The sequence below is a fragment of the Brevibacillus fulvus genome (assembly GCF_016908525.1).
GTDB lineage: Bacteria > Bacillota > Bacilli > Brevibacillales > Brevibacillaceae > Brevibacillus_G > Brevibacillus_G fulvus.
This window is the reverse complement of sequence record NZ_JAFBEB010000002.1, coordinates 173,015-229,386: the sequence shown is the minus strand read 5'-3', so window position 1 is coordinate 229,386 and position 56,372 is coordinate 173,015. Positions and strand designations below refer to the sequence as shown.

The following is a 56,372-nucleotide window of genomic DNA, read 5'->3' as shown; positions in this document are numbered from 1 at the left end:
CCTCTTGTTTTAAAGGATACGACTTGCAAAATAACCGAAAGTGTCTCAACGACGAACACCCCGCCGATAATCGCCAAGAGCAGCTCCGTCTTCGTCATAATCGCCACACCGGCCAAAGCGCCCCCAAGCGCCAGCGATCCTGTATCACCCATGAACACGCGAGCCGGGTGGGCATTAAACACAAGAAATCCTAAAACCGCGCCGACTACAGCCGCACTGAAGATGGCCGTGTCCATATCGGTCAAGAACCAGGCGATAATGGCGTAAGCCCCGAATGCGATCGCGCCTGTCCCTGCCAATAGACCATCCAGACCGTCGGTAATATTCACGGCATTGGTCGTAGCGACCAGCAAGAAGACCAAAAACGGGAAATAAAAAATCCCCAGCTCGATATCCCACGGTGTCCCCGGCAAATGCAAAATCGTTTGGTGTCCCATTTGCATGAGGAGATAGTAGGCACACACGGCCAGCACTATTTGAGCGGCAAATTTTTGTTTCGCCGTTAACCCCAGATTGCGTTTTTTTCTGATCTTGATAAAGTCATCAAGGAAACCGATAAGTCCATAGCCAAGTGTAACCAGCATCAGAAAATAAACTTCCATCGTCGCATTGGCAAATTTCAGCACGGTAAAAACGAGCGCCAGCAGGATGATGGTGCCACCCATGGTCGGTGTTCCTGCTTTTTTCTGGTGCGACTGCGGCCCTTCTTCGCGAATGCTTTGCCCAAACTTCAGGCGGCGAAGAACCGGTATAAATAACGGACCTATGAGAACAGCGATTAAAAACGCAGCGACGATTGTGATGATGAGGACATTGTCAAAAGGCATGCCCTAACCCCCTTTCTCTGATGCTATTACTAAAAACATTCAATTATTCGCCAGGATGCCCGAAAAGCACGCCAGCCTATTTTCTCAAACGAGTCTATAAACGAGCGCTATTCTTGATCGCAGCGCGGGCAACTTCACGATCATCAAAGGGAAGCACTTGATCTTTGATCAGCTGATACGTCTCATGCCCTTTCCCGGCGATCAAAATCACATCGTTGGCTTTTGCCTGGGAAACCGCATACTGAATCGCTTCACTCCGGTCTGCTATCCGCAGATAACGGTCAACTGGAACCTGTGCAAGACCGGCAATCATATCATCGATGATTGCTTCCGGGTCTTCGGAACGGGGGTTATCTGAAGTTAAGACGGAGATATCCGCATATTTTGTTGCAATTTGCGCCATAATTGGGCGCTTGCCACGATCGCGATCCCCGCCGCAGCCGACCACGCAAAAAATTCGTCCTTGTGCAAATTCCTTGATCGTCATCAGAGCGTTTTCCAGACTATCTGGCGTATGCGAATAATCCACAATTACGGTAAAATCCTGTCCGGCATCGACCGGTTCAAATCTTCCGTTTACGCCTTTTACTTGTTCCAGACTCGCCTTGATCGCTTCCAACGGAACACCTTCCACAAGCGCTACCGCGATTGCCGCCAACGCATTATATACATTAAATTTTCCCATCAGCCGCAGATTGAGCGTGATCGAACCGGCAAAAGTCTGAACCTGAAAAGATGTTCCCTGCCGGGAGATGCGCACCTGCTGTGCGCGAACATCAGCTGGACGATCGATCCCGTAAGTAATCACGCGAGCCGGCGTCACTTCGGCAAACAACTGCGAAGAAGAGTCATCGGCGTTGAGCACTGCCGTTTTCAGTCGGTCGAGACGATACTCGTTGCCTAACTGGGCAAACAACAAAGATTTGGCAAAGCGATAATTGTCCATCGTCTTGTGAAAATCCAGATGATCTTGCGTCAAATTGGTAAAGACCGCCGTATGTACGTCACACCCGCGCACTCGTCCCATTTGCAAGGCATGACTGGAAACTTCAATGATGGCGTATTCCGCGCCGGCATCCCGCATGCGGCGAAAACTGCGCTGCAATTCCAGCGCTTCCGGTGTCGTATTTTTGACTTCTTCCACCTGATCGCCGATCCGCATATGGATCGTCCCGATCAAGCCTGTCTTCTTCTGGTAGTCCCGCAAGATTTTGTCGATCAAGTTGGTTGTAGTCGTCTTGCCATTCGTACCGGTCACACCGATTACTTTCAATTCCCGCGTTGGCGAGCCGTAAAAAAGATCGGCGATCATCGCCATGGCACGGCGTGTATCCGGGACACGCACAACCGTAGCCGGCACCTCCAGTTCGCAATCGGCCAAAACGGCAACCGCTCCTTGCTCAACCGCCTTGGCGGCGAAGGCATGGCCGTCGACAGTAAACCCTCGCAAGCAGATGAACAAGTCACCCGGCTTAACCTTACGTGAATCTGCCGTTATTCCCGTAATCTCCATGGTGTCGTTTCCTTTGACCTGTACCGGCAACAAAGGAGCTAGCAGATCCTTCAACAGCATGGCAATGGCACCCCATTCTCCATTAGTATTGACAAAGCAGCACTGGTTTCAAAACCAGACGGAGAGAAAGGTTCACTCCTCCCTCTCCGACATCTCATTTTATAGCTAATTGGTTCGTTTGTCACCAAGATAGATGCGAATTTTTGATCCTTCTTCGACCCTGACCCCGGGAGCAGGCGATTGTTGGATAACGGTATCTCCTTTTCCGGAGACGACAATCGGCAGCGTTTCGAAGGAGGCCACGATTTCTTTCATGCTTAAACCGGTCAGTTCGGGAACTTCCAAATATTTCTTGTCGCCATAGCGATATTCCGGTTCGATTTGGCCGGTGCGTTTTGGAATATTCAAGTATTGAATCGCCGATTCGAGAATATTTTTCACACTGGGCGCGGCAATCAGTCCGCCGAACGCCAAGGCCTTCGGATTATCGACGGCAAAATAGACAAGAATTTGCGGATCATCCGCCGGCGCAAAACCGATGAACGACACGATATATTCACCATCAACATACCGTCCATTGCGAACCTTTTGCGCTGTCCCTGTTTTGCCGCCAACCCGGTATCCTTCAATGTAGGCGTTTCGCCCCGAACCTTTGGCTACTACGCTTTCCAGCGCATTGCGTACTTTCGCTGACGTTTCTTCACTGATCACTTGCCGCACGACGGTCGGTTCCGTTCGTCCGACAATGTCATGGGTGACACCGTCATGCCATTCCTTGGCGACATACGGTTTTAACAATTTCCCGCCATTGATCGCTGCGGCGACGGCAGCCATCTGTTGGATTGGCGTCACGGATACCCCCTGTCCGAACGAAGTGGTGCCCAATTCCACCGGACCGACGCGATTGAGATTGAACAGCAAGCCATTCTCTTCGCCAATCAAATCGATGCCGGTTTTTTGCCCAAAACCGAACTTTTTGATATAGGAAAACAAACGTTCTTTTTGCAGCCGCTGCCCCATCGTTACAAAACCGGGGTTGCAGGAATTTTCGACCACTTCCAGCATTGTCTCCTGACCGTGCCCTTGCCGTTTCCAACAGCGCAACCGTTGTCCGGCCACAGTGATATAACCGGGATCAAAAAACGGCTCATTCAAATTGACCAGATTCTCATTCAAAGCGGCTGCCAGCGTAACGATTTTGAACGTCGACCCGGGCTCATACGTTTTCCAGATCGGCAAATTGCGGTTGTACACTTGACTAGGGTAGTCCCTGAAATGAGCCGGATCAAACGTTGGACGGCTGCCCATGCCCAAAATTTCGCCGGTTTTTGGATTCATCGCGATCGCCAGCACGTCATCCGGCTGATAGGCAACCATCGCCTGGTCCATTTCCCGTTCCAAAAAAGCCTGAATATTGCTGTCGATGGTCAAATACATATCCATGCCGTTGATCGGCGCCACATAATTTTCGGATTCGCCCGGCATTAACCGTCCGGCGGCATCTGCCGGAAAAGAGACGTATCCGGGGGTTCCTTTGAGGTATTTGTCATATACTTTTTCCAATCCAGTCAACCCTTGATTGTCGATTCCGGTAAAACCCAGCAGATGGGAAGCAAAAGCCCCATTGGGATAATACCGTTCCGAATCCTCGGCCACCTGAATTCCCGGCAAGTTCAGCTCCCGGACTTCCCGCGCTTTCTCCGCGGATATTTTGCGACCGCCGGGCACTCTGTTGATCAACTGGCGTTTCGTAATCGCTTTATAAACATCTTCTTCCTTTTGTCCCAGCACGACAGCCAATTTTTTGGCTGTATCATGCGCATCCTTGATTTGAGCCGGAATAGCCAAAACAGATGGTACACTGGTGTTGGTCACCAGCGGATTTCCGTTGCGATCGAGAATATTTCCACGCTTGGCCTCAAACGGTATGTTGCGTGTCCACAGCTGTTTGGCTTCATCCTGCAGCCATTGGCCCTCTACAAGCTGGATGTATCCGAGCCGAGTCACCAACGCGCTGAACAGCACGATTCCCAACAGCAAAGCAATGTAAATGCGACGCCGTACCGTAACATTGGAAACCCGCACTGCTTCCCCCCTCCTTAGCGAATAGGTTGTCTCTCGTTTCTACCCTATTCACCAGAGGGACAGGTTAGAACTGCCCCGCAACGATCACGGGGATTCACCCTCGTCCGCTTCTTCCGTTGCATCGGCTGGCGACTCTGCTGCCGATTCGTCCGTAGCAGCAGTTGGAGTTGGTGCATCAAGCGACTGCAACGTTACTTGCAATCGTTCCTTCCCTGTAAGGGGCGTTCCCGGCTTGATGCTCTGCTCGCTGACAAACCCTGTGCCGATCGCGTTTACCTGCAATTGCAGCAACGATGCAAATTCCATTACTTCGCGCAAGGACTTCCCTGTAAAATCAGGCATCTTCGTCCCTTGGGTACGATTGGTCACCAAATAGACCTTTCCCGGCTGGGTAACTTTTTCATTCGCTTTCGGATACTGGTCGGCAATCTTGGTTCCGGTTCCGATAACCGTATAATCCAACCCCTCCTGTTTGGCCCGGTTCTCGGCTGCTGTTGTCGTCATACCGACCAGATTGGGCATCGCTTTTTCATACACCGGCGCTGCGGGGACTGCCGCCTTTTTCGGTTCCAGCACCGACATGTCTGGCTGCTCATTCAGGTACTGCAGACTATTTCCCATGACCGTCCGGAAAATCGGGGCAACAATTTTGCTTCCCACTTCGTTGGAGCTGTACTCGGTTTGCGGATCATCGACCACGACATAGACCACCAGACGCGGATTATCTTTCGGAGCAAAACCAATAAAGGAATAAATATATTTTCCTTCGACAATCTTTCCGGTTTGCGGGTCATACGTTTGCGCCGTTCCTGTTTTCCCCGCGACGTGATACCCTTCCAACCCTTCTCCGAACGCTTTACCCGTTCCGTGATCTCCCGTGATGACCGTTTCCAGATAGTCCCGCACCTTTTTCGCGGTTTCACTGGAAACAACTTGCCGAACGACTTCTGTACCGTATGTTTTCACCACCCCATTCGTATGCGGGTCACGAATTTCCTTGACAATTTGCGGTTTCAGCAATTTCCCGCCGTTGGCAATCGCTCCGACCGCTGCAACCTGCTGGATCGGCGTTACCGCCACCCCTTGACCAAATGTCGTTACAGCCACGTCACGCGGACGCGATTTTTTCAAATCACGCATAATCCCGTCCTCTTCACCCGGCAGGTCTATGCCCGTCTTACGGCCGATGCCGAACTTTTCGAAATAGGCACTCAACAAGTCTGTTTTCAGTTTTTCATAACCGAGAATGACAAACGCCACGTTACTGGAGCGCTGCACACCTTCCAGGAAAGTAATTCTGCCCCAGCCCACCCCATTGTTGTGGTCCTGGATCGGCTTGCCTGGCACTTTTGTGTATAGCCCGGATTGATATGTATCATTGGGGTTAAACAAGTTTTGTTCGACGGCAGCCGCCAACGTAATGATTTTGAATGTGGAACCCGGTTCAAACATGAAGCTGATCGAATCATTGGTAAAATTTTTAATGTTCCAGTATGTGTTGGGATCAAATCCGGGCCGGTTGGCCATGGCAAGAATCTCGCCGGTATTCGGGTCCGATACGAGCACCATCATCCGTTTGGGGTGGTATTGTGCTTCCGCTTGATCCAACGCTTGTTCGGCATACTCCTGAATTTGCTGATCGATCGTCAGCACCAGGTTCATCCCGTCTTTAGCCGGTTTGTAAGTTTCCGCTTCATCCGGAAGCTGGTAGCCTGCCCCGTCTTTCATCATCCGCAAATATCCCGGTTCGCCGCGCAATTCCTTGTCAAACTGCTGTTCGATGCCCATTTGCGCCTTTTCTTCATAATTCACATAGCCAATGACTTGGGAAGCAAAGTTGTTATGCGGATAATAGCGCCGCGTCGTCTCCCAGATCGTCACGCCGGGCAACTGGTTGACTTCGGACGGCTCTCCTTTTGCATCACGCGGATATTGCAGAGCGATGATTTCATTTTTTTGCTGTTCCGTGATTTTCGATGCTTCCTTGCCCAATTCCACATTAAAAGCATCCGTGCGGGTTAAATGTTTCAATAGCTGCTCCGGTGATACATGCAAAATCGGCGCCAGCTTCTCCGCCGTATAATAAGGGTCTTTCACATAATTGTCGCCTGCGATCTGCGCTTCGCGTTCGTTGCGAGGCTTCAAAGTTGCATTCACCGTATACGCTTTTCCTTCATACGCCAAGATTTGCCCGTTGCGGTCGAGAATGGAGCCTCTTCGCGGTTTGATATCTTTGTCGCGTTCCCATTGTTGTTTCGCCTTATCCAAGATCTGCGAAGCTTCCACGCTTTGAATCCACCACAAGCGAACCGATATACCGGAAAACAAAAGGGTGATCACGACTCCGAGAAAAATGATGCGTTTTTGAATCCGATGTTTCATGTTCAAGTGAATCATCTCCTTTTGGGCAGCCCGCTCGTTCCCGCTTACCGGGAGCAAGGCCAGAGGCTCGGTTGATTTGGGCGATTGGCTCGCTCCACAAAGAAAAATGTTACCGCGAGAGCCGCAAGTAACATTTAATGTTTGGGAGTTTGCTCACTTGTCTTTTCTTGGTTAGGAAAATTCTCGCCAACCACCTTGATCGACTCGGCATTCGCCGGTGCCATATTCATCGATTGGGCTTCCGCATAGACGCGTTCCCGATTGCTCATATTTTCTACTTGCAATTGCAGGGTGGTGTTCTTGTCTTGAATCTTTTTCACCTGTTGCTTCAATTGCTGAATTTCATAGTTGTATTCGGAGATTTGCACATAACGAACGCCTACATAGCTAACGCCAAATACCAGCACGCTGATAAGGAAAAGGTACAAGAGCTTCTCACTCGTCGGTATCGCCGATTTAATTTTCAATGTGCGTCTTGTCTTGCCTGCCGGTCTTCTTTGCTCAATATCAACAGCAAGATTTCCCCGGTAATAGTAGCTCACTTCCGTCCCTTCTTTCCTGGTTACTTCTCCCTTTTTTCCTTTTACAGTTTTTCAGCGATGCGCAGCTTGGCGGAACGCGCACGCGGGTTTTGTTCCAACTCCTGTTCCGAAGGGGTAATCGGCTTGCGGGTAATGATTTTGACAATCGGTTCGTTGCCGCATGTACAAATCGGAAAAGACGGCGGGCAGGTACATCCCTTGGCATGATCGAGAAAAACCTGTTTGCAAATCCGGTCTTCCAACGAATGAAACGTAATGACGCTGACCCGACCTTCCGGGTTCAGGATGTCAATCGCATCTTCAACCGCTTCTTTAAATGCATTCAGTTCATCGTTGACGGCAATGCGAATCGCTTGAAACGTGCGCTTGGCCGGATGCGGGCCAGTCCGTCTTGCCGCTGCCGGGATTGCTTCCTTGATGATTTCGACCAGTTGGCCCGTCGTTTCAATCGGCGCTTTTTCCCGATGCGCAGCAATTTGCCGGGCAATGCGGCGGGAAAATTTCTCTTCGCCATATTCCCAGATCAACTTGGCGATTTCCGCCTCATCCCACTCATTGACCACCTCATAGGCAGACAACTCGGCATCCCGATCCATCCGCATGTCCAACGGCGCATCGGCATTGTAACTGAACCCTCGCTCCCCTTCATCCAGCTGCGGTGAGGAAACGCCAAGATCGAACAATACGCCATCTACGCCGTTCAGACCAAGCTCCTGGACAACATGCTTCAAATGACGAAAATTGCTTTTTACCAACGTCACCCGTTCGCCATAAGATCCCAGCTTCTCTCGGGCGTTGGCCAGCGCTGTTTCGTCCTGGTCAATGCTGATCAATCGCCCTTGCCCGGTTAAAGAGGAGGCAATCAGGGCGCTATGTCCTGCTCCGCCCAATGTGCAATCGACATAAATGCCATCAGGCCGAAGCTTAAGTCCTTGTACGGCTTCTTCTTTTAAAACGGTTATATGATGAAACATGGAGTCACTCCTACAGATCAAAATCTACCAATTTCTCGGCAATTTCATTAAAAGAGCCTTCGGATTGATTAAAGTAGTTTTCCCATTCTTCCTTGCTCCAAATCTCAACCCGACTGGATACGCCGATCACCACACACTCTTTGACCAGCTTGGCGTGGTCGCGCAAATTGGTGGGTATATTTACCCTTCCCTGCTTGTCCCACTCGCATTCCGCAGCACCGGAAAAGAAAAAGCGGGTAAAGGCACGGGCATCAGCTTTGGTAAACGGTAACGATTTTAATCTTTCTTCAAGCGCCTTCCATTCGTCCATGGGGTAGACAAACAAGCATTGATCCAAACCGCGGGTAATAACGAAACTGGAGCCCAACTCTTCACGGAATTTGGCGGGAATAATCAAGCGGCCTTTTTCGTCGATGCTATGTTGAAATTCGCCCATGAACATGCCGCTTCCCCACTTTCCTGATTCTGATCTCCACTTTCCCCCACTTTTCCCCACGAAACTATAATCTATTATAAAAAAAAATCCTGCGTTTGTAAGCAGGATTTTTTCGTTTAATTTTTTCAGCGTTTTCCGCCGTGATCTTTGCTTATTCGACCCAACTGTCCAAGTATGCTTTTTGTTCTTCTGTCAGCTTGTCGATTTGGATGCCCAATGCCTCCAGTTTGTACCGGGCAACCATTTCATCCAGCTCATACGGGACATTCAGCACTTTCGGCCCGATGTTCTGGTAGTTTTTGCTGACATACTCCAAACCAACCGCCTGCAAGGCGAACGTCATATCCATAATTTCCGCCGGATGACCATCCCCTGCGGCAAGGTTGACCAGACGTCCTTCCGCCAACAGGTACAGCTTTCGACCATCAGCCATGACATATTCTTCGATATCTTTGCGAACAACCCGGCGCGATGTCGACGCTTCTGCCAACTCCACCACGTTTACTTCGACATTGAAATGGCCGGCGTTTGACAGAATCGCGCCATCTTTCATCACCGCAAAGTGTTCCTTGCGAATGACGTCGCGGTTTCCCGTCACGGTAATGAAGTAGTCGCCATGTTTGGCCGCTTCGATCATCGGCATCACTTCAAAGCCGTCCATGTGCGCTTCCACCGCCTTGATCGCGTCGATTTCCGTCACGATCACTTTGGCGCCCAATCCTTTGGCGCGCATCGCTACCCCTTTGCCGCACCAGCCGTAGCCAACGACGACCACGGTCTTGCCAGCGACAACGAGATTCGTTGCCCGATTGATCCCGTCAAACACCGATTGTCCCGTTCCGTAGCGGTTGTCAAACAAATGCTTGCAAAACGCGTCATTGACTGCAACCATCGGCAACTGCAGCTTTCCTTCTTTCTCCAACGCTTTCAGGCGGATAATCCCCGTTGTCGTTTCTTCGGCACCGCCGCGAATTTGCGGGAGCAGATCCGGACGCTCGCCGTGCAAGATGGTCACCATCTCTCCGCCATCGTCAATAATCAGGTCAGGGCGAGTTTCCAACGTTTTGATCAAATTGGCTTTATATTCATCAGGAGCAATTTGGTATTTGGCAAAGACGCGAATGCCGTCTTCCACAAGCGCAGCCGCAACATCATCCTGCGTGGAAAGCGGGTTGGAACCGGTAATGGTTACTTCCGCGCCGCCCGCCTGGATCACTTTTGCCAGATAAGCGGTCTTTGCCTCCAGATGCAAGCAAATCGACACTTTCAGGCCGGCGAAAGGCTTTTCTTGTTCAAAACGCTCCCGGATTCGATTCAGGACGGGCATATGTTCCTTGACCCAATCAATTTTTAAATGACCGCTCGGGGCCAACGACATATCCTTTACATTACTTTCAGAAAGTGCGTTCATCCAAATATCCTCCTTAAAATTCCAAGCTCTTCGCTATCATATCACACGTGCTGCTTCCTTGACATTACCGTTATGCTCAATTAGCCATTGAAAGAAACGCTGCACAGCGATCGGCAGCCGTTTCTTCTTATGATAGACAATTTGCCGATAAACGACGATATCGGTATGCGCAAACGGCAAGACGACCAGCTTGCCCTGCTGAACTTCCTGTTCTACGGCAATCAGCGGCAGCAAAGCCAATCCGAGACCGTATGCCACACACTGCTTGATCGCTTCCAAACTGCCAAATTCAAACGAACTTTGGATCAGGATTCCCGTTTTTTGCAAAATGTGTTCCATCATCGTGCGGTAACTGCAGCCTGATTCCGTAAAAATCCAGTCTTCTCCCGCAAAGTCGGTCACTTCAATTTGCGTTTTGCCGGCCAGCCGATGATCAATCGCGGCAATCACACCGAGCTGTTCCTGTCCCAGATTGATTGTCACCAAATCAGGCTCGTCTCGCAGCTCATCCAACAAAACGGCAAAATCGTAAGCGCCCTCCCGTACCCGCTGACGCAGGTCACTGCAAATTCCCGGCTGCAGCAGCATTTTCAGCTGCGGCTGTTCGATGCGAAACTTCTGCAAAAAAGGCGGCAAATAAAAGGCGGCCAGCGACTCGACCGTTCCGATCGTGAGCGTCCCGTTCAACTGGCTCTCCTCGCTCAAAACCTCCTTGGCTTCGTTGAGCAAGGCCAAAATTTGCTCCGTATATTGCAAAAACGTTCTTCCCGCATCGGTCAGCCGTATCTTACGCCCCCAACGTTCAAACAAAACGACCCCCAGTTCCGTTTCGATATTTTGGATTTGCGTAGTCACACTGGACTGCGCGTAGCCCAGTATTTCGGCAGCGCGCGTAAAAGACTGGCATTTGGCAACCTCGCGAAAGGTAAACAAATAACGCGTATCCAATTTTGTCCCCGCCTTTACATCGTCTTTTTCGATTAATTCCATCGAATATTATAGATAATTCTGATTTGAATTCTATGCTACACTGTTAGCACGATAAAAAAAAGAGGAGAGCACCATGTCACAAGGAAAGCAAAAACAAGCATCATTGCAAAAGACATTAAACTTGCCGCAAATCGTCACTTTGTACGTCGGAGCCGTGGTTGGCAGCGGAATTTTGCTGATACCGGGCCTTGCCGCAGAAATGGCTGGACCCGCCTCCCTGATCGCCTGGCTGGCCATGTCTGTGCTGGTCTTGCCCATGGCGATCACGATGGGCTTGCTGTCCGCCAAGTACCCCAGTTCTGGCGGGGTCTCTCATTTTGTCCGGCTCGCCTACGGAGATCGTTACGGCAATATCGTTGGCTGGTTTTTTCTGCTGTCGGTGCCGATTGGCGCCCCCATTTTGGCGGTTACCGGCACGCGCTATCTGGGGATCCTGCTGCACTGGGGAGATGGGCAAACATTCATGCTGGCGGGATTATTGCTGCTGCTCGTACTGCTGATGAACGTGTTTGGCCTGCAGCTGGCCGGCAAAATCCAAACCATCGTCGTCTCGCTGATTATCGTGATTTTATTGATGGCGATCGCCACCTCCATTCCTCATTTTGATTCGGGCAATTTCACGCCGTTTCTGCCCGATGGCTGGTTGAGCGTCGTGCAAACGGCCGGACTGCTTTTCTGGTGTTTTATCGGCTGGGAAGCGGTCACGCACCTGTCGGAAGAATTTGTCGATCCGGAACGGGACGCCATCCGCGGGGTGTTATGGAGTGCGGGGCTGGTTGCCTTGCTTTATTTCGGGACAGCATTTATGACCGTGGCCACGCACAGCTATGGCGAGCAGTTATCTTCCACCTCGCTCAGCGTCATGATCCAACTGAGCCTCGGACCGTTCGGCGGCTGGGTCGTCGCTGTCACGGCGCTGTTCATTTGCATCGCGACTGCAAACGCCTATGTCAGCGCCGCTTCGCGCATTGCCCTCGCTCTGGCCAAACAAGGGATTGCCCCCAAATGGTTTGGTCTGATCCACGGCAAATATCGGACGCCGATCGGCGGTTTGCTCTTTCTGGCCATCTGTTTCGCGATTGTCCTGACGGTTCTGCTGACCGATACCGTGTCATTGGCACAGCTGCTCAATCTGCCGAACGCCACTTTTTTCGCGACCTATATCAGCGGATGTTTGGCCGGTGTACGCTTGTTGCGCGAAAACAAGTCAGGGTTGGCCGCAGCCTGGATTTCCTTGGTTGTGACAATCTGTCTCTATCCGTTTTTAGGCTGGTCCGCCCTTTATCCTTTGCTGGTCGTGGTGTTGGTCTTGGTCTTGGATCGAAAGAAAACAAGCGCACAGCGCTGAAATAACGAAAGCAGAAACAAACAGCGAGCACTGCAATAGTGCTCGCTGTTTTCTTTGCGGCGGGATCTTTCCCCTTCGTTTGCCGATTATTCGTTTTTGCCGATCAACAGGAAAGTTTTTCCGTCTTTGGATAACAGATAAAACGAATGATCGACACTGCCCAATAGTTCCCCGCCATAATATTGCATCGTCACCCGGTATTTTGTGTCGCTGATCCGTGTGATATAAGCCAATTCATCAAAGCGCGGGAACGTCTGCGTATGGACAGATTCATTTTTTAAATAGGCAAAGTGCTCGTCCAAAAAAGCCGGAGTCACATTCAAGTCTTGTTCATCGACAAACTGGCTCAGTTGCGCATAGGAATGAACCGGCTGTTGATTCACTTTGCCAAAGAAGTTTCGTAAATTCGTGAGCAGCGCCTGCCTGGTTGTCTCCTCCACATTATCGGGAAACAGCTGTTCAATCTGCTGTCCCAACCGTTTGGCCAGCACTGCCGCTTGCGCCCGGCTTACTTGTTCATCCGGGCGAAACGTTCCGTCCGGATAGCCGCTCATCAAACTCATTTTATAAACCGGATAAATCCGCATCACGTCCTTCGTCACCGGAACATCGGAGAAAAACCGCGCAGTCGTATAACGGTATTTTTCGCCTTCGGACTGGCTGGCACTGGCCATCAACAGCAGTCGCGCCGCCTGCAGACGAGTAAGATTCCCGTCAGGCTGACCGTTGCCATAGATGCCGGCAGCGGCCAATTTTTTATACAACGCTTCCGACCAACGCCCACGCGCTTTGGTAATAAACTTTTGCTCCACTTCGGAAAGCGGATGTCCTGTATAAGACGGAATGACCCGTTGCAGCATCGCCATAAACTGTTCTTCTGTAACAGGTTCATCCGGATGGAACGTGCCATCAGGAAACCCTTTCAAGACGCCTGCTTCGGCCATTTCCGAAATCTCCGCGCTTGCCCAATGGCCGTTTATATCTGAAAAGGTAGAGGTATTCCGGCTTGCGGCGGCATCGGCAGAGATTCCTGAAACCAATATTGCCAGTGAAGCAGTGACCAGCAATGTTATCTTTTTAACCCATCCGTTTCGCAAACGCATTTGTTATACCCCCCTCACTTCTGGCTCATTACTTGTGGCCTATTTATATAGACGTTTGACTGGGAAAATTGTTTCTTTTTTTCGGCAGGTAAATCATGTCATCTCCCCCAAAAAAAACGCGCCTTTTCCCGGCTTGTTACAGCGAGAAAACACGCGTGTCAACTTATCTTATATGGAAACAAACGTATGTCGTCCATCCAAAGCAAGCGGTTCATCAACGAGCCGATCCAGCAGATCGAGCCCATGTTGATTGGCAAACGTAAAATAGGAATACACACGCTCTTGCCAAGCGCCATTCGGTACCAAACTCGTTTCCAGCCGCTCGATCTTTTTGATCAGGCTGGCATGCTTCATGCGTTGTGATCGTTCCAGCTGCGCTTGCAAAAAGTCTACTTGAGCCAGCACCCGATCGAGATTGCTGGCGGCCAGTTGAGACAGTCCGCGGTCAGCTTTGATCACTTCTTCCACCAGCGGCAAATAGACTTCCCTTACCGCCTGTCGGGTTTGGGCAAAACGCTCCGCCACTTCCGGTTCCTGCAATTTGGCAAATTGGGTCTGTTTCCACTCGGAAAAACCGGCAAAAGCCATCTCAGGGCGAAGCTCAAATTGGGACAGCGTTCGTTCGATTCCCGCTTCCAGCAAAGTGACCGACATCCGCGGGACGACGACCGGCAATTGACAGTCAAAGTCGGCAAAAAGTTCCTTGTAAAAGGCCCAATAAGACACTTCGCCGGGTCCGCCAATGAAAGCCAGCGTTGGAAAGAGATGTTCTTGCATCAACGGCCGGGAGACAACGTTTGCGCTGAAACGCTGCGGTTCATTCTCCAGCAGCGCCAGCAGTTCGTCGCGACTGAAAGAGACTCCCCGCTGTTTCGCGACAAACCGCTCTCCTTCCCGTTCCAATAAAAAGCGTTCGTCTCCGAAATAAAGAAACAAATTTGCCTGATTCGCTTCGATTTGCAACTGCAGCGGATAATTGGCAGCGGCAAGCTGTTCGGCGGCATTCGCCAATCGACTGGATACCTGTTCGTTTTGCTGGATGAACCGTTTGAAGACAGGCTGTTCCAGTTCGCGAACATAAGCGGAAGATGATTCAACAAAGACGAGCCCATGTTTGCCGAACAATTTCACCATAATTCGCGCAAACCAGTCGGCTACTGTTGCCGATTCCCCGGCTGTCTCCTGCAGCATTTGACGAATTTGCCCGGTATAGGTTGTTTCCGTATGATCGTGCAAAAATTCATCAACAAAAGCTTGGCAAACCGCCAGATCAAGCGGCAGTTTGCTGGCTGACACCCGTCCTCTCTTGCCGAAGTCAAGCTTGATTTTCTTCACATCGGTTCCTTCCCCAACTGGCAGATAGACATGATTGATCTCATCCAGATCATGGTCCTCCCCTGCAATCCAGAAAACCGGCACGACATTGACTTGCAGTTCCTCGCTCAGCTTTCGGGCTGCCTTCACAACATGAATCGCTTTGTAAATCGTATATAGCGGACCGGTTAATACACCCGCCTGTTGTCCAGCGATCACGACATACGTATCGTCTTCACGCAGTTTCATAATGTTGTCCAGGGCAAGCTGACTGTTGCCGAGCTGCTGATTGTACGCATAAAGCCCTTCCGCCAAGCGCTGTCGATGTATATATGTTTTCTGTCGCAACCAGGCCAAACGCTCTCGATATGCTTCGCGATCAAAAGGGTTATGGACAAAAAACTGAAGTGCAGTTTCCTTTTGCGCCAGGTAATCTTTCACCAGCGGATTTGCCTGCGGCGCTGTTATCATATGTAAATTCATGAGTTGGCTCCTTCTTTCAAAACAGTTCTCCGCAAATTATACCATGCCGATGCGAAACAAAAAATAAGACACCCCACCGGAATGGGCTGTCCATTTGATTTTTGTTATTTATATTCAGAATTGGGGAGGTGACACCGCCCAAATCAGCAGCGCTTCTTCCTCTCCGCAATTGCGAATCGTATGGCTCTTCGCACTGTCAAAATGAATGCTGTCTCCTGCCGTAAGCAAATATTCTTCATCGCTAAAGTTAACCGATATGGTCCCTTGAATGACTGTCAGACATTCTTCTCCTTCCTGGGCGACCAAAGATTCCATAACCGTGTCTCCCGGTTGCAACCGCACTTCAATCAAACCCAGTTTCATATTTCCGCCTGCGGAGAGAATGGAAAAAACTCCTTTGGATTCCGGAAACAGCACCTGCCGGCGTTTATCTTTTCGCGTCACATGGACATGCTTTTGATCGACGTCTTCAAAAAAGTGAATCATTGACGCCTCTAACGCTTTGGTTATCTTCCACAATGAATCCAGTGAAGGTTGGGAAATTCCCCGCTCCACTTGACTCAACAGTCCTTTGCTGAGACCCGTTTTGGAAGCCATGATTTCCAATGTAAATCCTTTTTCTTTCCGAATGGTTCGAATCTTGTTTCCGATAGATTCGATGGGAAGCCGCATACAATCAACCTCTTTTCATTCCTATATCTTTAAACAAGCCTCTCTGTCAGCCTAGTTGCATCATTTTTACGACACCCGTTGTAAATAAAACCAAGTAGATAAGTCCAAATAATAAGAACGTAATTCGTGATGTGGAGGTCCCTAGTTTTTGAAGAGATATTTTTTTGCGTATGCGAAATTGCAGCGAAGCCAAAAGGAAGAAGAGAACGAAAATGATTGAGATGATCCAGAACCAGGCTGAAAGTGCTTTCGGCCATATTTCCTCATATGCGACAATAATGGCGTGTATCAACAGCAAATTGGTTATGTTTATCGACCATCCAAGCGCTCTGCGATGATCTTTTTTCCACAGAAAATAACTGGTGTAAACGATTGCAAATCCAACAAAGGGAATTACGGTGAGCACTCCCCAGATAAAGAGCCAAATATTAGCCAAAACTGTCATGCCCTTTGTCTCCTTTCAACAATCGAATACCCGTTTTGAGGAGAATGGCGTCACGAACTGTCCGATGCCATTGCGTTGGCAGTCCATGCCGCTGTCCCAACTTGACAAGATAACCATTGATGGCCTCAATTTCCGTTGATTTGCCTGCTCTTATGTCCTGCAGCATCGAGGAATAATTTTGTGATGTATTTCGACAAATGGTTAAAAGTTCCTGCCAAACTTGTTCGTCGATGTGTTGCCCCGTTGCCGCGGCGATCGCCGCTGCTTCTTGGAATAATTCCCGCATCATCGCCAACAAATCGGATGAGTGCAGCAACTCTCCATTTCTAAGCTCAAAGAGCGCCGTCATCGGGTTAATGATGGAGTTGGCAACCAGCTTTCGCCAAGCAAATTCACTGATTTGTTTGACAAATACTGTGGGTATGCCACAAGTTTGCGCCGTCTGGACAAAATTTTGAACAAGTTGGGAGGTCGTTTGCGTCGCTTCCCAGGGACCAATCCGCAAAAGTCCCTGACCCGTATGTTGAACGAAAGTAGGCGCAAGGCGCATCGCCCCTTCCGAATTGATGGCAAAAAACAACCGATCTGGCGAAATTACTTGCTGGAGCGGTTCAACATGCGAGAGTCCGTTTTGTAGGGCAATCAATAGAGCATCCGTAGGAAGCTTGGCTAATAAAGGGTATATTGCTGGCAAGTCCGGTTGTTTTACAGCAAGTATATAAATATCAGCTAACGGCAACTTCTTCTGTATCGGACTGGAGTCAATGGTCAGATGCAAAACACTGCCATCCAATTTTTGCAGCTTGATTCCTTCTGCCAATAATTGTCGAGCTTGCGTCTCGCCGCGAGTAACAAGCATCGTGTGAATTCCTCCAGACCGCAGTCTGGCAGCCATCAGCAATCCGACGGAGCCACCTCCGATCACAACCACTTTCATCTGGACTCAACTCCTATCGTCAGCCAAACCAGATGAATACTATTAACAAGAATACCAAAGATTGTTAAAAGCTTCAATTGATTGGCTGATTTATTTAAACATTTTGCTGTAAAATAAAACAAATTTTTTTCTCCGTTTGAGCAGTATTTACCAAAAATCGTCATTTCACCAAAATATTTAACACTGCTAAATACTAGCATCCGTATTATAGCAAATCTTTTTGACAAAGTTTCATCTTTTTACCTATTATTATACAAATTGCCCTTTACTTACGAACGCAGTTTCTGTTTACACAAAGAAATACTTTACGCAACAAGTTGCCACTCCTTATAATGAAATTGTCAGAAAAAAAACGTTTACTTTACAAACTGGCACACAGATACGAGATATTGTGGTGGTGTTTGTGTATAATAAGAACTAAGTATCGCTTGGCCGATGCCTTGAGAGGAGATGCTTGCCATGTACGAAGTAAAACGCTTAAGTATCAACTACAAAACCCTTGAGGAGTTTCAAAAATTCCGCGAATTTGGGTTGGAAGAGTTGTCCATGAAAGAAGATTTGGAGGCAAATATCGTCGAAAACGATTCCGACTCGCCTTTTTACGGCATCTATGATCAAGATCGTTTGGTTGCACGGATGAGCCTGTACAAAATCGACGCCAAATACGATCGTTATTTTGAACCAGCCCAGGATTATTACGAATTGTGGAAACTGGAAGTGCTTCCCGAATATCGCGGTCAAGATATGGGGACCGCGCTTGTCAATCATGCCAAAAGCTTCAATCTGCCGATTAAGACCAACTCCCGCTGCCGTGCAGATCAATTTTGGGCAAAAATGGGCTTTTGTTCGGTAAAATATAACCCCATTCGCGATCGTGGTGAAAATCCATATGTCTGGTTGCCGGAAGGGGTTCAGCTGCAAGACTGACCCCCCGAATCGCAAACAACAAAAAAAAGAAGCGATTGTCTCGCTTCTTTTTTTGTTGCCAACTTGCTGCGTATGAGTAAACATCAAACCAATCATTGCAGACATTCTTCCTTATTATTCAATGCGTTCCAAATTGCCGTTCGAATCCATCTTAAATACTGGCTTGCTCGTCTCTTCTTCTTTTAAAAAGGCCAGTTTTCGCGCCCGCTCCATGATTTGGATCAATGCCTGATAATCATCGTTTACCCCTTGGATCGTTTCCAGTTCTTTTTTCATTTTTTGGTTGGTCTGCTTTATTTCATCGAGTTCTTTTTGCTTTTCTTCCAATTCCTGCTCCAACTGCACATTACGGCGCAGTGTCTCCTTATACTTCATCAACAACCGGATCGCCGCTTCGATCTGTTGTTCTTCCGTTGACGGATTGGTCACAGGCGCAACCAGGCTCATCTCTTTCTTCAAGCTCGGCTCTTCTGGCAAAAGTTCGCTTTGTTCCGTGATCCGTCCCATTTTTTTCAACTGTTGGCGCTGACCCTTGGCAATCGCAATCGCCGCTTCATATCGTTTACGGACACTGCTGTTCCAGCGAAAACCACAGGCGGCAGCTGTTCTTCCCAGACGCTGTCCGACTTCCTCAAAGGCGGCAAGCTGTGTTCCGCCTTCCCGTATGTGACGCAACGTTACTTCAGCCAATACCAAATCGTCATCTTCTGTCCAAGCATCTTGTCTGGAAGCTACCATATAGAATGTCCCTCCCGTTTAACTTAAAAAAGGATGATGTACTTCATCCTATGCTTTTCCCTACTCTCATAGAATCGTTTTCTACTAGAAAAAGTATGTCCAAGTACAGAAATGTTTAAACGGAAAGAATCTATTTGGAAAAAGACAACCTCTGTCTAAACTTGAAAGCGCCTCAACGCCTTGTCCATTCCAGAAAGGCTGTTCGGAGCGCTCTATCCGGCGGAATTCACTTTGTCAGAAGAAAAAAAAGAGAGCCTGTTTCGCTCTCTTTTTTCGTTTCTAGCTTGCATCATCCCGGTTGAGCCGTTGCCGGTCAGGACAGCAAATTTTTCATCGCGGACTGATTATAGCCGACAATCAAGCGTTGTCCATCGGTCAAGATCGGTCTTTTGAGCAAACGCGGGTCGTCGCTCAGCATTTCCAAAAGCTCGCTGACCGTCAGTTCGTTGATGTCAATATCCAGGTCCTTGAATTTTTGGCTGCGGGTAGAAAGAATTTCATCCAGCCCGTTTGTCGTCATTTTCGCAATCTCCATCAGTTCTTCGACCGAGGGCGGATTTTTGAACAAATGTCTTTCTTCATATTTAACCCCATTTTCAGAAAGCCATGCTTTTGCTTTCCGGCACGAGGTGCAACTCGGATATGTAAAGAACGTAAGTTTAGGTTTTGAGGATTGTTGTGCTACAGCCACAGTGTATCCCTCCATTTTATCTATACTTTTGTAAGGTAATAAAAAAAGTAACTTTGTTTGAAATTATAAAACTCATATTAACACTATGTCAATAGTGTTAATTATAAAAAAGATAAAAATTTCGATAACACATTAACACCTTAACAATTACGGAAAAATGGTCTAGACTTAAATGATAACAAGTTGGTGCAGAAAGGAGGTAACAGCGTGGACTGTGATGCGCAAAAACTGACGAGTGCTTTGGCTGACGCTACTCGCTTTTCCATCTACCAGTATGTCGCTGACCGCAATGATCCCGTATCGGTTCACGAGGTGGCCGAACATTTCAATATCCACCCCAACGTTGCTCGCTTGCATCTAAGCAAACTGGAGGATGTTGAACTTCTCGCTTCCGTCTTGGAAAAAAGCGGAAAAGGGGGTCGCCCATGTCGACTGTATTTATTATCTGATCAAGTAATCAGCCTGCAGTTTCCTCCTCGCGACTACCAACTTCTTGCAGACATTGCTATTGAGAGCCTGCTTTCCCTCGGTGAAGCAGGGGAAAAAGCCTTGATCAACATGGGCTATCGGATGGGCGTGGAGATGGCCAAACGGGCACTGAGAGAATTTCCGATTGATCTTGAACAGGACTCGCCCGCTGCCGTCCTGAAACATATTAACCGGCTGGTTGTTGCCCAAGGTCTGAAACCGGAAATCGAGCTGCTGTCCGCCGGGCAAATTCGCTTTCGCGTTTTTAATTGCACTTTCTCGGAAACAGCCAAGCGCTTTTCTAACAGTGTTTGCCAAATGCACAACGCGATGCTGCGGGGAATATTCGAAACATATTTTGGAGAGATTGAGTTACAGGAAGAAGGTTCAATGCTTGGCGGCTGCAAATCGTGCAATTACACCGTAGCCCGGATCACAAAATCGAAGCAAATGACTTACGATAAGTAAGTTTATATTCCAGTTTACACCTGTGTTCATGTCCATTATAATGGGATAGGAATCTTGTAAATCTTACCACATGCTCAGGAGGGATACACGGATGAACCGGATGTACCGTGTGCTTGGTTTCTGGACTTTGGCAATTGCTCTCATGTCACTCTGGGGAAATTTATATCCCATGTCTTTAATCTTCTTCGGGTTGACAGCATTTTTCGTGGCACTCAGTTACCTGAATTTGTCTGAAAGAGCTTACCTTAACATCTTCTTTGGGTTCATGTTTGTCTCTTTTGTCGGTTTTACTTATTACACGATGTTCATGATGCCATTGGGCGGCGAAGAACATTCCTTCTTCTTGCAAACGGTTTTATAATGAAAAAAAGATGCTCCTTTACCGAGCATCTTTTTTATTTGTCCGGTTGTTTCCGCATAACGGATGCGGCAGGCGCTCAACTTCTTTTCCTTGCAACATGACCCGAAATCTTCCCCCCAGCCCCGCCGGATCAATCAGCTGCTGGATGGCCCAATTTTGTTTCATCGCGCTGCTGCGAAACGGATCACGGTCCTGGTGAGCGATCGCTTTCTGCAGAATACCGGCTTGCAGCAAAAATTGGTCTTGCCTGAGAAAAGCCAGACAGCGCAGCCCCGCTTCCTCCCCCCATTGTTCCAGAGCCGAGAAATTGACATGAGCGGTTATATCCTGCTCACCGATATGCCGGAATGGATCGGTATGTACGCGATGCCGGTAATAACACAGCAATGTGCCCGCTTTGCGGCTGGAATGATATAATTCTTCTTCCCGGTCTCCGTAGTCGATCGTGAGCACATATCCTCGTTTGATCATGCTCCCAATCGCCCGAACGGCACCCCGCATTCCCAGATTGACCTCGAGGCGAGTACCGACGGGAACGATCGGCTCCCTGTCTGCCAAAAATTGTTGCATCGGCACACTGATTCGCGGCCAGAACTGTTGCCGAAACCGTTGTTCCTGTTCCTCCCAGGTTACCCAGGCCTCACACCACCCTTCTTCCAGCTTTTCCATCAGATGAACAGGAAACGCATCAAAGTACTCGTTTGACAGCACAATCCCCTCAAACGCTTGTGCGCGTGCCGCCTCTTCCACTGAACGATACCAGACTTGCGGAAGCTGAAACGGCTGCAACGCCTGTTGTTGCAATTGCCGATGATAAGGACTGCCCTCCACCAGCACGAGGCGAAGGCGCTGATACCACTCCGGATAGCGAGCAAACAGCACTGACAGCAGATGTTTCATCAGGTAGCCGGTCCCTCCGCCCAGTTCCGCCAAAACCGGCTGATCGATGCCGTTTTCCTTCCACATCTGGACAAATAAATCAGCGAGCACTTCGGCAAACACGGGGTGAAGCGTGCCGCTGGTAAAAAAATCTCCGTCCTTGCCCACTTTTGGCTGCGGCGTCATATAGTACCCCAGCTCGGGATGATACAGGGCCAGCTCCATAAAGCGGACAAACGGAATCGCTTGCTCCTTGCTGCCAAGAATCTCGTCGCGTATCGCTGCAGACAGGTCCACGATTTCTCCCCCTCGACATTTTTATGGAAAAACACATGAAGAAGGTTATAATAAAAAAGATTAACATATCATGCTAGTAAGAATCTTTTCCATTCTTTTGAAAATGGGCGAGAAAGCTAAAGGTGAAATTATGCGCAAAAGCATGATGTTTCTGCTTATCGGTTTGCTTTTGTTATGTCCTTATCCCGTTGGTGCGCAAGAAGCAGCATCGCTCGAGCAGTTGATCTTGCAGCAGCATCTTACCCAGAAAGAGCTGGAACGCAGTTTAACTTTGCTGAAACAGGAAGAGAGCACGTTGTTGAAAGAAACGGCCCAGCTGGATCTTGAGCTAAAGAAACAATCTCTGGTCATCGAGGCGATGCGCCGTCACGCCGGCGAAGTCGCCCGCGCCTATTATACCGGCGAACGGGCATCCTTTCTCTCTTTGCTGTTTGATACGGAAAATTTCAATCAATTTCTCATGGTCTTTGACTTTTTACAGCTGCTTTATCAGCGCGATCTGGACAAACTGGAAAAATTTCAGGAAGAACGGGCCAAGGCTGCCCAACTGCAGGAAGACAAACGGATGCGTCTGACCGAAATCCAGGAGCTTCGCAGACAATTCGAGTCCCGCTTGGCGGAAAAGCTGGCGGTGCAAAAGGCGAAAGAAGACAATCTCGCTCAATTGTCCGATGCTACCGGCACGGAAGCGCTGATGGACCATTTGATGGAGGATTGGCAACAACGCGGCTTGCCCGCATTTCAAACCTTCTTCCAGGTTTTGTCCAAAGTGATGTTCCAGATCCCCGAGCTGGCTACGCCGGATCGCATCCATTCGGAAGACTGGTTCACCCACACGCTGACGATCAAGCAGGATGAATTTAACGAATTTTTGGCCTCCAAAGACGATCTGTTCAAACAAGCGGAATTTGCTTTTGAAGACAATCAGCTGATCGTCAACGGTTCCTACAATCAGATGAATATTCGCATCGTTGGGGAATATCAGCTGGTTTCGCCGCAAGAGTTGAAATTTCACATCATTTCCCTCTTTTTTGATGGCTTCCAGCTGCCGCAATCGACGATTGAGGAGATGGAAAAAACGTATAATTTGAGCTTTTATCCCTCGCTTATCTCGTCAAACATTGAGGTAAAAAGCATTTCTCTGGACAATCAGCAATTAAAATTGCAGTTGAAGGTCGACTTGCCATTCGGCTTCAGTCTGAAATAACCCAGCGCATGCAATGCCATGCCGAGACGCTTCCGTCAGTTGGAAAAACGGGGGCGTTTCTTTTTATGCTCAGCTTCCCGTTTTGGAAACGTTCCATTTTGGACAAATCATCAAGAAGAAAAGCCGTGAGAGCACGTTGACAGTGCTCTCTGCATTTTCGGGATTAACGGAGCAAACCGGTAACAAAAGGATTGGTCATCTTTTCCCGATCGATCGTCGTTTTCGGACCATGCCCGGGATAGATGATCGTCTCATCATCCAGTTCAAACAATTTGTCCTGGATACTGATCATCAACGTCTCATAGTCGCCGCCCGGCAGATCGGTACGTCCGATGGACTGGGCAAAGAGGACATCGCCGGAAAAACAATGCTGGCCGATCACAAAGCTGCAGCTGCCCGGGGAATGACCCGGTGTATGCATCACCTGGATCTCCCATCCTGCCAGTTTCAGCGTTTGTCCATCCGCCAAAGATTGCTCCGCAGGCTCACAAATGATCGGTTCAAAATCACGATAACGCCCTGATCCGTTTAACATCGGATTGGACAGCCATTCCTGTTCCAAAGGATGAATGTAAACCGGCGCTTTGGTCAACCGGCGAACCTGATTCAATCCGCCAATATGGTCGAGATGGGCGTGCGTCAACAAAACAGCGACCACTTCCTTCCCGGGCAATTGTTGCAGCAAGGCTTCCGGTTCCATGCCGGGATCAATCAGGATCGATTGGCCGGTCTCGCTGTTAGTAAGCAAGTAGGCATTGGTTTGAAATGCACCGAGGACAAAACTTTGCAGTTGGAGCGACATTAATTCGCAGCCTCCTTTTGAGATGGATTGCCATCCGTTATAATAAACAATAAATGTGAGGTGAATGCTGTGCTAAGCGTACGGTACGGTATCGAAATGCAAGTCCCTTCCGGCAAGCTGCCGGGTTTCTATGCCCAAATCATCCATCAGATCGGCGATAGACTCACGCTGTTTGACCGTGATCAACAACTGTTTATCGTAACTCCGGCAGACAAGGAAAAACTGATCGCGATCTTTGACAAATATAAAGTGACAGGCGAAATTTTCCAACTGCTGGTTTTACCTGAACAGACCGTGGTTCACGAGCTTGCTGATTACGGCTTCCAAACCGCGGAGCATGTTTATGTTTATGCCGAACGCGTGGCCTTTTTCCAGATCAGTCAGCAAGAAGGTCAGCCGGACGATCGCTGGGCATGTGAACAGCAATTGCAGGAAAGCTTTATTGTAAGCTTACCAGAAAAAAATGGGATGACGCTACACGGAGTTGCGAAAAATCAAGCCGATTTGGTCGAGCGCACGGCAGCCGCCTATCGGGTAAAGGTGATTTGGGAGCAAACAACAAAAGCAATGGGCCACTGACACCGGCTCATTGCTTTGTTTTTTCAGTCCGTTTTATTCGGAGATTCGGTCAAAACGAAACCCGATGATCTGTCCTTGACTCACAGTAAACACGGCCTGATCGGTCTTCCCGTGATACACCATCTCTTGACCCTCCGCCGTTCTTCCGTAAAGCTCCGTAAGCTTGTCCACAGAATCATAGACGGCCAGACCGCGATTCGTTTGAAACTTGCCGGCCGCTTCCTTGGGAATTCCCCCTACCATGATAGAGGTTACTTTTCCCTCGCTCACCTTCAGCATCAGTTGCGCTTCGTCCACCACCAAAATTCCCATCGCGGCTGCAGCTTTTCCTTGCGCCAGATCATCCACGCTCACACTGGCGCGTGTCTCGGCATCCATAAATTCATACTTGGCAGGCTTCAATGTGGCAACCGCTTCTTTGACTCCCTGTCCGAGATAAATCCCGCGAATGCCATACTCCTTGCTGTTTTCCGGATCAAACTCGGCGGATAACGGGGAGCCGGCAGCGTCCGTTGGTTGCGGCTCGTTATTGCAACCGGTGAGCAGCAGCGAGATTGCCAACATCAATGCCAGCCAGCCGGGCGGTCTTGCGAAATATTTCATGACTTTCCCCCTCAGCAGCGCATCGTTGAACAATGTAACAACGACTATCTTATACCAGACGCTCGCAGGCGGCAAGCCGCGCAACACATAAAAACCGTTCCCAGCTGGGAACGGCTTTCATCGAGCGCCGAGTGTTTTGGGGTATTCCGATTATTCTCTTTGGCTTTTCGCCTCCATGAAAGAAGTTTCGCTAAAGAGCTCGGGTATCCACCAACGCAACTGTTTCAAAAACGTGATCAAGATCCACGCCAGTTCGCCTCCTTGTAAGGCTAATTACGTGCGATTCATTTGATCACCGGGCTCGATAATACTAGCATGGCCTCTTTTTTTGTTTTTATACGTTGGTATTTACAACAGATCGGCGGCCAATTGCGCAAGGATGCTGCGTTCCCCTTTTTCCAGTTTGACATGACCGGCCAAACGCTGCTCTTTGAACATCTCCACGACATAGGTTAAACCGTTGTTGCTCTCATCCAGGTACGGATGGTCAATTTGTTCAGGATCTCCCATCAGCACAATTTTGGAACCGTCTCCGACTCGCGTAAGAATCGTTTTCACCTCATGCTTGGTTAAGTTTTGCGCCTCATCGATAATGATAAACTGGCCCGGTATCGAGCGCCCGCGTATATATGTCAGCGCTTCTACCTGAATGCTGCCCATCCCTGCCAATATTTTTTCCAAATCACCCGGCCGCTTTGTGTTAAAAAGGTAATCCAGATTGTCATAGATCGGTTGCATCCAGGGGCGAAGTTTTTCTTCTTTCTCCCCCGGCAAATAGCCGATATCTTTGCCCAACGGGACAATCGGCCTGGCCACCAACAGCTTTTTATAGCGCTGCATGTCCTCGATCTGGTAAAGGCCGGCCGCCAGCGCCAGCAACGTTTTGCCCGTACCCGCTTTCCCCGTCATCGTCACCAGCGGAATATCTTCGCGCAGCAACAGCTCCGCCGCCATTCGCTGTTGCACATTGCGGGCCTTTATCCCCCAGATGGGATCGTCATCATTGACCAGCATCTCCAGGACTCTGCCATCCCCGTCGACTTTGCCCAATGCCGAGACGGAAGGATTGCATTCGTCTTTTAACACCAAAAACTGATGGGGGTAAAATTTGACTTTTGGGAAATTTTCGGCAAGTGTCAATTTACGCTGGGCGTAATAGTTTTGAATAATGTCGGAAGCAACGATGCGTTTTTCATAACCTGGGTAAATACTGGAATATTCGTGGACGACCCGATCCGATAAAAAGTCCTCGGCTTTTAAGCCCAATGAATCGGCTTTGACCCGCATCAATGCGTCTTTGCTGACGAGAATGACCGGCCGGGGAGCAGCCGCCATCTTCTCTTCTTCCTGCAAGTTTAAAGCAACCGCCAAAATCCGGTTATCGCTGGTCACTTCCAGAAACTGTTTCTGCAAGGTGAGAACAGAAGAGTGATTGAGTTCCACCCGAAAGGTTCCTCCCGTCTCCAGCAAAACGCCTTCATGCAATTGTCCCAATTCCCGCAAGCCGTCCAACAGGCGTGCGACACGGCGGGCATTTCGTCCGATTTCATCCATGTAACGCTTTTTTGAATCAATTTCTTCTAATACTACAGCAGGAATGATAATCTCGTTATCTTCAAAGGAGAAAATCGCCAATGGATCCTGCAGGAGTACGTTGGTGTCCAGCACATAGATTTTTTTCAAAATCTCGCCTCCTATTTCCCATCTCATATACCTTATGCGTGTGCAGATTTATCTGCCTTAGGGCGATTTAGTAACAGTCTATGTATGCCAGCGGACAGTTAGACGGGGCAACAAGAATGAAAACGGGAAGTTGGGAAAACACTACCGTTAACTCTGTAGGTGGATGTTCGAAGCTCCATACGCATTAGAGCGATTCCGTTAATGATAATGAAAAGGGGTAATGAAATGAAACAGATTGTGGCGATCCTCAGCCTTTGTCTGATCGTAACAGCCTGCAATTCCGCAAATCAGCCGCCTGCCGCCAATCAGTCCGCTCCGCAGCAGTCCAATCCACAGGCACCGCAAACGCAACGCGTACAACAAACAGAACCGCGTCCGGACTACAACCAATCTTCGCAAGCGACTGCACAGCGGTTGGTTCAGTTGGCTTCCAGCGTGAGAAATGTTCAGGATGCAACCGCTGTTGTTTTTGGAAAATGGGCAGTCGTCGGCATCGATGTCGGTGCCAATATGGACCGCTCCGATGTTGGCATTACCAAATATTCTGTGGCGGAAGCATTAAAAGAAGATCCACAGGGAGCCAATGCGCTGGTCACTGCCGATCCTGACATTGTCCAACGATTGCGGGAGATGTCGGCCGATATCGCCAACGGCCGCCCGATTGCCGGATTTGCTGAAGAATTGGCCGATATTGTCGGCCGGATCATTCCGCAAGCACCGCGAAGCGTGCAACGCAGAGAGCAGCCACCTACACAGCAAAATCAAGAAGGAGTAAACAAATCTGGGAACAAGAATCAGACCAATCCCGTTCCTGATCAACGCTAGTCTTTGACACAAACAACCTCATTCGTCAGCCAAGACGGAGGTTGTTTTTTCTTTGTTTGTTTCACAAACCTGTAAGATTCTCTCCTGGGGAAGCGTTTCACGATCAGGAGCGGTCATGGTAAGATAAGGACGAGAGCTGTTGATAACCTGTAAGGAGAGATGACAAATGAAATACAGAACTCTACCCGGTACAGAATTAAAAGTGTCTGAGGTCGGCTTCGGCGTCTGGTCAGTGGCTACGAAGTGGTGGGGAGTAAGCGACCTGGAAATGGGAAAACGTTTGCTCCGTTCCGCCTATGAAGATTACGGCGTTACTTTCTTCGATACCGCTGATATTTACGGAAATGGCGTAGGCGAAACGATTTTAAAAGATGCTTTGGGTGATATTCGCGACAAGGTGGTCATCGCTACCAAATTTGGCTATGATATCTACAACCTCCCTGGAGAACGGAAAGGTCATTCCGAACTGCCGCAAAACTGGTCGAAGGAACATATCCGATATGCCTGTGAACAAAGTCTGAAACGGCTGGGCACCGATTATATCGATTTTTACCAATTGCATAACCCTCGAATGGAAGCCGTCTTAAGCGAGGAAATTCAAGATACATTGCTTGAATTGAAAAAAGAAGGGAAAATTCGCGAGTTCGGGGCAGCGATGGGTCCAGACATCGGCTGGGAAGAAGAATCGATCGCCGCTTTGAAAGTTCCGAACTATGCGGGCATCCAGATTATCAACAACATCGTTGAACAAGATCCGGCGCGCGCTTTGTTCCCGATTGCCGATGCGGAAAAACGCGCATTGATCGTTCGCGTGCCACATGCATCCGGCTTGCTGGATGGCAGCTACGATCCTGACAAGCATTTTGACAAGAGCGACCACCGCAGCCATCGTCCTGTCGAATGGATGAAAGCCGGCGTGGAAGTTGTGCAGGAAATGAAAGCAAAAGGCTTGTTTGACGGCAAACAGAGAACCATCGGACAACTGGCCATTCAGTTTTCCCTCTATCGCCCGTCTGTCGTCACGGTACTGCCAAATATCACCAGCGCAGAAACGCTGCGAGAATTTGCCCTGGCTTCCGATGTACCGCCATTGACCGATGCGGAAGCAAATATCATCGAATCGCTGTGGGTGAATGGGTACAACAAACGGTTGGAACAGCATATGTCCAATTCCCAGAACAAACCGACCCCTGTATTGCATGCCCAACAATAAAACAGGATATGCTAGATAGCAAAAAAGCTGCTGAATGGTTCGCTCAGCAGCTTTTCCTGTCTCTTCTTTACGCTTTGCGCAAAGCCTCCATCACTTGCGTATCCAGTTTTTCCGCAGCAGCTTTGTTGTAAGTTTTTTCGTATTGCGGCTCTACGGAAATGCGGGAACCATAAAACATAACGTCCCGTACCGATTCAATGGTAATTTCCACCATTGCCAATTTGAGCGGAATCTCCTCCAGCCGTTCGACAGCCAGCTTTGCCGTTCCATTGATCGCATAGGAGGAACCCGCTCCAATCAAGTGCAAAACCACCTGCGGATTTTGATTGATATTGGTAATGATCCGCGAACGGTTATCGACTGCAAAACGAATTTTTTCTTGTGTCGGTGCATACACCCATGATAAGGAGCTGAGACTGGGTGCTCCCGATTCATGATCGATCGTTCCGAGTGTCATAAAACGTTCTTTTTGCAACAGGGCAAACAGCTCTTCAGACAATGATTGCGCTACAGCTTCAGACATGCCGATTCCTCCCAAAATAGTTTTGCGTAAATTTTATTTTACCCGTCCTGCCAGCATTAGGCAAATTTTATGCACCGCTCGGCTCGCTGGCAAAATAGGCAAAAGGAGGCGTTTCCAATATGCCGCAACCCTCTTCACCGACTGACCGGCTGCTTGCCAAAATGGACCAATTCATGGAAGAGCTTTATCAAGTCAGACGGTTAAATGAACGGATTGACAAGATCGCCTTGTTTCTGGAGGATATTCGCATAGCCGACATCGTGCAAAACTATACATCCCCGCGCAAGCTGCTGCTGACCAATTTTTTGGCAGGCTTGGCACGGGGATTGGGCTTGACGATTGGAACCGCGATCGTCTTGGCCGTATTGGGCTGGCTGTTAAGCAATTTCTTGTCTGTGCCCTTTATTGGCGACTACATTCGCGAGATCATGCAATACATCAACAATTATTCTTTTCATCAATAGATGGTTATGTGTTGCAGCTTGCCCCAAGTCAGTTTTTCTTTCCGTTTCCGTTCCCGTTTCCGTTCCCATTTCCTTTTGCTTTCGCCTGATTGCCTTTGCCTTGCTGGCTATTGTTAATCTGGCCGGGAACATTTTTCGGTTTTCCGGGGGCAACCAAACCCGCTGCCTGCTGCGGACTAAATTGATTCACCGGAGTTCCGTGGGCGATATTCGTTTCGGCAACCAAGTCACCGTCTTGATAAAGCTCCAGATGGACATACTTTGAGCTATAGGAGCGATTGCTGTAAGACAGGTTGGCCGCAAATTGGCCATCGGCATCCAGTTTCACTTCATGCTTTTGCCCATCGGGAGCGGTCGCATACAGCTTCAGTTCATCTTCATCTATGTCCGCTTCCGTTTCGACCTTCCCTTGTACCAGCACGAGTTTGTATTTGGGGCTAATGACCGCAGACCCGGAGATTGCATACGTATCGTCGGTGTCCTCATCGTCGTCGCTGATGCCGTTAATGGTAATATTTTCCGTATCAATCTTTTCTCCATCCTCGTACGCTTCCACCTTGGCCTCTTCATCGTTGCCTTTGACATCGCGGAAAGTTACGCTAAACGTTCCCAGTTTGTTGAACAATTTGCTCACTTTTACGTCTTTGCTGTCGCCATCGTATGTTACGCGGACTTTGTCGATGTCGCGATCAACAATCCCTGTGATCTTTACTTCCTCTTTGTCCTTGTCATAGTTGCCTGTCAGGCGGAGGAACGCGTCGCTGTCCTCATCCTCGTCCGATTCGGTATCGACGCGAATTTTTTGCGTTTCCACCAGTTCGTCGTCGGCATACGCCTTGACAGTGGCGTATTTTGCCGTGCTGCTCACCACAGGTTCAAAACTAACCGTAAACGATTCATCGGAATTCGGCACCACTTCGATTTGGTTGCCATTGGGCAATGTTACGACAACCTTGTCAATATCTTCGCTAACCTCCCCTTTCAAGTATGTAATTCCGTTTTTGGTCTCCTGCGACAAATCGACAATGCCGTTTGCTTCATCGTCCAGGCGGACTTCCAACTCAATGTCATCATAATATTCGTTGTAAATATCGAGCCATTCCGCTTCATGCTCTTTGATGTAAGTAGCCAGCTTAACATCCAGGTCAAGCTCGTCTATTACCAAATACAAATGATCTGCTTCATTTTTTAACAGCATATCGAGAGTTTCCGGATCATTTTTCGCCAGTTCCTTCAGCTGGTAGCGCGTAACTTGTTTTCCTTCCTCATTCATCACAACCTTGGTGGAAGAGCCGTAGTTGTTTGCGGCGTTAGCCAAAACAGGCGTCAATCCGCCAGCGATCACACTTGCGGCCAGTACAGCGAGTACAGGCTTGGATATCCTTTTTTTCATAACGTTCCCTCTCTTTTTTGTTTTTTCCATATTTGCTCGAGCTGAGTTATAGACGGGAACGAACAAAGAAAGGTTGCAAAAGAAAAAATAAAATTCGTATCCGGGGGCAAATCCAGCATTCTCATCGTGTTTTTCTGCGATGTTCCAGCCAAACTATCCGTACGGAGGTGATTGTCATGAGAAAAGGTGTTGTCCCCATCGTATTAGGTACCGCCGTAACAGCAGCAGGGCTCAGCTTGCTAAAAATGAACCACCAGCGAACCGCCGCAGATAACCCGTACGCCTGGGGAGTAGCCGGATTCGGCTTGGCGCACATTGTACTGGGTACGATTGATGCGGTACGAGACCGGTATTAAAGGCGAGATTTGGACGGGAAAATCCGCAGCGGTCAATACAAAACCCGCCAGCAGCGGGCGGGTTGATTGTGTATAAGTCTATCCGCCGGCAACGGGCGGGTTTTGCTATCGACGCTCCGGTTTGACGCGAAGCTTGACAATGAGCAAAATGATAATGGCAACGAGCAAGGCGCTTTTCACCGGGAGCGTGACATCGAGAATACCAAAAATCAAAGAACCAGCAAACAGCAAGACATACAGCAAGATCGTTTTTAAAATAGGCATGCGGATTCGCGTCGCAAAACCTAAATAATACACGGCGATAAGCGCAATAAAGATAAACAGCACGCGATAATCATCGGCAAACATGCGAAACTGATCGTAAAGACTCAACGCATCTGCGTTGGCCGGTTCATATGTAGAAGCCAATTCCATCCAACTCATGTTTCCCCACCTCCCTGTCAACTTGCCGCTCCCATACGCGCAATTAAAGCTTGTCTATTTTCATAGAAATGAATAATACCATGTTAACTTTAACAGTTGTCCCCAGCCTCTGTCAAAACAATCCAAACAAAAAAGCCTGCTTCTCTTCCGGAGAAACAGGCTTTTTTGGAGCTGGTTAGCGTCTTTGCCGCTCAAAACGTTCCCGCTCGGATTTGGTCAAATATTTTTTGCGCAAGCGAACCGATTCCGGCGTCACTTCGCACAACTCGTCATCATTCAAGTATTCCAGCGCTTCTTCCAACGTCAACAACCGAGGCGTTTTCATTTTGACCGTTTCATCCTTGGTCGCGGAACGAACGTTGGTCGCGTGTTTTTCCTTACATACGTTAACAGTCAAATCGTTGTCGCGGTTGTGCTCCCCAACGATCATTCCTTCATATACTTCAGTCCCCGGGTGAATAAACATCACACCGCGGTCCTCTACCGACATCAGCCCGTAGCTGGTAGCCGTACCGGTCTCGTTGGAAATCAGCACGCCAGCATGGCGACCGCCAACAGAGCCTTGCACCAATGGACGATAGCTGTCAAAAGAATGGTTCATAATCCCGTAACCGCGTGTAATTGTCAAAAACTCCGTACGGTATCCGATCAGCCCGCGCGATGGAATGATAAATTCCAGGCGCACTTGGCCAAAACCGTTATTGATCATATTGACCATTTCCGCTTTGCGGGTACCCAACGTTTCCATTACGGCGCCGGTATATTCTTCCGGCACGTCAATGATTAAACGTTCGGCCGGTTCCATTTTTTGTCCGTCAATTTCCCGAACGATTACTTCCGGTTTGGAAACAGCGAGCTCGTAACCTTCACGGCGCATATTTTCGACGAGAATGGACAAATGGAGCTCACCGCGTCCGGAAACGACGAATGCATCAGGGGAGTCGGTTTCGTCCACCCGCAACGATACGTCCGTTTCCAATTCCGCCATCAAGCGATCGCGCAGTTTGCGGGAAGTTACGTGTTTTCCTTCACGTCCGGCAAACGGGCTGTTATTGACGAGGAACGTCATCTGCAACGTTGGCTCATCGATCTTCAACAATGGCAACGGATCGGGATGATCCGCGTCGCAGACGGTTTCCCCGACGTTAATGTCTTCCAACCCGGCCAAGGCAACAATATCGCCAGCGCGAGCCGTCTTTTGTTCAACACGTTGCAACCCTTTAAAGCCAAACAATTTTTGCACTCGCATACGTTTGACCGAACCATCCCGTTTGACGACAGCCACTTGGTCATTGACATTGAGCGAACCGCGGTAAATGCGGCCAATCCCGATACGGCCCAAGAAGTCATTGTAGTCCAGCATCGTCACCTGCATTTGCAGCGGAGCATTTTCATCTGCTTCCGGTGCCGGGATATGCTCGATGATTGTTTCAAACAATGGCTCGAGGTCCTGCTGCAGCTTGTCCGGTTCCATACCGGCAATACCGGCCAGCCCGGAAGCATAAACGATCGGAAACTCGAGTTGGTCTTCGGTCGCATCAAGGTCGATGAACAAATCGTAAACTTCATTGATCACTTCTTGCGGGCGTGCGTTTTCCCGGTCGATTTTGTTGACGACGACGATCGGTGTCACTTTTGCTTCCAACGCCTTGCGCAAAACGAACCGGGTCTGCGGCATGCAACCCTCAAATGCATCGACGATCAGCAAAACACCGTCAACCATGCTCATGATCCGTTCCACTTCACCGCCAAAGTCGGCGTGTCCCGGCGTATCGAGAATATTAATGGTAAAGTCTTTGTATGTGACGGAAGTCGTTTTCGCGAGGATCGTAATCCCTCTTTCGCGTTCCAGATCGTTGGAGTCCATCATCCGTTCTTCAACGTGTTGGTTGCTGCGAAACGTTCCGGATTGAATCAACAATTTGTCAACCAAGGTTGTTTTCCCATGGTCAACGTGGGCAATAATGGCGATATTACGAATATCTTGGCGCTTCATATTTTCCTCCTCATGTATGCATACTCTCCATAATAACAGTTAAAGATTCACTTCACAATGGTAAGTTCCTTAAGAACCGGTAAAGTTTCTGCTCAAAAACAGGAGGAAAATGGTAAAATATTTCTAAAACACTCCATTTTACCAGGCAAGCGAGGGCTTCCATTGATGAACAGATCGATTATACCGCCTTTAATCGAGCTTGAACACTCTCTTCTGGAATTGGCAGATACTTACGGACTTTATGCGTCAATTTATTGGTTGACGAAACAGCAGCAACATTTCCGCTGGAGCAATGGCGCTTTTCGCGGCCGCTCCACACTCTCCTTGGGACAACTGATGATCACATTGCAAAATGATCGCGGGTATGTCGGACAAGCCTTGACCGAAAATCTCACTCTTTCCGGGGCAGAAACGGCTTTTCACCGGGCACGACGAGCGCTGCGAGACCATCCCTCTCTCTCCTCCTGTATAGCACAGCTGTCCCGCCAAGAAAGGCGCTTTCCTCCCCTGATCGAGGAAACCAGCTCGCAGAGAGACGAATATCTTTTCCCCTACATTGTGCCCAGCGAAAAGCAGCATCAAAAATGGGCGGCTGTCGTTGCCCCTCATTCCCTGGATACTTTTTTGCAAATTTCTCAAGAGAACTGCCGCTGCATACGCAGTGACGGTGCCAGCCACCAAGCCGCCATTTGGCGCGTTATCGGTGTACATCGTGCCAGCAATCCATCCGGCAAAGACCTTCTTTGCAAAGCAGGCTTCACTGCTTCGCAGCTTTCCGCTGCCGCCGTACAGACCTTGCATGCGGAAATGGAACGTCAACTGGATCAGCTCGAGAAAAGTTTACACTTTTCCGCAGGCGACCGTCTCTTTGCGCCAACTGCTGCTCCCGTTTGGCTGCGCCCGCAGACTGGCTGCATCATCGATTCCCGGTTGACTGCTCATCTGCTGGCCGCAGCGGTTCAGTCACAAGTGCCGATGCCGTCCTCAGCAATCGAGGCAACGGTGGAGACAGTGGAAGGGAGCGGCAATTATCAGCCGATTCATCCATTTGGCTATCTGCTTACTCCCACGCAACTGTCTTTACCGAGCGAGCTCCATACTCTGCTGTACGGTTTGTCTCAACCCGAACCGTTGCCTATCCATCTGTCTGTCCGTTTCAAGAGCGGCGACCAGGCTCACTCCTCAGACCGGCAAACAATCGCCCGGCAGATTCAGCAAAGCGCCCCGTCCCACGATGGTGAGTTGCTTTTTTTCGAAGGGATGGAACTGTTCGACTTCGATCGGGAAACAGCGGTCGCTTACTTTTCCCCCCAAAAAATAACCAGATGGTCAAACTGCGGTGAATGCCGCATTGTCCCTCCGCAGTTGTTTGCGGTGGAATTGTCCTCGCTGCTCCCCCGTCTTGCGGGATTTGGCTCCACCGTAACCATCTGGCTGAACGAGCCCGACTGGACAGTGTCGGTGCCGCTCTGGACTTGGATTCGTTGAAGATCGATTAGAAGAGGTGAATCCCGTCATGCAACCGGCAGAATGGCTTTACGAACAACTTCGCTCCGCTTGCAGGCATGCTGGCCTGACAACACCCGTCTATGCCTTCCGCTTTTGGCTGGAGGAAACCGTATCACATTCCAGCGAGTCTTGCGCTCACTGCCAGCTCAACGGCGAAATTACGCTTGTATGGGGCGACGGAACGGTGTCCAATCACCGGCTTTCCCTCTGGCCGGGGGAACCGTTGCCGTTCGAACAGTGGCATTCGATGCGCTATCTCGATGATCAGTTGCGTCATTTTGCCAAAGCGGCACCTCTTTCCACCATTGATGCGTATGATCCGCAAATCGCCGAGCGTTTGCAGCAAGACAGCTCGGCCGTGCCGGGAAACTCCAGTCAGATCGTCAGCGATTTGCGCATCATCAAGCGGACAGCTGCGCATTCCCTCGGTGTTTACCATCAGGAAAACCTGTCCGAAGCCTGTTTCCGGCCAGCTGGTCTTTCGCCGGCGTTTCGCTATCAGAGCAGAAGGCTGCCAACAGCTGCCGAATGGCGTTATTTGCAGACAGAATGGGAATGGCTTAGGCAGCAATCGCTCCAGAGGCACATCCAGCTTCCGCTGCCGCATCCCGACTCGATTGTGCTGTTCACGCCAAATGCCGTCCGTCAGCTGTTGCAAGCCTATGTGCTTGAACCATTGCACCTAAGAGAGCATGCCGATCGTGTTCATACCTGGCTAAACTCCATGGCGCCTTCGGGCTTGCTTCAGCTTAGGCATGATCCTTCTGTACCGTGGTCGCGAGGGAGCTATCAATTTTTCCGCGACGGTCAACCAACCCGGTCGTTTCCATTATCAGCCTTGCCAACCTATTTTCAAAAGGTAGCGATCGATTCGTTCCATTGGACTTCGGGAGCGGCAGTGCCGTTTTTCCGGTGGCTATCCGGCCAAAACGAAGTATATGTGTTGGACGAGATCAGACCGCTCGACAGCTTCCCTTTTCAGCGAAGGCAAACGGTCTGGGTTTATTCTGCCCTGCAATTTTGCAAGGGCAGGCCCGTCGCTACAGGCAATCTTTTGCTGCCGCTGTCGTTGCCGTCCTTGTTTTCTCCGCAAACAGCGCTGATTCACCGGCCCGGCTGGGATGGCGACGGGATCGCGATCGCCGCCAAATGGTTGCTGAGCGAGCCTTGAATATTCGCTCCCCCTCCGTCGCACAATAGGTAACGGAGGTGACTGAAGCACCATGAAAAAATGGATTTATCCGCTTACCTGCCTGGCGCTCGCAGCTTCCTTGACAGCCTGCGGAACGCCGAAAAACGATACCGGTCAAACGCAAAGTCTGTATCAAACCAATCGCTTCCCCGATGCCCCTTCCCATAACGCCGGCAACACAGCTGGAACAACTTCATACGGGACAAACGGAAGCATCAACAATGGCACCTCCGGAACTGGCATAGGCGCTGGCACGATGGGCGCAGGAACCGGAACATACGGTCCAGGCACAACCGGCACGGGCACCTACGGCACCGGCGGAGCTGCCTACGGGGGAGCCAATGCCAGAAATAACGGCAACGGCAACCAGTTTGGCCATATGTTCGGTTATGCGACGACAGAAAAATCCGATCGGGCAACAGGCAACAACCAGGCAGCGGGCAACAACCAGGCAGCCTCCGCCTTCGATCAACAATTAGCCGATCGCGTCGTGCGAGCAGCCGACTCGGTACCGGGAATCGAACGGGCTCATGCCATTGTCCGCGGCAATGACGTCATCGTCGGCGTTCAGCCACGGGTGCAAGCTGCAAATCAGCGTCAAAAACGGGTCATGGTCAGCCAGGTTCAATCAGCCGTCCGTTCCGTTGCTCCGCGGCACAAAATCCATATCGCAACAGATCCGGCTATCCTCAGCCGCATCCAGCAGCTTGATGGAACAATACGCGGTACGGGAAGAACTGGCGGAGCCGGCAACAATCAAGCGGGCAACATGATGAATCAAACAGCCAATCAACTCAACTCCGGACCAAATACCGTCGGGGGTAACTTGCAAAATGCCGGACGTGATTTCACCGCCTTGCTGCGGGATATCGGCCGCAGCGCAACCGCCCCATTCCGTTAAAACGATAAAAAACCACCGCTTGCGAGACGGTGGTTTTTTACTCAAAACGGGCAACACGCCCTGTTACTTTTTCAGCAAATCCGGAACTTTTACTTCTGGTTCAACGACTTGCAATTCGCCAGTACCGCGAATCAATTTTTTCGCATAAACTTTCTCCGGTTTCAAGACAGAGATCATGTAATCGATCGCGATTTGAGGATCGACTGTCTCTCCGCATGTGTAGCAATCCAATGCGGCAAAACCTCGTTCAGGGTAAGTATGGATGGATAAATGGCTTTCCGAGAGAAGAACCAGAACGGTAGCTCCTTGAGGAGTAAACTGCTTCGCCTGTACACCCAATACGGTAGCTCCGCAAGCTTCTGCAGCCTCGATCATTTCCTTTTTCAAAAATTCTGCATCGTTAAGTAAGTCAAACTGTACTCCCCATGTGTCAATGGCAACGTGTCTTCCGAAAGTCGAGTATTCCATCTTTCGGTGTCCCCCTTCCTAGCAAGTGTAATGTTAAACATCGCTAGGACCTGCGTCATTCACTAACGGGGGCGGTTTCTCTCATGTTATCCACCCTTTGAAGTGAATCCTGGTTCCTAATCCTGTTTTCCAACGAAATCAAAAATATCATGCTTCAACCAAAATGACAATACCTTTTTGCAAAAAATCATGCTGGAAAAAAAAGAAATGGGCGCGATGGACACCCATTTGCCATTTATGCTTCCAATTCAAACAAACGACGTGCCAAAATCCGTAAGCGCGTGTCGATGGTCGCAACTTTCTCGGGAGCTGCTTTTTTCGTCCAATTACGCAGATCAAGCCACTTGTTTGCCTCTTCCCGAATCAAAGCAATTTCGTCTTCACTGCTTGTATTTCGATACATTTGCTCCAGTTCTGCTGCAATATTTTGCGACTGGTTCTCAAATATGGGCACATTTTCATCGTCGGTAACTTCGTGAATGCTAACCACAGAGCCTTCATCATAGTGATAGACAACTGTAAAGCTATCATAGATCCGGTGAACAATTCCGTGCCCTTTAAAGGCTTTCATTGCTTTCCGCATTGCATTGGCAAGGCGCAAATCCGTTATCACATAAGAGCTTTCACAGATGTACCGCTGTCCTTCCCGCTGAAAAGTAAGCTGGATTTCTCCGCTTTGATCGGGAATAAAGATGTCGCGGTCTCCATTGTCGCAAATTTTAACTTCAACTTTAATATTGTCGCTTGCAAACAGTTTTACAAATTGCTCAAGTTCAGCTTCATTCATCGTAAAATAGGCGTTGGCGTAATTGGTTGCAAGACGCTGTGCCATAATATCTCCTCAATTCTCATTTTTTTCCGGCTCGTTAACGTAACGTCTGCCATCTGAGGAGAAAAGCTAAGTATCAACAAAGGATCTTTGTAGAACCTGACCTTGCCCCGAGAATCGAATACCGATTTGGGTAATGAAGGCGGATCACCTACTTTTCGTTTTCAAAGACACTTATTATTATACATAACTCCTGACAAAAAGTCTCCTTTGAAAATCCGGGAAAACCAGCAAAATTCCTGATAATTTCGGTTAAACCTGCATTACAAGGAAGAAACTTGATAAGAGGAGCCATTTTCTCGTGTTTCTTGCTAAATCCAGCGTCAGCTTCCTTTTTGGGTCGCAGCCAGCTTGATGACGGCTTGTTCTTCTTCCGACAAATTATACATGGACTTGCCAGCTTGTACCGGTTTTGCGTACATGCGAGATTCTTCCCGCCCGTAAATGCTGGTCAACACGACTCCATTCTGCTGTTCATCAAGCAGCGCCAAGGAAAAGCTCAAATCACTTCCTTGTTCTCCAAAAGCATTGTAACGGCGTATGGCCAAGCGACCGTACTGATCCGACAGCTTTTGGGAAAGCCGATTCAACTGAAACTGTTGATCCGCCTGTTTTTCTCGAACCGCTCCCAGCTCGTTCAGGATTAAGTCCAATTTCGTCTCCAGGTTTCCTGAATCCACACCGGTAAACAATCGTTTCAAAGACTTACGGACACGTCCCACTCTGACTGACTGCGCAATCACCAGGATGAGCAGAATGAGATTCAGCAGCAGCAAGCCGCCAATCAGTACCGGGGTTGTGTTGAGTGATAGGAATTGCATCAAGTTTTTCTCCCTTTCTAAGCATCCAGCCTTACATGATTTGCTCAACTGTATTGTACCCCTGTTTCCCCGTTCTCTTCAATTAGGCAATTTGCCATTTTTGGATAAGCTCACACAAAAAGACGGCACTTCTCTTCGCGAGCTGCCGTCTTTTTACGCCGAGTCACATTCTTCCTGATTCATGTTCAACCTACCTATTCACAAAATTGTTGCCTACACTTCCAGCAAGAGCATTTCCCTTCGAAGTTTTTTCAGACGTTCCTTGGAACGTTTGATTTGCGCTTTGTCTTCCTCAAGCAAAGCATCATACAAAGTCGCCAATTCATAATCAAGCTCGTAACGCAGTACCGGGATGCGTTCCTCCGCATCTTTTCGTTTCAACGCGGCAATGACTTGATCCATCGTCACATTGCAAGCTTTTTCATAAATCATGCTTACTCAACTCCTTTTTGTTCTATAATCGCACGGCCCCCCATTTACACATATTCCCCCCTCTAATAACTGAATTATCTGATTTATGCTGCGGCAATCATGAAGGGAGTGAGTGGTATATCATATTATTCAACATGCGGTTTTGCTATTCCTTTTGGAACATTATGAAATTTTTCAGCAACTGTAACTGCCGGTTCGCTGGACCTGCCGCCATGTCCTTCTTTCTGCCGGTATGGTATCATGGTGACAAAAAAGGTCATCTGTTGGAGGGAGTTGTCAACAATCGTGGTTGATTTCACAGGTTTTCATCAAGAAGATTTTGATGTTTTTACCATTTCCGGACTGGATCAACGCATGGAGGCGATCAAGTCCGTTATCCGCCCCAAACTGGAATTTCTCGGTCAGCACTTTTCGCCGATTCTTTCCGTTGAGACGGGGCATGAGATGTTTTATCACGTAGCCAAACACGCTCGTCGTACGGTAAATCCCCCAAGCGACACTTGGGTTGCCTGGGCTGGCGATAAACGCGGTTACAAAAAACACCCCCACTTTCAAATTGGCTTGTGGGAAACCCATCTGTTCGTCTGGTACGCGGTGATTTACGAGTCTCCCTTTAAAGAAGCAATCGGCGGCGCCATCGAACGTCAAATCGAGGAGATCGTTTCGCTTGTACCCGATTCGTTTCGCTGGTCCTCCGACCATACGCAGCCAGGGAGCACACCGCAACAACAACTTGGCAAAGAAGGAATTTTACAATTGGCCAATCGGCTGCAGCAGGTCAAAAAAGCGGAAATTCTTTGCGGGATTACCATTGAACGCGATGACCCCGTTTTGCAAAACAGAGACCAGTTGCTTGCCCGAATGGAACAAACCTTTGATGTGTTAAGCAAACTGTATCGTCTTTGCCAAGATTCCGTCCCATCCGTCTAAGATCGCTTTTTTCCACTATATGCAAAAGAACAGGTCCGCTTTCGTCGCAAAAGCGCTGAGCCTGTTCTTTTCACGGTCTAGCTTGATCGAATTCGGTCAATCCAACGTGTACTCATCGAGAACATAATTGCGATAGATCAGGGGTATCATTTGTTCGATTGCCCAGATCAACTCCTGCTTGTCTTCCTCTTTCAGCTTTCCCATCGGAATCATGTACGTCAGTTGATGAATCAGCCGGCACAGTGTTTCCGGAGTGGAAATCGTCACGGAGACGGGAAGATTATCTTCCCCTACCAGCACCAGCTCCCAATTGTCTTTTTGCTCCGTTTCCAAAAACAGGTCTTTGATGACCATCCGCGTTGCTGCAACTGTCATTGAGCATCTTCCTCCCTGCGTAGCGATTGTGCAACTTCCGTTAGTATGGGAGAAAACATCAAATCTTATCGGTCTGTTTGTGAGGGAAACGCTTCATCATTTCTGAGTTTGTTGGCTAGTCTCATGCAAACATGATCATCCTAAAAAAAACCCCTTGCTTTCCTAAACGTTTTTGCTATACTCAATTTGTTTGTTTAATCCAAGTGCAAACCTACATATTCATTTGTAAAGCGAGGCGATGATGATCATGAGACAAGCGAAAACTCCATTGTTCAGCGGATTGCTTGAACACGCGAAACGAAATCCCATTCAATTTCATATCCCTGGTCATAAAAAGGGCATGGGGATGAACCCGGTATTCCGCGAATTTATCGGAGATAATGCGCTTTCCATTGATTTGATCAACATTGCTCCGCTCGATGACCTCCATCATCCGAAAGCAATGATCAAAGAAGCACAGGAATTAGCGGCTGAAGCATTTGGCGCTGATCATACTTTCTTCTCCGTGCAAGGAACAAGCGGAGCGATTATGGCGATGATCATGGCCACCTGCAGCCCTGGAGATAAAATTATCGTGCCGCGCAACGTGCACAAGTCGGTCATGTCGGCAATTATTTTTGCTGGCGCGACCCCGATCTTTATTCATCCGGCGATGGACGAGCATTTGGGCATTTCCCACGGTATTACCAACACGGCGGTGGAAAAAGCGTTGAAAGCTCATCCGGATGCTGCCGCATTGCTGGTGATCAATCCAACCTACTTCGGCATTGCCGGCGATCTGCGGCAAATTGTCCGCACTGCGCATAACTACAATGTCCCTGTGTTGGTCGATGAGGCCCATGGCGTGCATATCCATTTTCACGAAAAGATGCCGATGTCTGCGATGCAGGCAGGAGCCGACATGGCGGCAACCAGTGTGCATAAACTGGGCGGTTCGCTGACGCAAAGCTCGATTTTGAATGTACGGGAAGGACTGGTCGATGTAAACCGTGTGAAAACGGTGATGAGCATGCTGACCACCACCTCCACTTCTTATATTTTGCTGGCTTCACTGGATATGGCTCGCCAGCATTTGGCTATGCACGGCCATGAACTGTTGGAAAAAGCGATTGCCTTGGCCAACAACGCCCGCCGGCAAATCAATGAAATCCCGCGGATTCATTGCGTCGGCGAAGAAATTCTCGGCACCCCTGCCACTTATGCGATGGACCCGACCAAATTGCTCATTCATGTTCATGACCTGGGCATTACCGGTTGGGAAGTGGAAAACTGGCTTCGCGAAAAATACAATATTGAAGTGGAAATGAGCGATTTGTATAATGTGCTTTGCTTTATTACTGCCGGTGACAGCGAAGAAACCGTACAAACGCTGGTCGACGCCTTCCGTGATTTGGCTGTTGAATTCGCACATGTTCAGGCGGATGACAAGCAACCGATTTCCCTTCCGGAGCTTCCGGTATTGTCGATGACGCCTCGGGACGCCTTCTATGCGGAAACGGAAGTGGTGCCATTGGCTGAAGCGGAAGGGCGGATCATCACCGAGTTTATCATGGTCTATCCCCCGGGCATCCCGATCTTCTTGCCAGGCGAAGTGATCACCAGCGAAAACATCGCTTTCATTCAGGAAAATATCCGCGCCGGTCTGCCTGTCCAAGGGCCAGAGGACGAGACGCTGCAAACGATAAAAGTTGTAAGACAGCAAGCGGCGATTTCCTGACAACAAAGACGTTGTTCATTTAAAAACGGGTTCTTCCTTGCGAAGAACCCGTTTTGTTGTTCAAAGGCACAGTTATACCGCAGCTGCGCCGGGGGACGGTGACCTGCTCAACTGTGGCTGCCACGCAGCCGCTTTTCCGTCTGCTGATCCAGCCATTCCCGCAATCGCGCTAAAACGTGAAGCCGCTCCGGCTCATTAAAAATTTCGTGATAGAGGCCGGGAAACAGGACAAATTGCTTGTCAGCGGCCGGAAGCTCCGCCGCGAATCTTTTTACCCCTTCGGCAGCAACCAGATGATCATCGCCGGCCTGCAGGATCAATGTCGGTACAAAGAGCTTGTCCCGTTCCTGCCAAGCCGCTTCCATCGCTTGCTTCAGCTCACAAAACCAGCGCACGCTTACTCGCGGATAATTGTACGGGTCCTGTCTGTATTGTCGACGGACTTGTTCATCGCGGGAAACGACATGAGGCGGAATCTCGTAGGGCAAGCGCCATTTGGGCAGCATGCGGTTCAGTCCGAACACCAGCCGCAGCTGCCATGCTGCGATCGACCGGTTTAATTGCAAACACGGAGAAGAGAGGATAAGCCCGTCTACTCCGCTGTCTTCCGCATATACTTGAACATATCGCGTTGCGATTAATCCGCCCAAGCTGTGCCCCAGCAAGAAAACGGGATGATCGGCTCCCGTTTCTCCTCTGGCTTCGCTCATCCATAACCGTACCGCCGTCAAATAATCTTCGAAACGCTCCACATGCCCCCGCCGTCCGGGTGAGCGTCCGCTCCCAGGCAAATCTCCCGTTCGCACATCATAACCACGCTCGTTCAAGTATTGGGCGACATGCCGATAGCGTCCATGGTGCTCTCCCGTGCCGTGGATCAACACAAGCGTCGCTTTGGCCTGCTCCGCCCGCCAGTGATGATGAAACAATTCCATACTTTGACTCCTTTTGCTGGATCGTCTTGTCATAACGATAAACCCAACCGGGCGAAATTGAAACCACCAGTTGGGTTTTTGGCTGCAGCTGTTTCTCAGATAAAGTCAGTTGCTCAGTATTCATTTCCTTCCAATAACAAGGAGGGCAGATTTTCTCGGAAAAAGCAGGTCAATTCTTCCGCTTCTTCATCGTTTCTCAAACGAAATACTTTCCGTAACAGCTGGGAGTCCATGCTGTCTTGCGAGTTCAGAATGGTTGATTGCCCTGTCTGCATACAGACGACCAATGGTTTGCCGTAAAAACGATGGGTGAAAACGATCCCGAAATCATAACGGGCATTCTCGGAGATAAAACCCAAAAAGCGCACTTGCGCCGACTCCGTCACATCGTACAGATTGTCGAAACGGTCCATCCGCAATCCCTCCATTCCATTTTTTGGGTACCATCATATCTTATGCAATTGTGGAGCAAATTTTCCTGGAATATTTGTTTACATTGCTCGATAAGGTAATGTGGGTTTACTTTTCATTATAACTTTTTCTGAATTTACAGTCAATTTAAGAAAGGGGAGTTTTGTTGAAATGGCCCAATCGGCTCGTATTTATTTGGTTGAAAATTCGCTCGTTCGGACGGTTACCTTGGCGGAGGTACAGGAAAAATTGCTCCACTACATGGACAATGCGCGAAAAACAGGCGCCCAATTGGGGTGGGACTATGAAGCGGCCGCCTTTCCCTATCGGATCGAGGAAAAAACGAGTGCCGACAACAGTTCCTGGCTCCTTTTAAGAGGAACAGATGCCAAGCAATATCAATATATTATCATTGGTGTGGGAAGCGATGAACAAACCGGACAAGAAACAACCTATATCCAGATCACCTTGCCGGAGGTGGCGACGCATGGCGACAAAAACAAAGCGAATGAATTCGCACGCTTCCTCGCGCGCAGCTTTCGCGGGGAACTGCACTTGTTTAATGGCCGTGTCCAATTTTTTCAGCCGCGCAAGGCGTGATTCACCGCAAAAAAAGAGTCTCACCTCTGAGACTCTTCATTCAAATCACCTGGTCTTATTAAACGGAACGCACAATTTCAGAACGAGTCAGCGAATAAAATCTGCCATCAACCATACGAATCCCTAAATCCACACAATATTCCAGTTCTTCTGTGACTCCGTAGAGAATCCATTCGGAAGAGCGATGATTGATATCGAAATCGGTGTAACTGTCAGTCCCATCGTTCCGAATCTCTTGTCGATCGGTCACATCAAACAACCGCAAGACAAAAGGCAATTCCGCGAATGGAATGGCAAATTGCCGTTCCACCTCCTGCTGAAACTCCTCCGTCATCTTCCAAGTTGCCAGGAGCGATTGTTCATCTTTCCAGACAACCTGTATACTCGGGCCTTCTGTATCTGTCGATGACCGCTCGGGATTAGTCTCCATTCGCTTTCATCTTTCCTTTCGTAAAAATATGCACTAATTCAAATCGTATCATAATCTGATTATACCACGAAACGCTCATTTGTGAAATCGCGGACAACAATCTACAGCGGACTATTTGCCAACGGTAATCGTATTCTCACCGACTACGACAAAGTCCTCATAGTCATCGGTCTTCATTTTCGCCTGAATCTTATAGGTACCGTAATCCCCTAACTTTGTTGAAATGAACGGATAGGAGAAGTAGAAGCTCGTTCCTTTTTTCGTGGAAAATTTCATGACTTTCCCATCTTCGACCTCTTTTCCATTCGGACCGATCAACACAAGTTGGATTTTCAAGTCATCGGTTACCGGCGCATTATCGATATCAACAAACACATTGAACGTGCGCGGAATGTTTTTATCCCGATATCCTTGAATCGGATTCGTAAACAAGATGTTTTTATTTTTCAGCTGCTGGATGCCCTCCAGTACTAATAAATTCACCTTAGGCTTCTCTATTTCCAGTTGACTATCACTTTTATCCAAATTGGAAAACGCTCCGAGTTTCTCGGCCAGTTTCTGGATGGTTTTGGAGTCGCTGGCAGAAATGTCAGAGTCGATCTTATCGCCGTTGACATAGATCTTTAACACGCTGTCTCCCAGAGCTACCGAACCAAATCCAAGCATCGATAAGGTCAAGACTGCAGTTATCCATCTTTTCTTCATGACTTAATCCTCCGTTATATAAACAACAGTATGTGGTATCGTTCCATTTGTTTTCTATAATCTTATACGCGTATATTGGTAAATAGTTGTGGCGCATCGCATAATTTTTTCAACATAATCCACAATATCCACAAGGACAAGCCATAAGCGACGGATAAACTTATACACAGGACCTGTGCATAACTCAGTCCGTTTGGTCGGCAAATCGTTCGCGAAAATGCTGTTCAAGCAACTGACGGCGCTGACCTTGAATTTGGCTATATTTTCTGACCAGTTTTTCCAAATAACGCGCGCGAAAAAGATCAAACGGACGGATCGCATTAGCGGTATACTGGAGCGAGAAAATAATCTCATGGAGTTCCAATCCGTCGGCCCCTTCCGCCAAATCAACTTTCACCGGCAATTTCATACTCCTTTGCTCCATTACCGTTCCCCTTTTCTTCCACACCCTATGTTGACTGCGTCCATTCTCATTCATAAAAAAAAGTCCAGTTTGTCTCCAATACTTCCGCGATCCGTTTGGCCACTTTGACGCTGGGAATCGCTCCGTTCTCAATTTTTGTATAGTAGGATCGCTCAATCCCGGCCAAATTGGCAACCTCTTTTTGTGTGAGCTGTTTTCTCATCCTGATCTCGACGAGCCAGCTGTTTGATTTCATCAGACGATCACCTTGCTTGTATAAAATCAACACAGGTTTACAAAAATTCCCTCCTTTCCTGTTTAGTGACATTTTATCACACTATTCTTGGAAAAGTGCTGTTTTTACACAATTGTTTTCTTGTGATTTTTCGTCACATATAATGATGTTCAAGGGGGGCATCTGATGAATGTAGGAGATCGATTGCGAAAACTGCGAATGGAAAAAGGGCTTTCCCAACAGCAACTCGCTGACCAGCTTGGCTTGAACCGTTCGACTTATGCCCGCTATGAAACAAACGATAACCAGGCCGACTATAAAACGCTGCAAAGTTTGGCAGACTTTTTTCAGACATCGGTCGATTATTTGCTGGGCCGGTCCGTCCATGCCGCCCCGATCGTTTCCGAACAGGCATCGGCGTATCAGGCGGCCGACTTGTTCTGGGTGATCAAGGACGCGCCAAACCTTTTCTATCAAGGCGAAGAGTTGGCTTTGACGGTGGAAGAGCGCGAGGAGCTGCTCCGTCACTTGCGACTGGCCTGGATGATGATCAAGGAAAGACGGGATGAGCTGCGGCAAACCCCGCCAAACAAGTAAAGCCCTCTTATCAACCAGTTACCGGTGATAAGAGGGCTTTTCCGCCATCTTCTATTGTCTGCTTGGACTGTCTAGGCCTGCCGATTGCCGATCCAGGCCAAGTAGTCTGTAACCAGGCGAATGGCAACCGAAATGGCCGCTTCGTCCGGTTCAATTTTTGCATGATGCAAGCCGTAGGGGGTATCAACGCCCAACCAAAACAGAAATCCGGGGATTTCCTCCAGGAAATATCCGAAATCTTCTCCGGTCATCGCTTCCCGGCATTCGATCATCCGGATGTCTTGCTTTTGCCCAGCCCAGTCGATAAACGGGCGAGTCAGTTGCTCGTCATTGTAGACCTGGCAGTAGTTGGCGCCGTAATCAATCGCCGCCTGGCATTGGAACCCCGCTTCGATCCCCTGAACGAGCGCTTCAATCCGCTGTTTGACCTTCTGCATGGAATCCATTGAAAAGGTGCGGATGGTTCCCTCGATCCGCGCTTGCTCGGCGATAATATTTTGCTTGGTTCCCCCGGTAATCTTGCCGATCGTGACCACGGCCGAATCCAACGGGTCTATGTTGCGGGCCACAATGGTCTGCAATTGCGTCACCAGATGGCTGGCCGCTACGACCATATCGTTGGCCAGATGAGGATAGGCGGCGTGCCCGCCCTTGCCGGTCAAATCAATAAACAGCTCTGACGTATTGGCGAACAGAATGCCAGGTTTGGTCGCGATCGTGCCCACCGGGTACTCCGGAGCGATATGCAGGGCAAAAATTTTGTCCGGCCGCCACTCCCGAAATTCCGGAGACGCCAGCATCGGTTTTGCTCCACCTGGTCCTTCCTCAGCCGGTTGAAACACAAACAGCAGATCATCATCGATCGGCTGTTCCACAAGACGGCTCAAGATCCCCAAGGCAATCGCCATATGCAAATCGTGTCCGCAGGCATGCATAAACCCATCGTGTTCGGAGCGGAACGGGTAGGACGTCTCTTCCGATATCGGCAGACCATCCATATCCGTCCGCCAGGCCAGCAGTTGACGGGGATTGTTTCCCTTTACCTTGACCAATATCCCGGTTCGCCACGTTTTGATCTCCAGCCGTTCCTGGGGGAGTGAGTGTATATACTGAAGCAGATACTGCTGCGTCTTCACTTCCTGAAAGCCCGGTTCAGGAATCCGGTGCAAATCGCGACGAATCGTCACAAAAGGGTTAGTCGTCGTACCCATCGGCACCGTTTACGCCTCCCATCCTGCCAGCGCCTGGCCAAACCGTTCAATAAAGCGGTCGATCTCTGCTTTGCTGATCGTTAACGGCGGCAGCAAGCGGACGATCGTTTTCTGAGTTACATCGACCAAGATTTCCTCCGCAAGCAGATTGCGCTGCAATTCGCTCACTTTTTCCGCCGCGGCATTGAGTGGAATACCGACCATCATCCCTTTTCCCCGCACTTGCTGGACTTTATCAGGATGGTTGTCGCGAATGGACGACAACTGCTGCCAGAGATAGGCGATTTTCTCGTTCACTTCCGCGCTGAACGATTCGTCCAGCACGACATCCAGCACGGCATTGCCCAAAGCGGCGCTTAACGGCGACGGCGCAAACGTCGTTCCGTGGTCGCCCGGCTGGAACAAGTCCATCAGCTTCGGACCGGCGATCAAACCGCCCAGCGGCAGTCCGCCGCCCACGCCTTTGGCGAACAAGATCAGATCAGGCGTAATGCCGGCATGTTGATAGGCAAAAAAACGTCCCGTCCGTCCCATGCCGGTTTGAATCTCATCGATCCCCAACAAGATTCCTTCCTGCTGACAGATGGCGGCCACTTCCTGCAGATAGGACTCGGAAAGCGGAATGACTCCGCCCGAGCCGAGCACCGGCTCCATCAGTACGGCTGCCGGTTTTTTGGTGCGGCACAATTCCCGCAGTTGCTCCGCGCTGCCCGCCTCTACTTCATACACAGTGAAGGAAGGGGCCGGAAAGTCCTGATAGACATGGGCCTGGCGGGTCAGGCGCAGAGCGCCCAACGTCCGTCCATGGAAGCTGCTTTTCAAGACGACGATTCCTTCGCGCTCGGGCTGGTGTTTAACGAGCCATTTGTGGATCAGCTTGATGGCTGCTTCGGTCGCTTCCGCTCCGGAATTGGTAAAGAATACCTTGCCTTGAATCGAATTTTCCACCAACCGCTGTGCCAGCCGAATTGCCGGCGGATTCAGGAAGATGTTGGAGATATGCAAAAATTGATCGGCCTGTTCGTGCAACGTCCGCAAAATATGCGGATGCGAATGCCCAAGTATATTTACCGCCAATCCGGTAAACAGATCCAAATATGTCTTTCCGTTTGTATCCACTAAATAATTTCCTTCACCTTTGGCAATCGCAATCGGCAATCGTTTGTAGGTGGAAATCACATAGGTTTCATCCAGAGAACGCCAATCCATCGAAGCTCCTCCTCCCGTCAGCGTCGGTTACAGCTGACGCAGCTCTTGTTTGATTTCGGTTTTGGCTTTCGTCTTTTCGTCAATGTGTTTGATGATGCGGGCTGGCGTACCGGCTACAACGACGTTTGGCGGTACATCCTCGATCACGACTGCGCCGGCTGCGACAACCGAACCTTTGCCGATGCGGATTCCTTCCAGAATCACGGCATTGGCTCCAACCAATACGTCATCTTCAATTACAACCGGTTGAGCGGATGGCGGTTCAATCACTCCAGCAACCACCGCCCCTGCGCCGATGTGGCAGTTTTTCCCGATGGTGCCGCGTCCGCCGACAACTGCGTTCATATCGATCATCGTACCTTCGCCAATCACCGCGCCGATATTGATGGTTGCCCCCATCATGATCACTGCGTTATTGCCGATCGTCACCTGATCGCGGATAATCGCTCCCGGCTCGATTCTGGCCTGAATATGCTTCGTATCCAACAGAGGCAGCGCTGAATTGCGGCGATCATTTTCCACGACATAGTCTTCAATCTGGTCTTTGTGCGCTGCCAAAGCGGCTTCAATCTCTTTCCATTCGCCAAACACTACCCCGGTATTGCCGTTAATGAAGGTTTTGGCGCTTGCTCCAAAATCGATTCCCGCCAGGTTTCCTTTCACATACAATTTGACCGGTGTTTTTTTCTCGCTCTTTTGAATAAAAGCAATAATTTCGTTTGCGTCCATTTGATTCATCGTTTGTGCCTCCCAAAGTGTTAAAGTCTCATCTACATCATCCAGGGCCGATCATTTATGGCTGCCGGATTGCAAAAAGGCAATGAGCAGGATTACGCCTTACTCATTGCCCGGTACTTTCGGCAAATTCATAAATAGCGCTCCACGAAAGCAAAACTTTCATGACAGGGCAACCGTTATTCACGATAACCCCAGCCTAGGCTGCCTGGGGAAACAGCATAAGCTTCGGCGCATTGGCCTTTCTTTCTTTTCCTTTTCCCCGTTGCTCAAAAAAGAAATACTCATCCGTTGCGCACCTCTATTTAGATGAAGAGATATGTAATTGCTTTTTACTCTATCAAATTCCTGGCCATGTAGCAACAGCTTTCTGCGCCTGTTTTTATTTCAAGCCGAGCATTAGCCTGTTACAATGTTTACAGACATTTTCAAAAAGAGGTGTTCCTGCCATGTTGCTGCAAGAACAAGATATTTTCATTCGCCCCTATGAATTGACCGATGTCGCCGCCTTGTTGGCGTTACGGCTGCGCAATCGGACCTTCCTTGAACCGTTCGAACCGGTCCGCAGCGATCTTTTTTTTACCGCTGAAGAACAGCAAAAGCAGGTTGAGAGCGCCCGAGCTGATTTTGCCCGGGGCAGCGCCTTCGCGTTTGCCATTTTTCTCACGGACAACCAACAGATGATCGGACGGGTCGCCTTGTCCAACGTCGTACGCGGCGCCTGGCAAAATGCCACGATCGGCTACTTCCTCGATCAGCAACACAATGGGAAAGGTTATATGACGCAAGCGGTAAAACTTGCTTTGCGCTATGCTTTCCGCGAAGCGAACCTGCATCGCGTCCAAGCGGCGATCATGCCGCGAAATCTGCCGTCGATCAAAGTGGTGCAGAAAGCCGGGTTTCGCTATGAAGGAACTTCGCTCCGCTATCTCCTGATCAATGGAGTCTGGGAAGACCATCATATCTACGCGCTCACCAGCGAAGAATGGGACGGAGACGAGTCTGATTTGTCGTACTCTATTTGAGCTGCTAGAAAGGGTAACTTTCTTGCAGCTTTCCTTTTTCAGACAGGAGGAGGTTTACTGTATGTCATTAATTCAGGTTACGAATCTCACGTTTGCCCATGAGGGCAGCTTCGACACCATATTTGAAAATGTCAGCTTTCAGATCGATACCGACTGGAAACTCGGCTTTATCGGACGAAATGGCCGCGGCAAAACGACTTTTCTCAACCTGTTGCTGGGAAACTATGAACACAGCGGAACGATTTCAGCCAAGGTCGAATTTGACTATTTTCCGTTCGCCCTCGCCAACAAGAAGCAACCGACGATCGATCTCATCGGCGAAATCGTTTTGGACTATGTCCACTGGGAACTCATGCGCGAACTTTCCTTGCTTCAAGTCTCCGAGGACGTTTTGGATCGGCCGTTTGACACATTGTCCAGCGGTGAACAAACGAAAGTCCTGCTCGCCGCCTTATTTTTGAAGGAAGATCGTTTCCTGTTAATCGACGAACCAACCAATCACCTTGATCAGCATGCCCGAAAACTGGTCAGTGCGTATCTCAACAGCAAAAACGGCTTTATTCTCGTCTCTCACGACCGGGCGTTTCTTGACAGATGCGTCGATCACATCCTGTCCATCAACAAGAGCAATATTGAAGTGCAAAAGGGCAATTTTTCCGATTGGTGGGCAAATAAGCAGCGCCAGGATCAGCATGAACTGGCCGAGACTGAAAAACTGAAAAAAGACGTGAAACGTTTGGCGGAAGCTGCCCAACGAACGAGCAACTGGTCACACGAGGTGGAAAAAACCAAAAACGGCACAAGAAATTCCGGTTCCAAGCTAGACAAAGGGTATGTCGGTCACAAAGCGGCCAAAATGATGAAACGGGCGAAGGCGATGGAACAACGACAGCAATCGGCTGTTGAACAAAAAGCAAAGCTCTTGAAAAACATCGAAGCCGCTGACAGCCTGAAACTTTCCCAACTTCCCTATCACAAAAAACAGCTGGTCGAGCTGGAAGACGTATCGATCTTCTACGGCGAGCGTCAAGCGTGCTCCAATATTCGCTTAACGATTGAACAAGGGGAGCGAATTGCCCTCTCCGGCAAAAACGGCTCGGGCAAATCAAGCCTGCTCAAACTGATCGCTGGAGAAAACTTGCACTATGCCGGCACATCGCGGAAGGGAAGCCAGCTGAAAATCTCGTACGTTTCCCAAGACACCTCACATCTGCAAGGCAGTCTAACGGATTACGCCAGAGACAACGGAATCGACGAGAGCCTGTTTAAATCGATATTGCGGAAACTCGATTTTCCCCGGGTCCAATTCGAGAAAGATCTGTCTGCATTCAGCGGCGGCCAAAAGAAAAAAGTGCTGATCGCCAGAAGTCTATGTGAAGACTGTCATTTGTATGTCTGGGATGAACCGCTCAATTTCATCGATGTTTTTTCTCGCATGCAGATTGAGGAGTTATTGCTGGCGTACTCCCCTACCATCCTGTTTGTCGAGCATGACAGCGAGTTTCGCAATCGTATCGCGACCAAACTCATCGAACTGCCGTGACCCGTCCGCTCAGTATCAGCCCCCGCCGGCCTGCGGCCCCATAAAAAAGCACCCCTGCAGCAGATGATCATGCCTCTGCTGGCAGGAGTGCCAAGTGGCGACATTCGAAAGAAAGCGCATTTACTCCAGCACAATCGTTGCCGAGAATTCCTGTTCCTTCGTGGCCGTATCCACGTCTTTTTCATAATAATCGCCGCGCCAGTTCAATTCGCAGGTTTTATAGTGCAGCTCATTCCATACACGAATGGTATAAGTGCCGGGCTTATTATCATTCTCCTCGATAATGTCCGCAAGATTTAGCCGTTTCCGCGCACCATCGGTCTCATTGTCAAACGTTTTCAGGACCTTCTTGTCGTTAAAAACCACTTCCACCCGGTTTTCCGAAGAGATCGGCGCTCCCGAAAATTTTTGCTTCTCGCCGAATCCGACTTCTTCATATTCCCATTCCACGTTTGGCATTCGGTAGACGTGATTGTCTTCTTCCACTTTCTTCTTTCCATCCAATACGGCATGGTTTGCCGTCAGCGTCAAGCGGGAAAACTCTTCCAGATCGTCAACGGACTCAATCGTGACTTCATCGCCGTCCTTCAGCTTTCGTCCTTTGTCCGTTTCCAGATAAATCGTTTCCGCTGCAGGAACCGTCCCGGAATCGCCTACCTCGCAGCTGTCGCTGGAAGGAAGCGGTCTGCTGTCTTCGACAATCGTCACCGAACCACACCAGTTAACGCCCGGATTTAGCCGACTGTAATAGTTGATTTGAAACGTTCCGGCTTCATTGAGAAGCAAGGCGGTATGGTCCCAGCTTAACTGATCGGAAGTGGCAACGACGCCGTTTATCGTCCAGATGCCGGGGCCTTCGTCATCAAATTCCCTGCCAAATCGCAAATGATTGCCATCGGTAGCGATCCATACCTGATAAATGGGATCTTGATACAGCGTGACGGCAGTCGTCGAGGAGCGAATGTTTTTCTGTTCAAACAGCAGCGAGGACAGACTATTATTTCGGATCATAATATCCATTCTCGCGGTAGCCGTCGATGGATCGCATGCATTCATCGTTCCGGGAATTTGTACTTCCATGGAGACTTGATGCTGTTTGTCTCCATACGGCTCAAAGCTCACCGTCAAGGTCATGCCGGAAAACTCAACCGGAATCTTGACATCGATCCTTTGCGCATTTTCCTCTGTCTGTCCGGTGCCCGATACCGTCCAATAACCCGGCACTTTGGAATAGAACGATACGGTTGAAGGAGCTGCCGGGGCGACGATTTTTTGATTGGCCGCAACCAGCTGTCCTGTCTCGTCTGTTCCCTGGTAAATTTCCGCTTCGCCGATGTGGATCGTCGCTTGCCAGTCTTCCAGGCCGGGATCATCAGCATGGAACAGCAGCTGGTAAGCTCCCGCCTCCAACGTGCCGGTATCAAAATTGCGGCCATACCCGCCTTTAAGCAAAGTAGTCTCTCCCTGTTTGCTCAGTTTCCAGGTACCTGCAACAGAAGCAGAAAATGCTTCCGCTCCGCTCGTCCCGATCAGCGTGATCGTTGTTCCGGAAGCAAGCAATTTCCCCGCCTCCGCCTTCCCCTGATAAATGTCCGCCGTTTGCGAAGCTTGCACGAGGAATCTGACATTCACCGTGCTGGCTCTCTGCTTGCCATCTTTGGCCACAAATGTCAGCGTATGCGTTCCCGGACTGAGCCGTTCCACCGGGATCGTAAACCGGGGCACTTTCCAAACGAAAGAAGAACCCGTTGCTTCGGACTGCTGTTGAAATTCGGGCAACTCTGTCCCGTCCAAAGAGACGCTGTTTTGACTCACGGTTGTTTGGTCACCATAAGTAAGCTGGGTAATGTCGATATCAATTGGGGTGTGGGGAGGCAAAATAAACTGGTCGTTGTTTACCCAATTTTGGCCATTGTCATCGAGGCCGACCACCTGAAAATCATTAAAGAAGATAGACTGGTGAACAGGGTTTGCGGATGTTTGGCTGTTGCCCGCTACGGTTGCCGCCGAAGCATTCCAAACAGGGGTAAGATTTGTACCGGTGGCAACAGAGCTAAGCATGAGACTGACGATTAGCAGGTGTCTGAAAACTCTTTTCACTCAATGTCCCTCTTTCTTTCGATTACAATTCATCTATCGCTGCCAATTTCTCTCCAGAAAGTTCGACAAGTTTAGGCAAAATCCCTGCTTGCAGATCGCCCTTTCGCCTTGGAGATTTGTTCCAGTGTATCGGTTATGTATGTCCATCCGGACGGAAAAAGTCTGCGGGCAGGCTGTTTCCACCCTTCCATTTGTTAGACGCGCCCGCCCGGTTAATGTTACTCATTCTTCCCGTTATTTTTCCCGACTGTTACCAAGTTTCCCGTATCCGCAGCTGGGTGATTTGCGCGAGATGGTGACGGCCGTGCCAAGAGTAGGAACCAAGCGCCTTATTCAACGTAGTCCGTCCGTTTGCGGGATGATCAAACGCCCGTTCATATTGTTCCGGTGTCATCGATTGCAGCAGTCTGACCCAGCGGCGATGAAGGAAATCCAATAGCTGCAGCGAATCTTCAACCGGCCCTGCCTTGCCGTCGAATAATTCCGCCCATTCTGCCTCTTCATAGGGCTTGATCGTAGGGACATCTTCGGTTAACGCCAGTTTAAAGCGGATATAGCAGTTCATATGGCTATCGGCAAGATGATGCACCACTTGACGTACCGTCCATCCCCCCGGACGATAAGGCGTATTTAACTGTTCCTCGGTCAAACCGCTCACTGCTTGCCGCAATTGCCCGGGCAGATCGGCAATATCTCTGATC

General features: G+C 49.3%; 59 protein-coding genes and 1 riboswitch (2 of these 60 running past the window's edge). Of the genes, 19 read left to right on the top strand and 40 right to left on the bottom strand.

Going from position 1 to position 56,372, the window contains the following annotated elements; all coding sequences use genetic code 11:
- The 9 genes from mraY to JOD01_RS04445 all read right to left on the bottom strand — a co-directional run.
- Positions 1–827 carry the 5' portion of a phospho-N-acetylmuramoyl-pentapeptide-transferase gene (gene mraY / locus JOD01_RS04485; protein ID WP_204517046.1) on the bottom strand. 133 nt of this gene lie to the left of the window's left edge, so only the first 827 of its 960 coding nucleotides appear in the window; its start codon is at positions 825–827; the stop codon falls past the left edge of the window.
- 94 nt (positions 828–921) lie between these two features.
- A complete protein-coding gene (locus tag JOD01_RS04480) occupies positions 922–2,400 on the bottom strand; it encodes a UDP-N-acetylmuramoyl-L-alanyl-D-glutamate--2,6-diaminopimelate ligase (protein ID WP_204517045.1) in 1,479 nt (492 codons plus the stop codon).
- Between the two features lie 105 nt (positions 2,401–2,505).
- Complete coding sequence (locus JOD01_RS04475) at positions 2,506–4,425, bottom strand: stage V sporulation protein D (RefSeq protein WP_204517044.1); 1,920 nt, start codon at positions 4,423–4,425, stop codon at positions 2,506–2,508.
- A gap of 84 nt (positions 4,426–4,509) precedes the next feature.
- Positions 4,510–6,807, bottom strand: coding sequence for a penicillin-binding protein (locus tag JOD01_RS04470; RefSeq protein ID WP_239565222.1), 2,298 nt, complete (start codon positions 6,805–6,807; stop codon positions 4,510–4,512).
- Between the two features lie 134 nt (positions 6,808–6,941).
- A complete protein-coding gene (gene ftsL / locus JOD01_RS04465; RefSeq protein WP_204517042.1) occupies positions 6,942–7,349 on the bottom strand; it encodes a cell division protein FtsL in 408 nt (135 codons plus the stop codon).
- 41 nt (positions 7,350–7,390) lie between these two features.
- Entirely contained in the window at positions 7,391–8,323 is a 933-nt protein-coding gene (gene rsmH, locus JOD01_RS04460; protein ID WP_204517041.1) for a 16S rRNA (cytosine(1402)-N(4))-methyltransferase RsmH, read from the bottom strand.
- A gap of 10 nt (positions 8,324–8,333) precedes the next feature.
- On the bottom strand, positions 8,334–8,765 hold the full coding sequence (gene mraZ, locus JOD01_RS04455) for a division/cell wall cluster transcriptional repressor MraZ (RefSeq protein ID WP_204517040.1): 432 nt from the start codon (positions 8,763–8,765) through the stop codon (positions 8,334–8,336).
- A 145-nt stretch (positions 8,766–8,910) separates the two neighbouring features.
- Positions 8,911–10,170: an adenosylhomocysteinase gene (locus tag JOD01_RS04450; RefSeq protein WP_204517039.1), complete on the bottom strand. Its 1,260-nt coding sequence runs from the start codon at positions 10,168–10,170 to the stop codon at positions 8,911–8,913.
- Positions 10,171–10,206: 36 nt separating this feature from the next.
- Positions 10,207–11,118: a LysR family transcriptional regulator gene (locus tag JOD01_RS04445; protein ID WP_204517038.1), complete on the bottom strand. Its 912-nt coding sequence runs from the start codon at positions 11,116–11,118 to the stop codon at positions 10,207–10,209.
- Positions 11,119–11,233: 115 nt separating this feature from the next.
- Between JOD01_RS04445 and JOD01_RS04440 the strand changes: the two genes are divergently transcribed.
- Entirely contained in the window at positions 11,234–12,508 is a 1,275-nt protein-coding gene (locus tag JOD01_RS04440) for an APC family permease (protein ID WP_204517037.1), read from the top strand.
- A gap of 86 nt (positions 12,509–12,594) precedes the next feature.
- On the opposite strand, the gene JOD01_RS04435 is transcribed toward JOD01_RS04440, so the two are convergent.
- The 5 genes from JOD01_RS04435 to JOD01_RS04415 all read right to left on the bottom strand — a co-directional run bounded on the left by JOD01_RS04435 (position 12,595) and on the right by JOD01_RS04415 (position 17,462).
- The gene (locus JOD01_RS04435) at positions 12,595–13,611 is read right to left on the bottom strand and encodes an S-layer homology domain-containing protein (protein WP_204517036.1); all 1,017 of its coding nucleotides are present in this window, start codon (positions 13,609–13,611) and stop codon (positions 12,595–12,597) included.
- A 168-nt stretch (positions 13,612–13,779) separates the two neighbouring features.
- Positions 13,780–15,408: a bacillithiol biosynthesis cysteine-adding enzyme BshC gene (bshC, locus tag JOD01_RS04430; protein ID WP_204517035.1), complete on the bottom strand. Its 1,629-nt coding sequence runs from the start codon at positions 15,406–15,408 to the stop codon at positions 13,780–13,782.
- Between the two features lie 114 nt (positions 15,409–15,522).
- Positions 15,523–16,080, bottom strand: a complete 558-nt coding sequence (locus JOD01_RS04425) for a helix-turn-helix domain-containing protein (RefSeq protein ID WP_204517034.1) — start codon at positions 16,078–16,080, stop codon at positions 15,523–15,525.
- Positions 16,081–16,126: 46 nt separating this feature from the next.
- Positions 16,127–16,525 carry a DUF3397 family protein gene (locus tag JOD01_RS04420; RefSeq protein WP_204517033.1) on the bottom strand — a complete coding sequence of 133 codons (399 nt, stop codon included), beginning with the start codon at positions 16,523–16,525 and terminating at the stop codon, positions 16,127–16,129.
- Positions 16,509–17,462, bottom strand: coding sequence for a ketopantoate reductase family protein (locus JOD01_RS04415; protein ID WP_204517032.1), 954 nt, complete (start codon positions 17,460–17,462; stop codon positions 16,509–16,511). Before JOD01_RS04415 ends, JOD01_RS04420 begins: the two co-directional genes overlap by 17 nt.
- Positions 17,463–17,921: 459 nt before the next feature.
- Here JOD01_RS04415 and JOD01_RS04410 point away from each other — a divergent pair, with 459 nt between their 5' ends.
- Positions 17,922–18,389 (top strand): N-acetyltransferase, encoded by a 468-nt coding sequence (locus JOD01_RS04410; protein ID WP_204517031.1) that lies wholly within the window; start codon positions 17,922–17,924, stop codon positions 18,387–18,389.
- Positions 18,390–18,503: 114 nt separating this feature from the next.
- Here the strand turns inward: JOD01_RS04410 and JOD01_RS04405 are convergent, their stop codons facing one another.
- Complete coding sequence (locus JOD01_RS04405) at positions 18,504–19,127, bottom strand: RsfA family transcriptional regulator (RefSeq protein WP_204517030.1); 624 nt, start codon at positions 19,125–19,127, stop codon at positions 18,504–18,506.
- A 313-nt stretch (positions 19,128–19,440) separates the two neighbouring features.
- The gene (locus tag JOD01_RS04400; RefSeq protein WP_204517029.1) at positions 19,441–19,833 is read right to left on the bottom strand and encodes a Spx/MgsR family RNA polymerase-binding regulatory protein; all 393 of its coding nucleotides are present in this window, start codon (positions 19,831–19,833) and stop codon (positions 19,441–19,443) included.
- Between the two features lie 192 nt (positions 19,834–20,025).
- On the opposite strand from JOD01_RS04400, the gene JOD01_RS04395 reads away from it, so the two are divergent.
- Both JOD01_RS04395 and JOD01_RS04390 read left to right on the top strand, forming a co-directional pair.
- Positions 20,026–20,754, top strand: a complete 729-nt coding sequence (locus tag JOD01_RS04395) for a helix-turn-helix domain-containing protein (protein WP_204517028.1) — start codon at positions 20,026–20,028, stop codon at positions 20,752–20,754.
- Between the two features lie 91 nt (positions 20,755–20,845).
- Complete coding sequence (locus JOD01_RS04390; RefSeq protein ID WP_204517027.1) at positions 20,846–21,115, top strand: DUF2626 domain-containing protein; 270 nt, start codon at positions 20,846–20,848, stop codon at positions 21,113–21,115.
- Positions 21,116–21,133: 18 nt separating this feature from the next.
- On the opposite strand, the gene JOD01_RS04385 is transcribed toward JOD01_RS04390, so the two are convergent.
- The gene (locus tag JOD01_RS04385; RefSeq protein ID WP_338028521.1) at positions 21,134–22,291 is read right to left on the bottom strand and encodes a class I SAM-dependent methyltransferase; all 1,158 of its coding nucleotides are present in this window, start codon (positions 22,289–22,291) and stop codon (positions 21,134–21,136) included.
- A 130-nt stretch (positions 22,292–22,421) separates the two neighbouring features.
- Between JOD01_RS04385 and JOD01_RS04380 the strand changes: the two genes are divergently transcribed.
- Positions 22,422–23,498, top strand: a complete 1,077-nt coding sequence (locus JOD01_RS04380; protein WP_204517215.1) for a hypothetical protein — start codon at positions 22,422–22,424, stop codon at positions 23,496–23,498.
- A 163-nt stretch (positions 23,499–23,661) separates the two neighbouring features.
- Here the strand turns inward: JOD01_RS04380 and JOD01_RS04375 are convergent, their stop codons facing one another.
- The gene (locus tag JOD01_RS04375) at positions 23,662–24,300 is read right to left on the bottom strand and encodes an MBL fold metallo-hydrolase (RefSeq protein ID WP_204517026.1); all 639 of its coding nucleotides are present in this window, start codon (positions 24,298–24,300) and stop codon (positions 23,662–23,664) included.
- Between the two features lie 69 nt (positions 24,301–24,369).
- Here JOD01_RS04375 and JOD01_RS04370 point away from each other — a divergent pair, with 69 nt between their 5' ends.
- A complete protein-coding gene (locus JOD01_RS04370) occupies positions 24,370–24,879 on the top strand; it encodes a hypothetical protein (protein WP_204517025.1) in 510 nt (169 codons plus the stop codon).
- Between the two features lie 33 nt (positions 24,880–24,912).
- On the opposite strand, the gene JOD01_RS04365 is transcribed toward JOD01_RS04370, so the two are convergent.
- Positions 24,913–25,482 carry a hypothetical protein gene (locus JOD01_RS04365; RefSeq protein ID WP_204517024.1) on the bottom strand — a complete coding sequence of 190 codons (570 nt, stop codon included), beginning with the start codon at positions 25,480–25,482 and terminating at the stop codon, positions 24,913–24,915.
- Positions 25,483–25,830: 348 nt separating this feature from the next.
- Positions 25,831–27,165: a PhoH family protein gene (locus tag JOD01_RS04360; protein ID WP_204517023.1), complete on the bottom strand. Its 1,335-nt coding sequence runs from the start codon at positions 27,163–27,165 to the stop codon at positions 25,831–25,833.
- 225 nt (positions 27,166–27,390) lie between these two features.
- Between JOD01_RS04360 and JOD01_RS04355 the strand changes: the two genes are divergently transcribed.
- Together JOD01_RS04355 and JOD01_RS04350 are read left to right on the top strand one after the other, a co-directional pair.
- Positions 27,391–27,990 (top strand): YhcN/YlaJ family sporulation lipoprotein, encoded by a 600-nt coding sequence (locus JOD01_RS04355; RefSeq protein ID WP_204517022.1) that lies wholly within the window; start codon positions 27,391–27,393, stop codon positions 27,988–27,990.
- 166 nt (positions 27,991–28,156) lie between these two features.
- Positions 28,157–29,203, top strand: coding sequence for an aldo/keto reductase (locus tag JOD01_RS04350; protein ID WP_204517021.1), 1,047 nt, complete (start codon positions 28,157–28,159; stop codon positions 29,201–29,203).
- A 67-nt stretch (positions 29,204–29,270) separates the two neighbouring features.
- Here the strand turns inward: JOD01_RS04350 and JOD01_RS04345 are convergent, their stop codons facing one another.
- The gene (locus JOD01_RS04345) at positions 29,271–29,726 is read right to left on the bottom strand and encodes a pyridoxamine 5'-phosphate oxidase family protein (RefSeq protein ID WP_204517020.1); all 456 of its coding nucleotides are present in this window, start codon (positions 29,724–29,726) and stop codon (positions 29,271–29,273) included.
- 119 nt (positions 29,727–29,845) lie between these two features.
- On the opposite strand from JOD01_RS04345, the gene JOD01_RS04340 reads away from it, so the two are divergent.
- On the top strand, positions 29,846–30,190 hold the full coding sequence (locus tag JOD01_RS04340) for a DUF5665 domain-containing protein (RefSeq protein ID WP_204517019.1): 345 nt from the start codon (positions 29,846–29,848) through the stop codon (positions 30,188–30,190).
- Positions 30,191–30,218: 28 nt separating this feature from the next.
- On the opposite strand, the gene JOD01_RS04335 is transcribed toward JOD01_RS04340, so the two are convergent.
- Positions 30,219–31,583 (bottom strand): hypothetical protein, encoded by a 1,365-nt coding sequence (locus JOD01_RS04335; protein ID WP_204517018.1) that lies wholly within the window; start codon positions 31,581–31,583, stop codon positions 30,219–30,221.
- A 176-nt stretch (positions 31,584–31,759) separates the two neighbouring features.
- Between JOD01_RS04335 and JOD01_RS04330 the strand changes: the two genes are divergently transcribed.
- Positions 31,760–31,939, top strand: coding sequence for a hypothetical protein (locus JOD01_RS04330; RefSeq protein ID WP_204517017.1), 180 nt, complete (start codon positions 31,760–31,762; stop codon positions 31,937–31,939).
- 105 nt (positions 31,940–32,044) lie between these two features.
- On the opposite strand, the gene JOD01_RS04325 is transcribed toward JOD01_RS04330, so the two are convergent.
- Together JOD01_RS04325 and typA are read right to left on the bottom strand one after the other, a co-directional pair.
- The gene (locus JOD01_RS04325) at positions 32,045–32,362 is read right to left on the bottom strand and encodes a YlaH-like family protein (protein WP_204517016.1); all 318 of its coding nucleotides are present in this window, start codon (positions 32,360–32,362) and stop codon (positions 32,045–32,047) included.
- A gap of 175 nt (positions 32,363–32,537) precedes the next feature.
- Entirely contained in the window at positions 32,538–34,358 is a 1,821-nt protein-coding gene (gene typA / locus JOD01_RS04320) for a translational GTPase TypA (RefSeq protein WP_204517015.1), read from the bottom strand.
- 165 nt (positions 34,359–34,523) lie between these two features.
- Here typA and JOD01_RS04315 point away from each other — a divergent pair, with 165 nt between their 5' ends.
- From JOD01_RS04315 to JOD01_RS04305, 3 genes are read left to right on the top strand one after another with little or no spacing between them, the layout of a single operon-like run.
- A complete protein-coding gene (locus JOD01_RS04315) occupies positions 34,524–35,846 on the top strand; it encodes a hypothetical protein (protein WP_204517014.1) in 1,323 nt (440 codons plus the stop codon).
- 28 nt (positions 35,847–35,874) lie between these two features.
- The gene (locus tag JOD01_RS04310) at positions 35,875–37,038 is read left to right on the top strand and encodes a hypothetical protein (RefSeq protein ID WP_204517013.1); all 1,164 of its coding nucleotides are present in this window, start codon (positions 35,875–35,877) and stop codon (positions 37,036–37,038) included.
- Positions 37,039–37,090: 52 nt separating this feature from the next.
- Positions 37,091–37,960 (top strand): YhcN/YlaJ family sporulation lipoprotein, encoded by an 870-nt coding sequence (locus tag JOD01_RS04305; protein ID WP_204517012.1) that lies wholly within the window; start codon positions 37,091–37,093, stop codon positions 37,958–37,960.
- 63 nt (positions 37,961–38,023) lie between these two features.
- On the opposite strand, the gene speD is transcribed toward JOD01_RS04305, so the two are convergent.
- The 4 genes from speD to JOD01_RS04285 all read right to left on the bottom strand — a co-directional run bounded on the left by speD (position 38,024) and on the right by JOD01_RS04285 (position 40,510).
- Positions 38,024–38,428: an adenosylmethionine decarboxylase gene (gene speD / locus JOD01_RS04300; protein ID WP_204517011.1), complete on the bottom strand. Its 405-nt coding sequence runs from the start codon at positions 38,426–38,428 to the stop codon at positions 38,024–38,026.
- Between the two features lie 235 nt (positions 38,429–38,663).
- On the bottom strand, positions 38,664–39,260 hold the full coding sequence (locus JOD01_RS04295) for a hypothetical protein (RefSeq protein WP_204517010.1): 597 nt from the start codon (positions 39,258–39,260) through the stop codon (positions 38,664–38,666).
- 320 nt (positions 39,261–39,580) lie between these two features.
- The gene (locus tag JOD01_RS04290; protein ID WP_239565192.1) at positions 39,581–40,078 is read right to left on the bottom strand and encodes a DUF4446 family protein; all 498 of its coding nucleotides are present in this window, start codon (positions 40,076–40,078) and stop codon (positions 39,581–39,583) included.
- A gap of 213 nt (positions 40,079–40,291) precedes the next feature.
- The gene (locus JOD01_RS04285) at positions 40,292–40,510 is read right to left on the bottom strand and encodes a hypothetical protein (RefSeq protein ID WP_239565191.1); all 219 of its coding nucleotides are present in this window, start codon (positions 40,508–40,510) and stop codon (positions 40,292–40,294) included.
- Between the two features lie 285 nt (positions 40,511–40,795).
- Here JOD01_RS04285 and JOD01_RS04280 point away from each other — a divergent pair, with 285 nt between their 5' ends.
- Positions 40,796–41,440: a DUF1054 family protein gene (locus JOD01_RS04280; RefSeq protein ID WP_204517008.1), complete on the top strand. Its 645-nt coding sequence runs from the start codon at positions 40,796–40,798 to the stop codon at positions 41,438–41,440.
- Between the two features lie 96 nt (positions 41,441–41,536).
- Here JOD01_RS04280 and JOD01_RS04275 read toward each other — a convergent pair whose 3' ends face one another.
- Positions 41,537–41,815: a hypothetical protein gene (locus JOD01_RS04275; RefSeq protein WP_204517007.1), complete on the bottom strand. Its 279-nt coding sequence runs from the start codon at positions 41,813–41,815 to the stop codon at positions 41,537–41,539.
- A gap of 247 nt (positions 41,816–42,062) precedes the next feature.
- On the opposite strand from JOD01_RS04275, the gene JOD01_RS04270 reads away from it, so the two are divergent.
- On the top strand, positions 42,063–43,532 hold the full coding sequence (locus JOD01_RS04270) for an aminotransferase class I/II-fold pyridoxal phosphate-dependent enzyme (protein ID WP_204517006.1): 1,470 nt from the start codon (positions 42,063–42,065) through the stop codon (positions 43,530–43,532).
- Between the two features lie 107 nt (positions 43,533–43,639).
- Here JOD01_RS04270 and JOD01_RS04265 read toward each other — a convergent pair whose 3' ends face one another.
- Positions 43,640–44,467 carry an alpha/beta hydrolase gene (locus JOD01_RS04265; RefSeq protein ID WP_204517005.1) on the bottom strand — a complete coding sequence of 276 codons (828 nt, stop codon included), beginning with the start codon at positions 44,465–44,467 and terminating at the stop codon, positions 43,640–43,642.
- 113 nt (positions 44,468–44,580) lie between these two features.
- The gene (locus JOD01_RS04260) at positions 44,581–44,880 is read right to left on the bottom strand and encodes a DUF3055 domain-containing protein (protein WP_204517004.1); all 300 of its coding nucleotides are present in this window, start codon (positions 44,878–44,880) and stop codon (positions 44,581–44,583) included.
- A gap of 169 nt (positions 44,881–45,049) precedes the next feature.
- On the opposite strand from JOD01_RS04260, the gene JOD01_RS04255 reads away from it, so the two are divergent.
- Positions 45,050–45,478 carry a DUF1885 family protein gene (locus JOD01_RS04255; RefSeq protein ID WP_204517003.1) on the top strand — a complete coding sequence of 143 codons (429 nt, stop codon included), beginning with the start codon at positions 45,050–45,052 and terminating at the stop codon, positions 45,476–45,478.
- Between the two features lie 58 nt (positions 45,479–45,536).
- Here the strand turns inward: JOD01_RS04255 and JOD01_RS04250 are convergent, their stop codons facing one another.
- The 4 genes from JOD01_RS04250 to JOD01_RS04235 form a co-directional block, all read right to left on the bottom strand.
- Positions 45,537–45,908, bottom strand: a complete 372-nt coding sequence (locus JOD01_RS04250; RefSeq protein WP_204517002.1) for a DUF4912 domain-containing protein — start codon at positions 45,906–45,908, stop codon at positions 45,537–45,539.
- 111 nt (positions 45,909–46,019) lie between these two features.
- Positions 46,020–46,613 (bottom strand): hypothetical protein, encoded by a 594-nt coding sequence (locus tag JOD01_RS04245; RefSeq protein ID WP_204517001.1) that lies wholly within the window; start codon positions 46,611–46,613, stop codon positions 46,020–46,022.
- Between the two features lie 184 nt (positions 46,614–46,797).
- On the bottom strand, positions 46,798–47,037 hold the full coding sequence (locus JOD01_RS04240) for a hypothetical protein (protein WP_204517000.1): 240 nt from the start codon (positions 47,035–47,037) through the stop codon (positions 46,798–46,800).
- Positions 47,038–47,083: 46 nt separating this feature from the next.
- Positions 47,084–47,272, bottom strand: a complete 189-nt coding sequence (locus JOD01_RS04235) for a helix-turn-helix domain-containing protein (protein WP_204516999.1) — start codon at positions 47,270–47,272, stop codon at positions 47,084–47,086.
- A gap of 165 nt (positions 47,273–47,437) precedes the next feature.
- Between JOD01_RS04235 and JOD01_RS04230 the strand changes: the two genes are divergently transcribed.
- Positions 47,438–47,848, top strand: coding sequence for a helix-turn-helix domain-containing protein (locus JOD01_RS04230; RefSeq protein ID WP_204516998.1), 411 nt, complete (start codon positions 47,438–47,440; stop codon positions 47,846–47,848).
- 71 nt (positions 47,849–47,919) lie between these two features.
- Here JOD01_RS04230 and JOD01_RS04225 read toward each other — a convergent pair whose 3' ends face one another.
- The 3 genes from JOD01_RS04225 to dapD are packed head-to-tail and all read right to left on the bottom strand — an operon-like array spanning position 47,920 to position 51,006.
- Complete coding sequence (locus JOD01_RS04225) at positions 47,920–49,059, bottom strand: N-acetyldiaminopimelate deacetylase (protein WP_204517213.1); 1,140 nt, start codon at positions 49,057–49,059, stop codon at positions 47,920–47,922.
- A 9-nt stretch (positions 49,060–49,068) separates the two neighbouring features.
- Complete coding sequence (locus JOD01_RS04220) at positions 49,069–50,268, bottom strand: aspartate aminotransferase family protein (protein ID WP_204516997.1); 1,200 nt, start codon at positions 50,266–50,268, stop codon at positions 49,069–49,071.
- Between the two features lie 27 nt (positions 50,269–50,295).
- Complete coding sequence (gene dapD / locus JOD01_RS04215) at positions 50,296–51,006, bottom strand: 2,3,4,5-tetrahydropyridine-2,6-dicarboxylate N-acetyltransferase (protein WP_204516996.1); 711 nt, start codon at positions 51,004–51,006, stop codon at positions 50,296–50,298.
- A 127-nt stretch (positions 51,007–51,133) separates the two neighbouring features.
- A riboswitch (Lysine riboswitch) is annotated at positions 51,134–51,315 on the bottom strand.
- 137 nt (positions 51,316–51,452) lie between these two features.
- Here dapD and JOD01_RS04210 point away from each other — a divergent pair.
- Both JOD01_RS04210 and abc-f read left to right on the top strand, forming a co-directional pair.
- Complete coding sequence (locus JOD01_RS04210) at positions 51,453–52,028, top strand: GNAT family N-acetyltransferase (RefSeq protein WP_204516995.1); 576 nt, start codon at positions 51,453–51,455, stop codon at positions 52,026–52,028.
- A 61-nt stretch (positions 52,029–52,089) separates the two neighbouring features.
- A complete protein-coding gene (abc-f, locus tag JOD01_RS04205; RefSeq protein WP_204516994.1) occupies positions 52,090–53,571 on the top strand; it encodes a ribosomal protection-like ABC-F family protein in 1,482 nt (493 codons plus the stop codon).
- A gap of 120 nt (positions 53,572–53,691) precedes the next feature.
- Here the strand turns inward: abc-f and JOD01_RS04200 are convergent, their stop codons facing one another.
- Positions 53,692–55,671: a hypothetical protein gene (locus tag JOD01_RS04200; protein WP_204516993.1), complete on the bottom strand. Its 1,980-nt coding sequence runs from the start codon at positions 55,669–55,671 to the stop codon at positions 53,692–53,694.
- Between the two features lie 250 nt (positions 55,672–55,921).
- On the bottom strand, positions 55,922–56,372 hold the 3' portion of the coding sequence (locus tag JOD01_RS04195; protein WP_204516992.1) for a YfiT family bacillithiol transferase. The gene runs 74 nt beyond the window's last position; the window shows 451 of its 525 coding nt (coding positions 75–525); the start codon falls outside the window, past its right edge — the gene reads right to left on this strand; its stop codon occupies positions 55,922–55,924.

Excerpts from the sequence above, each read along its gene's own strand:
- rsmH (WP_204517041.1), bottom strand. The coding sequence starts at position 8,323 with ATGTTTCATCATATAACCGTTTTAAAAGAAGAAGCCGTACAAGGACTT.
- JOD01_RS04295 (WP_204517010.1), bottom strand. The coding sequence starts at position 39,260 with ATGGCACAGCGTCTTGCAACCAATTACGCCAACGCCTATTTTACGATG.
- JOD01_RS04305 (WP_204517012.1), top strand. The coding sequence starts at position 37,091 with ATGAAAAAATGGATTTATCCGCTTACCTGCCTGGCGCTCGCAGCTTCC.
- JOD01_RS04330 (WP_204517017.1), top strand. The coding sequence starts at position 31,760 with ATGAGAAAAGGTGTTGTCCCCATCGTATTAGGTACCGCCGTAACAGCA.
- JOD01_RS04325 (WP_204517016.1), bottom strand. The coding sequence starts at position 32,362 with ATGAGTTGGATGGAATTGGCTTCTACATATGAACCGGCCAACGCAGAT.
- JOD01_RS04255 (WP_204517003.1), top strand. The coding sequence starts at position 45,050 with ATGGCCCAATCGGCTCGTATTTATTTGGTTGAAAATTCGCTCGTTCGG.
- JOD01_RS04435 (WP_204517036.1), bottom strand. The coding sequence starts at position 13,611 with ATGCGTTTGCGAAACGGATGGGTTAAAAAGATAACATTGCTGGTCACT.
- JOD01_RS04245 (WP_204517001.1), bottom strand. The coding sequence starts at position 46,613 with ATGAAGAAAAGATGGATAACTGCAGTCTTGACCTTATCGATGCTTGGA.
- JOD01_RS04450 (WP_204517039.1), bottom strand. The coding sequence starts at position 10,170 with ATGAACGCACTTTCTGAAAGTAATGTAAAGGATATGTCGTTGGCCCCG.
- speD (WP_204517011.1), bottom strand. The coding sequence starts at position 38,428 with ATGGAATACTCGACTTTCGGAAGACACGTTGCCATTGACACATGGGGA.
- JOD01_RS04285 (WP_239565191.1), bottom strand. The coding sequence starts at position 40,510 with ATGATTTATGAAAAAGCTTGCAATGTGACGATGGATCAAGTCATTGCC.
- JOD01_RS04225 (WP_204517213.1), bottom strand. The coding sequence starts at position 49,059 with ATGGGTACGACGACTAACCCTTTTGTGACGATTCGTCGCGATTTGCAC.
- mraZ (WP_204517040.1), bottom strand. The coding sequence starts at position 8,765 with ATGTTCATGGGCGAATTTCAACATAGCATCGACGAAAAAGGCCGCTTG.
- JOD01_RS04365 (WP_204517024.1), bottom strand. The coding sequence starts at position 25,482 with ATGAAATATTTCGCAAGACCGCCCGGCTGGCTGGCATTGATGTTGGCA.
- JOD01_RS04210 (WP_204516995.1), top strand. The coding sequence starts at position 51,453 with ATGTTGCTGCAAGAACAAGATATTTTCATTCGCCCCTATGAATTGACC.
- JOD01_RS04250 (WP_204517002.1), bottom strand. The coding sequence starts at position 45,908 with ATGGAGACTAATCCCGAGCGGTCATCGACAGATACAGAAGGCCCGAGT.
- JOD01_RS04260 (WP_204517004.1), bottom strand. The coding sequence starts at position 44,880 with ATGGACCGTTTCGACAATCTGTACGATGTGACGGAGTCGGCGCAAGTG.
- JOD01_RS04220 (WP_204516997.1), bottom strand. The coding sequence starts at position 50,268 with ATGGATTGGCGTTCTCTGGATGAAACCTATGTGATTTCCACCTACAAA.
- JOD01_RS04340 (WP_204517019.1), top strand. The coding sequence starts at position 29,846 with ATGCCGCAACCCTCTTCACCGACTGACCGGCTGCTTGCCAAAATGGAC.
- JOD01_RS04420 (WP_204517033.1), bottom strand. The coding sequence starts at position 16,525 with ATGACAGTTTTGGCTAATATTTGGCTCTTTATCTGGGGAGTGCTCACC.
- typA (WP_204517015.1), bottom strand. The coding sequence starts at position 34,358 with ATGAAGCGCCAAGATATTCGTAATATCGCCATTATTGCCCACGTTGAC.
- JOD01_RS04440 (WP_204517037.1), top strand. The coding sequence starts at position 11,234 with ATGTCACAAGGAAAGCAAAAACAAGCATCATTGCAAAAGACATTAAAC.
- JOD01_RS04375 (WP_204517026.1), bottom strand. The coding sequence starts at position 24,300 with ATGTCGCTCCAACTGCAAAGTTTTGTCCTCGGTGCATTTCAAACCAAT.
- JOD01_RS04315 (WP_204517014.1), top strand. The coding sequence starts at position 34,524 with ATGAACAGATCGATTATACCGCCTTTAATCGAGCTTGAACACTCTCTT.
- JOD01_RS04415 (WP_204517032.1), bottom strand. The coding sequence starts at position 17,462 with ATGAAAGTGGTTGTGATCGGAGGTGGCTCCGTCGGATTGCTGATGGCT.
- JOD01_RS04235 (WP_204516999.1), bottom strand. The coding sequence starts at position 47,272 with ATGAAATCAAACAGCTGGCTCGTCGAGATCAGGATGAGAAAACAGCTC.
- dapD (WP_204516996.1), bottom strand. The coding sequence starts at position 51,006 with ATGAATCAAATGGACGCAAACGAAATTATTGCTTTTATTCAAAAGAGC.
- JOD01_RS04405 (WP_204517030.1), bottom strand. The coding sequence starts at position 19,127 with ATGGTAGCTTCCAGACAAGATGCTTGGACAGAAGATGACGATTTGGTA.
- JOD01_RS04355 (WP_204517022.1), top strand. The coding sequence starts at position 27,391 with ATGAAACAGATTGTGGCGATCCTCAGCCTTTGTCTGATCGTAACAGCC.
- bshC (WP_204517035.1), bottom strand. The coding sequence starts at position 15,408 with ATGAATTTACATATGATAACAGCGCCGCAGGCAAATCCGCTGGTGAAA.
- JOD01_RS04390 (WP_204517027.1), top strand. The coding sequence starts at position 20,846 with ATGAACCGGATGTACCGTGTGCTTGGTTTCTGGACTTTGGCAATTGCT.
- JOD01_RS04350 (WP_204517021.1), top strand. The coding sequence starts at position 28,157 with ATGAAATACAGAACTCTACCCGGTACAGAATTAAAAGTGTCTGAGGTC.
- JOD01_RS04425 (WP_204517034.1), bottom strand. The coding sequence starts at position 16,080 with ATGCGGCTTCCCATCGAATCTATCGGAAACAAGATTCGAACCATTCGG.
- JOD01_RS04290 (WP_239565192.1), bottom strand. The coding sequence starts at position 40,078 with ATGCAATTCCTATCACTCAACACAACCCCGGTACTGATTGGCGGCTTG.
- JOD01_RS04310 (WP_204517013.1), top strand. The coding sequence starts at position 35,875 with ATGCAACCGGCAGAATGGCTTTACGAACAACTTCGCTCCGCTTGCAGG.
- JOD01_RS04410 (WP_204517031.1), top strand. The coding sequence starts at position 17,922 with ATGTACGAAGTAAAACGCTTAAGTATCAACTACAAAACCCTTGAGGAG.
- JOD01_RS04240 (WP_204517000.1), bottom strand. The coding sequence starts at position 47,037 with ATGGAGCAAAGGAGTATGAAATTGCCGGTGAAAGTTGATTTGGCGGAA.
- JOD01_RS04265 (WP_204517005.1), bottom strand. The coding sequence starts at position 44,467 with ATGGAATTGTTTCATCATCACTGGCGGGCGGAGCAGGCCAAAGCGACG.
- JOD01_RS04480 (WP_204517045.1), bottom strand. The coding sequence starts at position 2,400 with ATGCTGTTGAAGGATCTGCTAGCTCCTTTGTTGCCGGTACAGGTCAAA.
- JOD01_RS04275 (WP_204517007.1), bottom strand. The coding sequence starts at position 41,815 with ATGACAGTTGCAGCAACGCGGATGGTCATCAAAGACCTGTTTTTGGAA.
- JOD01_RS04470 (WP_239565222.1), bottom strand. The coding sequence starts at position 6,807 with ATGAAACATCGGATTCAAAAACGCATCATTTTTCTCGGAGTCGTGATC.
- abc-f (WP_204516994.1), top strand. The coding sequence starts at position 52,090 with ATGTCATTAATTCAGGTTACGAATCTCACGTTTGCCCATGAGGGCAGC.
- JOD01_RS04345 (WP_204517020.1), bottom strand. The coding sequence starts at position 29,726 with ATGTCTGAAGCTGTAGCGCAATCATTGTCTGAAGAGCTGTTTGCCCTG.
- JOD01_RS04270 (WP_204517006.1), top strand. The coding sequence starts at position 42,063 with ATGAGACAAGCGAAAACTCCATTGTTCAGCGGATTGCTTGAACACGCG.
- JOD01_RS04230 (WP_204516998.1), top strand. The coding sequence starts at position 47,438 with ATGAATGTAGGAGATCGATTGCGAAAACTGCGAATGGAAAAAGGGCTT.
- JOD01_RS04380 (WP_204517215.1), top strand. The coding sequence starts at position 22,422 with ATGCGCAAAAGCATGATGTTTCTGCTTATCGGTTTGCTTTTGTTATGT.
- JOD01_RS04400 (WP_204517029.1), bottom strand. The coding sequence starts at position 19,833 with ATGGAGGGATACACTGTGGCTGTAGCACAACAATCCTCAAAACCTAAA.
- JOD01_RS04335 (WP_204517018.1), bottom strand. The coding sequence starts at position 31,583 with ATGAAAAAAAGGATATCCAAGCCTGTACTCGCTGTACTGGCCGCAAGT.